Genomic DNA, 57142 nt, shown 5'->3' on the forward strand with positions numbered 1-57142 from the left:
CAAAAAGTCGGCGCTTGGTGCTTGCATGCGCAAATTGGTTCACCTGTGCTTCGGCGTCCTGAAAACACAAAAAAAATATCAAGCTGAGTATCAAAATGCTTGACCGGCAAGACGGTATCTACAGCATATTGACCCACAGGCAATACATGGCTTTTTTGAAAAATAAACATCATCAGGCGAGTAAAAACATAGTCTTTTCCAAACCTTCCGGCAGAGGGGCTAGCACCTATTCATTGCCCCGTCACATTACTTACGCAGGATATGCCTTCATTCTCTACTAGGAATTTGACGTATCTATGGCTCATCCCTCTATATTATTTAGCATTCTAGCGCTGCTCTCTACGGCATCCTATGCGCAAACTGAGTTCCCAGTAGTGCTAGCTGGGCATGCAGTTATGTCGGCTAAATCCTTTATCCCTGCACCTCAAGATGCACCTGAAGATTTAAAAATCAGTGGCAAATTTACGACGGGTAAACGCGTAGAAGATTTAGCCTCCGTTGAAGGCTTATCATTTGGGCGCCCAACAGGGATATCGCTTCCTTTTACGGGCCAGCCCTTGCAAGGGCATTCTGGCATTAAGAAAATGCCAGATGGCAGTTTTTGGATTATCACGGATAACGGCTTTGGCGCTAAGGCTAATTCTGCCGATGCCATGCTGTATTTAAACCACTACGCCGTGGATTTTAATAGCGGCAAGATGCAGCGCCTAGAGACTATTTTTTTACATGATCCAGAAAAAAAAGTGCCATTTCGAATTATTCACGAAGGCAGCAAGCAGCGTTATTTAACGGGCAGCGATTTTGATACTGAGAGCTTTCAATTTGCAGGTGGGGCACTATGGATTGGTGATGAATTTGGCCCATTCCTGATTAAGGCTGATTTAAAAGGCAAGGTCTTGGCGGTGTTTGACACCTTGCTAGACGGCAAAGTGATTCGATCACCTGACCACCCAGCCATTACAACGCCCGCCGCACCAAGCGCAAACGTAGATTTTCAAGTTCGTCGATCAAAAGGCTTTGAGGGCATGGCGGCATCTAAAGATGGCAGCAAACTCTACGCCTTGCTAGAAGGGGCGGTTTGGGATGTGGCGACCAAAGCCAATGAAAACCTGCAAGGCAAAGACTATTTACGCGTACTGGAGTTCGATGTAAAAAAGGAAGCGTGGACTGGACGACACTGGAAGTACGTATTAGAAAACAACGCGAATGCGATTGGTGATTTCAATATGATCGACGATCAAACCGGCTTGATTATTGAGCGGGACAATGGCGAAGGTACGGCAGATAAGGCCTGCCCTGAAGGGAAAAAGCGTAGCGATTGCTTCCATGATCTGGCTAAATTCAAGCGTATTTACAAGGTGGCATTAAGCGAGGCCAATGTCGGTGGCCCGCTACGTAAAATTGCATATATCGATTTAATGAATATTGCCGATCCCGCCAAGCTTGCTCGCAAGCCACTCAATAATGGCGTATTTACCTTTCCTTTCTTTACCATTGAAAACGTTGACATCGTGGATGCTAAGCATATTGTGGTGGGCAATGATAATAACCTGCCATTTTCTAGTAGCCGCGAGCCCAACCAAGCCGATGATAATGAACTTATTTTGTTGGAGGTTGCTGATTTCTTAAATGCCATTTAACTTGCTGTATTGCAGCGCAAACAAGAGCTGCCATTACTTTGCGTGTAAAATTTACAAATACATTCAGCAAGGTAGACGACCCCACCCTGAAGGGGTATGGTTTAGCGTCATTATTTGATGGAGATCCTTGGTGGAAAGTTTTAGTTATCGAATTGCTATCGATCAATAGCGGCAAGGTAATTGCGGATCCCCATCTGCCGTTACCTTGCCGCTTGGCGGTAACGGTGTCTATTTAGCCTTTCCATAGGCTTGTTTAGCGCCATTCCTATTTACTTGCATATCACCTTGCAACGGCTGCGCGGGCTAATTTTGGGCGATAACCCGCCATTTAATTTGCATGTTAATCTATATTAATTTTTATTACTGATTTATCTAATAACAATAACAAGGAGAGTTAAATGCTCTTTATTCAAAGCTTTGATTTGATTTGGCTACTCAATTCTTTGGTTAGTTTAAGCACCGCATTTATTTTGGGCTCTATCATTGGCTATGAGCGCCAATATCGGCAACGCACTGCGGGGCTTAGAACCAATGCACTGGTTTCTTTGGCGGCGGCTATTTTTGTGGGGCTGGCTTATCGTGTGCACGGGCCAGATGGTGCGGCGCGGGTAATCTCTTATGTGGTTTCTGGCGTGGGCTTTTTGGGCGCGGGCACCATTATGAAAGAGGGTTTGAATGTGCGCGGCCTAAATACTGCGGCCACACTCTGGGGGTCGGCTGCAGTGGGCGCGTGCTCTGGTGCTGGCTTAATTGCAGAAGCCTTGCTTGCGGCTATCTTTGTATTAGCGGCTAATACTTTATTACGCCCCGTAGTGAATGCAATTAATCGCTCACCGATTAATGATCAGAGCGGCGAGGTTAGCTATCAGGTTTGTATGATTGTAGATGGCGATCGGCAAAAGCACGCGCTTAATGTATTGGAATCGATGTTAACGCAAATTGAATACCCATTAGGTGATTTAAATGTAGAACCGTTTGGGGATGATGATGTGGAAATCACCGCCACGTTGCTTTCTAGCAAGGTTGATTCTGGTAAGTTAGATACATTAATTATGCAAATCCAAAAGCGCCCTTATGTAAAACAGGCATTCTGGAATCTATCTGCTGCGGAATAATGCCTATAGCACAATAGATAGCAGGCAAAAACAAACCCCATGCTAGATGGGGTTTGTTTTATGCATTTACTAATAATTACTTAGCAAGCGCTTCTTCACGCAAATGATTTTCTACATAAGCATTGCCGTAATAGCTATCTAACAGCAATTGTTTTAACTCTGAAATCAACGGGTAGCGTGGATTAGCGCCGGTGCATTGATCATCAAAGGCTTCTTCTGCCAACTGATCTACTTTAGATAAGAACAGCGCCTCAGGCACGCCCGCTTCTTTGATTGAAGCAGGAATCTGGATCGTTATTTTTAGCTCTTCAATCCAAGCAATCAGATTCTGTACTTTTTGCTCGTCATTTTTGCCACCAAGGCCTAAATGCTCGGCAATATCAGCATAACGACAACGCGCTTGCGGTCTATCGTATTGGCTAAATGCAGTTTGCTTGGTTGGAATATCTGCCGAGTTAAAACGAATTACATTAGAGATTAGCAGGGCATTGGCTAAGCCGTGTGCCAGATGGAACTCAGCACCCAGTTTATGCGCCATGGAGTGACAAACCCCTAAGAATGCATTGGCAAAGGCAATCCCAGCAATGGTGGAAGCGTTGTGCACTAATTCGCGCGCCTTAGGGTCTTTTGCGCCATTCAAGTAAGACGATGGTAGGTTTTCTTTAAGTAACTTCAAGGCTTGCAAGGCTTGCGGATCAGAATACTCATTCGCAAGTACCGATACATATGCTTCTAAAGCGTGCGTTACCGCATCAATCCCACCAAAAGCAGTCAAGCTTTTTGGCATATTCATCACTAAATCGGCATCAATAATCGCCATATTTGGTGTGAGCTCGTAATCGGCAATTGGGTACTTCATGCCGGTTTTTTCATCCGTAACCACCGCAAATGGCGTCACTTCTGAACCTGTGCCCGATGTGGTTGGAATCGCAACCAATTCAGCCTTAATGCCCATTTTAGGGAACTTGTAAATACGCTTGGTGATATCCATAAAGCGCAGTGCTAAGTCTTCGAAATGGACTTCTGGATGCTCGTACATCACCCACATAATCTTGGCGGCATCCATTGGTGAGCCACCACCTAACGCAATAATCACGTCAGGTTTAAACATATTTAAGGAGTGAACACCTTTACGAACCACCTCTAGAGTTGGATCGGCTTCTACTTCGTGGAACACTTCAACTTCCATGCCCATTTGTTTCAGCACTTTAATTGTTTCATCGCAGTAGCCATTGGCAAACAAGTAAGGGCCAGTAACGATAGTCGCGCGTTTTTTGCTAGATAAATCAGCCAGTGCAAACGGCAAGCAACCGCGACGGAAGTAAATGTTTTTAGGAAGTTTGTGCCATAACATATTTTCGGCCCGTTTAGCGACAGTTTTGGTGTTGATCAGGTGTTTTGGCCCCACGTTTTCTGAGATAGAGTTACCACCCCATGAACCACAACCCAGCGTTAAGGACGGAGCCAATTTAAAGTTGTAAAGGTCGCCAATCCCGCCTTGCGAAGCAGGGGAGTTGATTAGAATACGGGCGGTTTTCATTTTGTCGCCAAAATAAGCAATTCGCTCATGCTGCTGATCTTGATCGGTATATAGCGCCGAGGTGTGGCCAATTCCGCCGAGTGCAACTAAAGCTTCAGCCTTAGTGACCGCTTCATAAAAATCTTTAGCGCGGTACATGGCCAGTGTTGGGGAGAGTTTTTCGTGGGCAAAAGCTTCTTCTTCGCCAGTCGAGGATACTTCAGCAATCAAAATCTTTGTGTAACTAGGCACTTTAATGCCCGCCATCTCAGCAATTTTGACGGCCGCTTGGCCAACAACGCCAGCATTTAGATTGCCATCAATCAAGATCACCTTACGAACGGCTTCGGCTTCTTTTTTGCTTAAAATATGGCCGCCGCTTTGAGCAAAACGGGCTTTCATCGCTTCATAAATGCTGTCAACCACAATCACAGATTGCTCTGATGCGCAAACCACACCGTTATCAAAGGTTTTAGACATCAAAATAGACGCTACAGCACGTTTAATGTCGGCAGTTTCATCAATCACAACTGGCGTATTGCCCGCACCCACACCAATGGCGGGCTTGCCGGAAGAGTAGGCTGCACGAACCATACCTGGGCCACCGGTTGCCAAAATCAGATTGATATCTTTGTGCTTCATCAGTTGGTTAGAAAGCTCGACGGTTGGTTGATCAATCCAGCCAATAATATCGCGCGGTGCGCCAGCCGCTACGGCAGCATCCAATACAATACGCGCCGCCTCACAGGTGGAATTTTTAGCGCGTGGATGCGGGCTAAATACAATACCGTTACGGGTTTTAAGTGCAATCAGCGCTTTAAAAATAGCGGTGGAAGTAGGGTTGGTCGTTGGCACAATCCCGCAGATAATCCCAATAGGCTCTGCAATGGTGATAATTCCGTAGGCGTCATCTTGCGTTAAAATGCCGCAGGTTTTTTCGTCTTTGTACGCGTTGTAAATATATTCAGAGGCAAAGTGATTTTTAATTACTTTGTCTTCAAGTACACCCATGCCTGTTTCAGCTACAGCCAATTTAGCCAGCGGCAAACGCGCATCTGCCGCAGCCAGCGCCGCAGCGCGAAAAATCTTATCGACTTGTTCTTGTGAATAAGTGGCAAAAAGCTGCTGCGCTTTTTTGACTCGCACCATCAGTGCATCAAGTTCTTGAATGTTAGAAACGGTCATTTTCTGATCTCCGGAAGTATTATAAGTAAGGCGCAAGGTGTTGCTTAAATAGGGCTAGCTCTGAAAACTGCTGGCTGGTTACATAAAACGGAATACACACAGGATATACCTTGTTAGCTGGCGTTACTTGATATAGATCAATGTGGATTTGATTGTTATATATTACTTCGCATAATGTATATTATGTCAAGTTGTTGCTTACTGTTTCGCCTGATTTAACCATTCAAAAATGCCGTATATTCACGCCCTTTTTGAAATAAAACTACGTAGTTTTATTTATTGTAACGTAGTGTAAACAGGCCAAATATGCTTAAAAAGCGTCTGCAAAAAGATACAGCCTTTAAACTGCACCTCGAACAAGCCAAGCTAAAAAGCGCCGCAATACAGCGATCACACCACCCACCCGCCGCAAATGATGCAGAACTAACTTACTATTCTACCTTCATATTGGGCCTTGATTGCTTTAATCAGACCAATAGAGCCTCTCGAATCTTACAATCTAAGTATTACCGCGACCAATTAAACCACTATGTTGACTCTGGCCAATGGCCCAAACCCAAACAACGGCCAGAACTTTTACCTTGGTTCGCCTTGGCATATCCTGATTTTCCGCTACCGGTTTCGGCGCCCAAAGCGACTGTCCCTAAACTACTGCCGGTCGATACCGGCCACGAAGAAGGAATCTTGTTTGCCGCAGCCCGCGAGCAAATGCGCAAAACCCTACATAAAGCCGAACTCAAACGCCTACGCCTGCTGAAAAAGAAAAAAGCGGCCAAGTTGGCCGCTTTAAGTCAAAGTCACGAAGAAAGCTAAGCAATCCACGTCTTTTCCTTCCCTTTAATCGCTTTCTGCTGGCCCCAGCTCTGCCAATCATACTCAGTAACGCGGGCGCGATCCGGTTTAGGTCGCGCCTTGACTCGCTCATAAACCCACATCGACCCCACGCCCGCAATGATGGCAAGCACGACACTCCGAATCTCGCCCCGACTTATCATTATGCGGCTTCTCGTTGCTCAGGCAGAAAGACCCCCAGCAGAGCGGCCACCACCGGCCCCACGACCCCCACGTTATAAATCAAAGTCGGGTCTACATGGGACAAAGCCCCCAGCGCCGCAATCCCCGCCCATGTTGACGGCTCCCGCAGGCGCTCTAACAAGTATTGAATACGTTTTTTCATGGTTTACCTTTAAGTGACTAATTAAAAATCCCACCAGTGCTTTTTCACCGGCTTTCCTTTGTTTTTCCTGTAATCTTTTACTGCATTGCCCGCTGCATAAGCCTTTGCCGCAGCCCACAAACCCACAAACGGCATACCGTCCAGGTCCTGAACCAAGTCATAAGGCATGTAAGACATAACAATTTGCTCTTCCATCAAATCGGCCGGAATCACACCAGTCAGCGCCTTAACAGACATCAAAAATTGCACCTTGTAAGTGCTTATGATTTCTTTTTTCTTTTCTGCATCCATCTTTTTAATGACTTCTGGCAGATTGGCCACAGCATCAAATGCACCGCTCACCACGCCACTTACCTTATGGACTGCCAGATAAAGCAACAGTGCAGTACCGCCTGCTATCCATAGCATTTGTTTATCCGTTAATATCGCCACGTACCACCCCTAAACCCAAACGCCCAAGGCGCAAAATGAAAACCGCCGTATTTTTGTTACTAGTCACTTTTAATGCGCTGGCTTTTGCTGGTGATACTGAAGCAATCTATCGGTACGATAAAAAAACATACGCCCCAAGCATTGAAGCCTGCAGAAAGCTATCAATCACGGCGGATAAGAACGAATGCCTAGAGCAACAAATAGCCACAGCCAAACCAAGTAAAAAGACCATTGTGGCGTGCAACAAAATGGCGGACTTACCACACCAGCCCAGCAATTCAGCCTACACAATGGCCTTGCTTTGCCAGCTCAGTAATCCCAACCCAAATTTGAACAAATAAAGTCGACATAATCCTGTGTTTCATTCGTCAACTTAGAAACATCCACATAACGTGTTTTAGCCCATTGCTTGTATACAGAGGGGTAGCCGTTATATGCGGCCACCGCATTTACCCAGCTGCCGCCAAATTGCTTATAAAACCCTGCCAGCATTTTGGCGGCATAGTCGGCAGCCCTTTCCCAATTAAATGGATCCACGCTTTTCCAGTGCATTGGCATTAACTGAAACATGCCCGCAGCCCCCGCCCCAGACTTCACCTTGCCGTTAATGACTTCGTCACGGAATCGGGACTCTTTAAACGCAATACTTGCCAATAAATAAGGCGGCAATCCATTTCTCCCGCCTATTTCTTCCAGTTTTGAGCCGTATTTATTCCCGCGTCCTTGAGTCATTGACGCTTTAAAGTCGACATTCGCCATATCCGTAATTCCATCGTAAAAATTTGTTGCACTGGTTTTAATAAACCCAAAAACATCAGGCAAAAAGAAGCCGTCTTTAGCCTGCTTATCCCCTGCCTTTTGCGCTTTAGCCATTAGCAGCCACAAGCCGCCCAGACCCAGCGCGATAGCCACCACGGCTTTTTTATTCATTACACGGCCACCGCTCTAATTTCCCATACCGCACCCGTCCAAAACGGCCATTTCCCCGCCGCCGGTTCTTTTGGCGCAATAAATGTTGCACCCGCAGGCAGAAGGTAAACATCCGTTTCTAGTGGGCTACGCTGTGCCAGTGTCGCGCCAAGATATTCGCCGGTTGCCGGATCAAAACTGTGCGCTGCCTTAAAGTTAATTTGTGCCATATTTGGCCCCTTTTAGTAGTAGATACACGGAAGAAGCGCGATATTGCGCGGGCGGGTTTCACTTCCGCCAACTGCGCCAACAGATGCGGAAGAGTTAGAAGGCGTTGTTGCAACGTCTCGACCCAATGGAAATGCCAACGTCCCTGCTCCCCCTTGCGCCGCGACCATATTTCCCGCCACCTGATTGCCTTCAGTCAGTACAAGCGGGTGTTTGTGCCCCTGAATATCCCCGCCCTGACCCGACCCCACCGCCCGCGCCGCATCAATCCCGCGCCCTGCATCGGCAAAGCGTGGAAACTCGCCGCGTAAATCAGGCAGCGCAAAGGTGGTGTTGCCATCGCCCGCGCCGTACAAAATGCCGATTGCGGCAAATAAATTTGCATAAGCGGTACGACTGACTAGCGCACCGTTACACAGCAGCGAGCCGCTGGGCGGGGTTGATCCCGCGTAATGAATAACTTCACCGGCCATCTTTCGCCTTCCGTATGTGTTGACTACGCCCACAGTCGATTTGTAGATGCGACGTGTTAGGCGGCCCATTAGTAAATAATTTCCTGAATTTTGAGTTGTGCGCCCGCAGCATCAGCAATAGCAACCCAAGCTGCGCCCGCTGCGGTTTCTTCAATCCACAACTCGCCTGCTGCTAGCTTAATAGCCGCATCAACGATATTTAGGCCCGCGCCGCCAATCCAGATATTGGCCGTGCTGGTATTAAATAAGCGAAGCGAAGCGCGTGCTACGTTTTGCGGCACAACGACAACTTCCGCCAAGCCCACGATCAACATGGGCTTATTTAAAACAGAAAGCGCCGTTACCGCTCTTGAATCGACCTTGCCGGATACTCTGTCATAACCGGCATTAGCATTGCTTGTAATCCCTAGCTTGATGTAACCGGCTTTGCTATCTACCTCAATGCGATCAAAGTAATTTCCCGCGTCTTGCTTTAGCCAATAACCGGCTTCTACATTGCGGGATTCTTCAATGACACGACCACCTTGAAATAAACGAACATTCACAGGGCCGGAGCAATCCAAAATGCGTAAATAGCTGGCCATTTGATTTAATACATACGTGCCATCACTGCTAAAAACCTGTTCATACGTTTGCATATTTAACCCTTTTTAAATACTGCAATTGCGGAAATTGCACCGAGCACATACAGCACGTATTTAAAGTCACCTAAGCCATTGCCTGTTTTTGCGTTATTCCATGCGTCGGCTACCTGACCATTGGCAATTCTGGCGTTTTCAGCGGTTTTATCCGCCGCAATACTCAATTTATCGGCAAGAATGTGTCCGAAATCTGTTTCCGCCTTGGCAAATGAATCAGCAAAGTCTTTGCTATTATCAATGGCTCGTTTCGCTAGCATATTGGCTAAGTCGCTATTTTGCGTCATTGCCTTTTCGCTAATTTGTTGCGATAAATGCGCAGACTGTCCAATTGCATCCATAGCATTAGTGCTAATTTTTACGCCGTAATCATACGCGCCCACATTGGCTTTTTCAGCCATATCTAACGCCGCTTTTACCGCCCCATTGTCTGTGGTATTAAATACTCGGTTATCGTTATTGGTTAAATTATGCGAATTATAGCTAGAATCATGCTGGCTATAATCTTTTACATTGTTGGTTGAATTACTTGTGCTGGTACTTGTATTTTGCGTGTTATTGGTTGTGTTGTAGGTTTGGTTTGTTGTTGAGTTAGAACTTTTATCCCCCCCGCCAAACATATTAAACCAGCTCATGATTTAGCCTTTTTTTTCTTAATTATGAACACAGCGCCCACTAACACCACGCCCACAATTAAATAAGTCATTAAGCCAGAGTCATCAGCGCTGGCCTGATCACCTGGACTTTTTTTAATGGGCATTTTGTTTAATGGGCCTTTTGGCCCCGCATTCGCTTCGCTTTCATTTGCGCCCCATTCGGTGTCTTCTTTCCAGAATGCACTTAAAGTGGTTGAATCTCTGCTACTTCTATCTTGCGCAATATTTTGGCCGCCATCGCCCGATACAATCACATCACCAAATTTAAACTGATTTAAAAATGAGTTTTGTTGCCGACCGCCTGATAAATCAATTTTGTCGCCAATACTAGAGCTAGCGCTAATATTGTCAAAATTAAACCCCATTCCTGCCATATTTATTCCTTTTTAAATAGAGGCCGTAAAACGGCCCCTATTTTTATTTATTCATAAAATAGACAAGAATTAATACGCCCACTCCAATCATTAGCATTGGCGCGGCTTTTTTGATTGTTGCAGTTGGGCTGGACTCTTCGCCCTTCCTGTGCACGCTGCCATCTGGCCCCAGCTCTACTTGGCTATGCGGGTCTTGATAAAACTCCCGATTAATCCAACCATTAGCGGCACTACCCAATACGCCTTGCAGCATATCCGTCCAATCTTTGCCCTGTGTGCTATAAACGTTTGTTTCATCCATGTTTAACCCTTTATAGATTGGCTAATGGATCAAGATATTCGCCGTATACCATGATTGATTCGAGGCCGGACATATACACATTAAATTCCAATGACCCCGCGTTATCAGTGCGCAACATATCATCGTAATTATTATCTGTTGCTGGATCGAAAATATAAAAACCGGCTTGCGGGGTTTTACGATTTTCTTTTTGCCAAAATTCATTGACCGGCTTAGTGGTGTCATGAATGACCACACCATTCTTTTTAATTTCTAAGCCGGTGCAATTGGCTGATTTAATATAAACCCGCTTAATCATCGTGCCATTGGGGCCATACGGCAAAGCAATAGGCCACTTGCCCGCTCCGCCAATGTTGACAGGATATTTAAGCAGTTTATTTAAAACGCCGATATCGGCAGGCCCAGACGTGAACGACCAGCATTCAAGCGTCGGTGCAACGGCTGTGCCTGCGATATCAACCTCAAGCATGACGCTATTAACGCCACGCGCTGTCCCTAGTGCGCCAATGGATTGGCCCACACGATCCCTAGCGAAAATCTCAGTGAAATCAACGGTTAAAATATTGGCGTCGGTCGCCATGCCGGAATAAGCATTAAATGCTTCTAACGTAATGCCATCTGCCTGATGGATTAGCTTGCCATTTACTTTTACGCGAATATCGGTGATGTGCGTTTTATTAAAAGTTGTCCCTGTCATGCGCAAATATAAGCGCTCATAAGTAGGCCCGCACGGTAAAGATAGTGACGCCGTAGAGCCTGCTACGACGTTCATAAATGGCATTTCTTTTTTCTGCATTGTCATAGCAAGCGCCTTTTAATTAAGCTTTTTTTGTATCAAAAACGATATCGCGCAACGCAGCAACACGGCAAACCACCGCGATTACACCTACGATAAGTAAAGCGCTTTTTACTGTTGAATTCATTTGCAGCCCCTTGGCTAAATTAATTAAAACTGATTAAGAGCCTGCATATTCAATGATATTTTTTAGAAAGAAAATAGGCCATTTTTGGCCCTTTTACCCGTCCTATACGGGTAAAACACGCGTGTTATACGCCCCCATTTATTTGCAAATTAAGGCGAAAAAGATGAAAAAAAACGCCACAGAGTGTGACGTTTTTGATTAACGAAAGGCGAGCTTGCCGCGTGTGATTTCGCGTAGACGTGTGTTTTTTTCGATAAAGTGAAAATCAGGCATATCTAAAATCTCTTGCGCCGGTACGCCTAAAATGCCCGCCATTTTCTTGGCGTGGATGGGCTCGTTTAACCGGCCACACCGAATCAGCGTGGCGTTACCGAAAAACTTTTTATCAATATCGGCTGGGGTTTGACTAAGCCCATAAATGGTAAGCCCCTGAGTACGCCCTTGGGTGGTGCATTTTTTCCAACCTGCGACGGCGAATGTAGGGCTTGTAACTTCTGCCAATTCTTCCGCGACCAGCGTAAGCCGCCCAAGATGAAAAGCGGCCATACAAAACAAGTCAAATAACTTGGCCATTTGCTTGCTGTTTCCATAAGGAACCAACGCCAATCTAAAAGACTCTGACGCACGCGCCAATTTAACCAGCTCTTCCAGAGAGTGAACGGCGCGGGCGTGGCCTTCTTCTGCGAATTCCCCCTTCGTGTCCCACACCAGAACGCGTGTGGGTTTGTGCTGACGTAGCTGCTGCATAACATAGCTGGTTTTTCCTGATCCTGACGCGCCTAAAACGGCCTGAATATTGGCCTCGTTCATACGCCCAATAGTGGGCGTAGAAGAGGCGTGTTTTACGGGTGTTTTAGTGTCTGGCTTGTTCATTTGCCGCCGCTTCTTTTTCCGCCTGTTCTTTGGCCGCGGCACGGTCCTGGCGCACGCCCTTAATGGTTTCCTGTGCAATCGGTAGCGCAACCACCGCCAAACCGATTTCTGGCCCCCACTTTTCCAGAATGCCGCCGCTTGATAGATTGTATTTTGCGAGTAGCGGGCCAGCAGCTACCGCGATGCGTTCAATTCGGTCGTCTGTGTAAATCGCAGCAAGGCTGGGGTAGATGCCTACAAACGACTCCCGCGCTATGGTTAGAATCATTTTTGCCTCATTGGCGTGGGTATCATCCATGTGAACCACATCAGGTACGCCACCGCCACCGGCCATGCCGCCAATTTCAGAATCTAGCGCACCGGCTTGTTTTTCGATATGTGCTAGTGCGTCATAACCGCCGTATGCTGCTGCTGGGTCTTGCTGTGCTGTGTTTTCCAAGATTTACTTCCTAAAGTGAGAGGTCAAAAAAAGATTTTTTTGGTTGGGCCGGAACGGGTGCAGCCACCCCAACAGGATTTGCAGGAATATCAGAAACAACCGGATTCATTTTTAAACGGATATGGCCGTCTGCTACTTTGCCGAAGGCTTGCATTTTGTTGTCGCAAAAGTTGCAAGTCACAATAGCCAGCCCGTTAGATTGCTCTTTGACGGGTACGACTTCGCCGCAGCATGTGCATTTCATGCGGCCTATGATTTTCATTGCTTTAGCCATGGGTCAAAATCCCCAAACGGCGTTCTAGTTCTAAAAGCCTGACTTCTAGTGCGTTTATTTGCCTTTGCTGTGATTGTGTAATTGACACTAAATCACGAATAGACCCTTTCAAATCCAATATTTCCATTGATGCAACATCCGAAAAAGCAAAAGCCTTTTCTCTTATATTAAGCATGTTTGCACCGCGCAAATCGCTAAGCGCTCTTGTTAAATAATCCATTTGCTAACCTCTGTTTAATTAAAAAACGTGTTTTTTCGCTGATAAGGCCATTTTTAATAATGGGCTTGCCGTTTTTGTCGCGGTTTTTCGCGTCTGCTGAATCTTTCCATGCGGGCTTGTATTGCCAAGCGTTCGGATTGAGCTGCTGCAGCTCTTTTTTGAAGTAGAAGGCTTGTTGTTTTAGATATATTTCGATTGATTCAACTTGGCGCTTGGTAATCTCTCTAACCGGCTCATTGGGTAAAACAGGGATAGTTATTGCCACGGGTCCAAGACTGCGCGCTCCGCTTGCCAAAACCAAACCAGAATTAAAACCAACATCAAGGCGCTTTGCGCCCCAATTCACAACCCAAGAATCCTTTACGCGCTTAAATTCACCGGTTGCAGGATTGACTACTTCTTTCACGTCACGCGTTAACACCTGCGCACCGGTACGCGCATTTTTTAGGCCAATCAAGTCTTGTACTTCTTCGCCGTAGCAATTGGCCCGCACCAGCTTTACCGGCTCAATCTTGTCAGCGCGAACGGCGCGGATGAAGGCGGCATAATCGCCCACATCAGCAGCAACAAAAGCGGCCTGATTGACTTTTCCCACGGCGATCAATTGCGCCGCGTCGTCACGAATACCCGACAATTTAGCGAACACATCAGCACGGCCAGCTTGCCTTGCTTCTTTCGCTGCCAGTGCCAAAGGCGCGGCATGGCCCGCCAAAATGGCCCGAGCTGGCCCGTCTGTGTCGGCTTGATCTATCAAGGCTTCTACAGCCTTCTTTTGGCGATGAAAGCGGCGTAATTCACGGTACTGGCCGACTTTTTCCGCGCCAAATAATTGAAACTGACGAATGCCCCACATAGAGGCCCAAACCACAGCACGGATCGCGCCCTCTTCTGCGCCGGTTTGCGCTTCCCAATCACCGCCGTCTATGGCTTCGCCGTCGGCTTTTTTACCGTCAATGTTTTTAGCAATATATGCAGCGGCATAGGCCACAGCATCGCCACGCTTTGGGTCGATTGGCTTGATATCTACACGGCGCTTTTTTGCGCCTTCTTCGTGCTTGTCTTCGCGCATGGCTTCACGGCGGATAATTGCCAGCGTCTTCTTTACGTGTTCAGGCAGAACGAAAACAATCAGATGCCAGTGTGGCGTTCCGTCGTGATGCGGCTCAGTAGCACGGAAGCCGAACAGAGGCGGCAAGCCTTTCTTGGCTAAGTAGTTGCGCATGGCTTGGAAAATATCGCCCAAATAGTTGGCGGTATCTTTTGGGCTGGCCCCGTTCCATTTTTCGTTCTCGACTGCATGGCCACGGTCTACGGTCATGCGGTGGTATTTACTTGGCGCGGTGATTGCTATTGCAAAGCCTGTCATGCCCTCTTCTTTTGCAATTGCTTGCAAGCCTTTAACCCGCGTAAAGAATTCACCGCGCTTAATGTTGGAATTTGAAACACTGCCTTCAATCGCTTTTGCAAGATCAATTTCTTGCCCAGCGCCATTGCTGATTGTTGCCATTTCTATGGCTTTTTGTGCACGCTTACGACGCCGCATCATGCGTCTAAGGCTTAATTCTGAAATATAAGGAGAGATTCTTAGGCCAACATTGCCAGCCCGCAGCATTTCATGCTCGCAATGGCGGATGCTCATTACTTGCAGTTGCCTACGCCACCATTTAGCCACCGGCAAGCGGCAAATTAGCTTAGCGGCTTCTTTTTTGTCATCAATATCAAAGCCTGCAAGAATAGCGGCTTCGGAAAGCGCAACATCTGGCCCTTGGTTTTGAATTAGCTTTGCAAAATCCTTGGCGATCTTTTCCGCCTTGTGCGCCAGCTCATCATCTGAGTGGGGCAAAGTGGCGGCAAAGTGCGCGCGGATTGCTGAAAGCGGTAAATCGCTCATGCTGCGCGAGACTTCACAAAACCAGCGGCGCGAGCGTGCCAGCTTTTAGCAAACGCATCTTCTACGCCTTTAATCATCATGCCCATTTCCATGCGCATGCGATCAAAGCCCTCAAAATCGACAGGCAAATTCTGACTTACTGCAAACTCATGACGTTCAATAATGACGTTGTGCAGCTTAAGCAAATACTCTTTAATCCTGACAAGCGACTGCTCTTGTGAGTCGCTTAGCGCATCAGCAGTAGAAAGCCCCGCCTTTTGCACTGGCTTGAATGGTTTTTGTGCTTTATTGATTGGCGTGACATTCTGGAAGCTCGAAACCTTGGTGACAAGTTGGGCACGGGCGAAAGCAGCGGGTGAAATATCGCAAGGGTTCATGCTTATTTGCCCTTTACAGCAATAACAAGGTTTTCACTCACATAGGCAGCAGGCCCAATGAACTCGCTTTCAAGAAAGCATTTGATGATGTGATTCCCGTCAATCGTGTGGATGGTTAGATAAAAAATAAATTCCCCGTTTTGATCGTAAATTACCTTGCTTTGTGAGGTGCCAATCACCTCCTTACACACCGTTGCAAATGACATATAGATATCCACTGTGCTTTCGCTAGACTTGCTGTGTTTAACGCGTCCCTGACGCGTCACTGATGCCCCTATGTTAGCGACCATTGCGGGTACCGCAACCCGTGTGCGTTCCCGTTGCCTTTGCCTATTTCTTGTGCCAAAACGCATCATTACCTGATCTGGAACTAATAAAATGATTGATACTAAATTTTTACTTTTGGCTGTTAAATCAAAGCATTGCGCACCTTCTGACTACCGACTAGCCAAGCTCTTAGAAGTGGCAAAGACTACAATTTACAAATACAACAACCGTTTTGATAAACCGAATGACATAACACTCTCCCGCATCTCTGAATTGCTTTCAGTACCATCACATGTTCTTTACGCAGCAATTCATTTTGAACGTGCAAGAGACCCCGCAACAAAGCTAGTTTGGGCCGAGGCTTACAGAATAATGGGCGGGCCTGATATTGAAAAAAGACTTATAGAAGAATGCTTTAGCGGAAATGAGGAAGAGTTAACAGCGTAAAAAAAATGCCTACCGCCCTATTTTGGGCGGTAAGCATTTGGGGGTGGCGAAACGATATGCGAACTGGATAATGTATATTATGTCAAGTTAAATGCGTCAGTGAGCTACAGGAAGTGTTGACGCTCGTACGCATAATTATTGTTCGCTTTCTTCGCACTATTTTTAAAGTTTGATCAAGTTGGCGTGCTGCTTGGTGTTCCGCCCTTAATTTATAGAGTCCATTTGGTCTACTACGTTCGTCGGCCCATGGAGACATGCGGAGCAAAAGCAGAATCGCATGCGGTTTATTGGGATCAATGGGCTATTGGTGATGATACCGTCGGCTCTTTATCTCTACAGCAAGTCCGCTGCAGCCGAGTTTGATACCTTGTTCTACACAGTACAGCTTGTTGAGATATGCGCAGGTCTAGTGCAACTCAGCCTGATGAGCCTAAATTTTAGGGACGGTCTTAAGTTGGCTGGCAAATTACGCCAAAAAAAAGCTTAAAAGACCCGCTACATTTTGATGTGCAACCCTCTTTTTCATCCGCAGTAAGGATATTCATAATGTTTCAGCTTAAGCCTCTCGACCCAAGCCTTGGCTCTGATGCAAATCCATACCCCAAACAATGGTAATTTCTTTAATTAATGTGACTAGGGACTAAAATACCTTTGGCGATATTTGCTCACATACAAGGCTTTCCGCAGATTTTCCGCTATGTATATCCGGTGTTTGCTGGGTAAATTAAATTAATAAATTAGCCCCTATGTCCTGCAATGCCTTTGTTCTATTGGCTTTTTTACTTGTCAATTGCTTGCAGGGGTAAAAGCCACAAATTCATAACGTGACAGAAACACCATCCAGTCACTAAAATGGCGTCCGCCTTAAATGATCACAAAGCAATATGCGTCAGATCGAAGATACAAAAACAGCTGAACTACCTGGAATGCCAGCCGCAAAACGGCGCGGACGACCGCCTTTGGGCGAGCGGGCCATGACGGCTGCTGAGCGCCAAAGGGCCAGTAGAAAAGCCCGCTTTCAAGCGGGTTTAAAAAACATGAGTTTAACTACACCGGTGCAATTTAATGCCATGGTTGATATTGCAACGCGCGAAAAATTAAAGCGTGTTGCTGCCGAGCGAGGCCTCACCATGGGCCAGCTTTTAGATCATTTAATTGAGCAGCTTTAGTTTCTGCGAGTGCCATACATCATGGCTAGCGCTGATGAAATCACTAACACAAACAAAAGCCTCAATAAAATGCACGTGATGTCTGCGTAATTTATTTGCAATACGGCATCTGCTCGTGCGCTTCATCGGGTGCGCATTTTCAATCCCCCGTAAATTCAAATAATAAACAAACCACTCCTTATGCCACTTCTGGCCTTAAGCGATTGTCTCGCCTTGGTTTTTTATTTCACTAAAACAACACACCCACAAAAATGCCAATGGCTTGGCAGACCCACTGTTTCGCTGAAAAAATCTGATTGATTGCGGGGCCCTAACCTTTTTGTAAAAAAGGCGCATAAATCATTAAATATTTGTGACAACGTACACATCCAAATGCAACTCAGTTACAATTCAAGCGAATACTCCTCGAAAGGATTGAACGTGATTCACCGCCTACTCTCATTTGTACTGGCTGCAGCAATGTGCGGCCCCCTGCTTGCAGCTGATGTAAAGCCAATTAAATGGAGCGATCTCCAGCCTGATTCAAGCGCTTTACGCTCGGCCGTAGGTAATTTAAATCAAGAACAAAAAGCGCGGTTAATGCGTGCATTTCAGCAGCGCCAGCAAAAGGCGATTGTAGCCGCAGGAAAACTAAAACCTGCCGATTTAAGTATTGATATCAACACCTTGCTGAAAGAAGACTTTAGTGATTTAGAGCCTTTGGTGGCAAAAATTGAAGCCTTTGAGAAAAAGCGCACCACCGAAGCGCAAATAGGGTTGGATAAGCAAACAGTACAGTTAGATGGTTATTTGTTGCCGCTGAAACAGGCCAACAAAAAAGTGACCGAGTTTATTCTAGTGCCGGTCATTGGCGCTTGCATTCACGTGCCTGCCCCGCCGGCCAATCAAATGGTGGTGGTGCAATATCCTAAAGGCTTTCCTGCGGGGAATTTATTTGCACCGATTACGGTAACGGGCAAATTATTAGTGAAGTCTAGCAAATCCGATTTGGCGTTGGCCGATGGCAGTAGCAAGGTGGAAGTAGGCTATGCCATGACGGCGAATGAAGTTCGTGAATATCAAGCCAGTAAATAAGTGCTGACTATTTGTTTTTGATTTTTCTTTAAACAGCTTAAGGATTTTTACAATGAACAAACTATTAATTGCCGCCCTATTATCATTGGGATTAAGCAATATCGCCGCAGCCCATGGCGCACATGTGCACGGTGTGGCCGAAATAGATGTAGCCATCGAAGGCAAACAACTGTTGATTACCTTAGAAAGCCCAGCAGACAACTTACTTGGCTTTGAACACGCACCTAAAACTGCTGCGGAAAAAGCCACTTTTAAAAAAGTAAGTGAGCAATTGCAAAATGCAGCCTCATTGTTTGTTCCTGATGCCGCAGCCCAGTGTAAGGCGGCCACTCCCGTAGTTAAAATGCCTGATTTTGGCAAGGGTGGCCATAGCGATATCGATGCGGAATACCGCTTTGAATGTACCACCCCTCCCAATAATATTAGCCTTACGCTATGGAAAAACTTTGCTGGCTTTAAAACCATCAATGCCAACCTCGCTACAGCCCAAGGCCAAAAGCAGCTTAAATTAAAAGCCGGGCAAGTATTAAGTCTGAAATAATAGTTTGCTGTGGTATTAGCATTAAATACGCAATATAAATTATTGGGTTAATTCTTAAGACACAGAGTTTCACGGAGGAAATAATGCTTTGAGCTTTTCTTTGTGTACTCTGTGCTCTTAGTGCCTCTGTGGCTCAAGGTTTAGCGCTACTTCATTAAGGCTCTATGTGGCTTTTTTAGCGCACATGGCATGAAACCCACCGTTTTTTTTCTTTTACGCTTTAACACTGGCGGGACTTCACCCGCTCTACACCCACCACTTCTGATTCACCGCAATTCATCTATAGCCTTGGCCAATGGCTGGGGGATAAACCGGAAAAGCCATCTTGCTGATCGATATCAACGCCTTACAATTTACTTGGCCGGGCAATCCGCGCCCTACTCTTAATATCCCCTCATTTAGCCTTGCCAAGGGCGAGCGATTATTTTTACATGGGCCAAGTGGCAGCGGCAAAAGCACTCTGCTTTCTTTATTAACCGGTATTCACCTACCACAAAGCGGTAGTATTCGTATTTTGGGGCAAGATTTAGCCCAGCTTTCTGGCCCTAAACGTGATCGCTTTCGCGCCGATCATTTAGGCTATGTATTTCAGCAATTTAACTTACTGAGCTATTTATCCGTGCTCGACAATGTTTTGCTGCCATGTAAGTTTTCCCAATTACGTACTCAGCGTGCGGCCAATCCAAAAGCGCAGGCCTTGCATCTATTAGAGCGCCTTGATCTGCACCGCCATTTGCATCAACCAGTGAATGCCCTATCGGTTGGCCAGCAGCAACGTGTGGCTTTAGCCCGCGCATTAATTGGCGCGCCAGAGGTTTTAATTGCCGACGAGCCAACTTCCGCTCTAGATGCCGAGCGGCGCGAGGCGTTTATCGAGCTGCTATTTGAATGCGCGGCCGAGCATGAAACCGCCATTTTATTAGTCAGCCACGATCCACAACTGGCGGCGCAGTTTGATCGCAGTGTGAGCTTGCCTACGCTAAACCACGCCGCCATGGAGGCAGACGATGTTTAAAATCGCCTTTAAAAGCTTGCAAAACCGTCGGCTAACTGTCGCATTGTCGGTTCTTACCGTTGCCTTATCTGTGCTGCTACTGATTGGCGTTGAAAGGCTGCGTACCGAGGCCAGAAATAGCTTCTCTAATACTGTAAGCGGTACAGATTTAATCGTCGGGGCGCGAACAGGCTCAGTGCAACTCTTGCTTTACAGCGTTTTTCGCGTGGGTAATGCCACCAATAATATCGGCTGGGATAGCTATCAAAAGCTAGCAAAAGACGAGCGCGTGGAGTGGACAATCCCTGTGTCTTTGGGTGATAGCCACAAAGGCTTCCCAGTCTTAGGCACCAGCACCGATTACTTTAAGCACTTAAAGTTTGGCGAAGATCAGCATCTGCAACTGGCGCAGGGCAAGATATTTGCCCGCACTCATGACACGGTGCTAGGTGCCAATGTCGCTAAAAAATCTGGCTATGCATTAGGCAGTAAGATTGTACTGACCCACGGCAGTGGCGAAGGCGCGATGAGCGAGCACGCAGACCAGCCCTTTACCATTACCGGCATTTTAGCCCCGACCGGCACGCCGGTAGACGATACCGTGCATGTATCGCTTGATGGTTTAACCGCCATTCATGAAGGCTGGGAATCCGGCAGTGCATCGCTACTTTCTACCAGCGGCGTACTGGCGGCCGATGAAAACCGTGCCGTGCCGCCACCCGCCACCATTACTGCTTTTTACGTCGGCTTAAAATCGCGCACCTCGCTATTTAGCTACCAGCGGGCGGTAAACCAGTATCACGATGAAACGCTGATGGCAATCATGCCTGGCGTAGCCTTATCTGAGCTCTGGCAGTTAATGAAAATCGCCGAGCAGGCGCTATTGGTGGTGTCTGGCTTTGTGATGATTATTGGCCTATTGGGTATGCTAACCGCACTTTTAACGGGGCTAAACGAGCGCCGCCGTGAGATGGCGATCTTGCGCTCGGTTGGCGCAAGGGCATGGCAGATTTTTGTGCTGGTGATGGGCGAAACATTACTGCTGGTCAGCGTGGGGATTGCCGCTGGGGTGGGCTTGCTCTACCTGATTATCCTCGCCTGCCGCCCAGTGCTACGCGAATTTTACGGCATGAGTATCGCCATTAATCCGCCGACTTCTGCTGAGCTACTGATGCTGCTCGCCACCTTAATCGCCGGAGCCTTAATCGGCGCAATCCCCGCTTGGCGCGCCTATCGGATGTCGCTGAGTGATGGTTTAAGTCAGCAAAGTTAAAAGGGATGGCGGCTAGACGTAAGCCGCCCCACTACCATATAAAGAGCATGGCATGAGCATCTCAGCAGAACTTATCACCAGAACTATTCTTACCGGCTTTGGTGCAACCCTGCTCATGGATTTGTGGGCGCTATTATTGAAACGTTTCTTTAATATTCAATCGCTTAACTGGGCGATGGCGGGCCGCTGGATTGGCCATATGCCAAGGCGTTTCAGGCATGCCAGCATTGCCAAAGCCGCGCCAATCAAGGGCGAATTGCAGTTGGGCTGGATAGCTCATTACGCGACGGGGGTCTTTTTTGCAGCCTTGCTAACGGCCATTGCGGGGCCAGAGTGGCTGACGCAGCCAGCGTTTTTCACCACCACCCTCTTTGGAATCGCAACCGTAGCCTTTCCATTCTTTATAATGCAGCCCAGCATTGCCGCATCAAAAACACCCAAGCCCCAGCAAGCCCGCCTGCGCAGCCTGATGACGCATGCGGTTTTTGGGATGGGTTTGTATGGCTCTGCCCTGTGTCTGACTTTGACGGTTTAAGTATTGAGCTGGCAAAGGGCCCACACATGCTCCCTTAACCAGCGGTGTACTGGATCGGCGTGGTGGCGGGTGTGCCAGCTTTGGCTAACCTCCACACGATCCATTGCAATTGGCAACTCAAAGCTATATAGGCGATGCTGCGGCATGGCCCAGCGCACAAAAGGCTCGGGCATCGCGGTAATAAAATCCGAGCTTGCCGCCATCATCAGGGCAGCCTGAAAGCCGGGGGCGACCATCGCCACTCGGCGCTGTAAACCCAGCGTTTTGAGCGCCGCATCCATCCGGCCAGCCTCTTGCACACGCCGTGATGCCACAGCCACACCACTAAGCTCCTGCCCTCTTCTTGATGCAGTATCTATACCGCCAAGCTCCTGCTCCCTTCTTGATGTTGAGATATGTGGCCACGCCACAAAATCCTCCGCGCTCACCGCTGCGCCCGCCAGAGGATGGCCCGCCCTTACTACGCCAACAAAAGACGCGCTAAATAGCGGCTGGCTGTAAACCTCCAGCTCTGTTGGGCCTGCCATGCTCACCACGCCCAAATCCAGATCGACACTGCCATTGCGTAAGGCTTCGATGTTTTTATCAGCGCGAGAAACAAAATGTAAGGCGATATTAGGCGCTTCGGCCAACAGAGCTGCTACTAGTCGGCTCGCCCACGCGCCAAGAAAACCATCATTAGCGCGCACAGTAAACGTGCGTTGCAGGTTAGTAAAATCCACCTCTTGCGGCGTAAACACACCACGCACTTCCTCAATGGCCTCCCTTACCCGTGCACCCAAAGCCAGCGCTCTTGGCGTTGGCACCAAGCCGCGCCCAGCGGGGACAAACAACGGATCACCAATGGCTTCACGCAAACGCGTTAAGCGGCGGCTCATCGCAGGTGGGCTAAGATGCAATGCCCTTGCCGCGCCTACCACACTACCTTCACGCAGCAGCGCATCCAGATCTAACAGCAAATTGAAATCAAGGTGCTTCACTAAATAAGTCCTTAATTGAGGAGGATTACCCAACAACAATGCCCATTAACAAGCCAAAGAAAATCAATGCCACTAAAAACGTTAAAACTCAAGCGGAACAACCTAAATACCATAATTTAGCAATTAAATTACCCCTAGCGTGGTGTAATTAAAGAGCAAAAACTCAAGCGAGGTTATTCCTATAATCACGGGCATAAGGGTCATTATCTTCAACGGGGCATTGGGCTTCAATTTCCTTCGGCCACTGTGGGATTTTACTGGTGCGCATGGCAAACCAGCGGGCGGGGTAGATGATGAGATAAATCAGTAGAATTAGAAATTCTAAAATAAAAAAGCCTGCGCCAAGGGTAAAGTGCATACGGCGAAAGGCGGCAACAAATGTTTCGCGCTGATCACTAATCGGCAAGTAGGCGGTAATACCTTCAATAACAGACTCTGGCCCTTCTTCCATATAGCGGCGAACAAATTCCCAATAGTTTTTCAGTACACTACTACCAGATTTACTACTTGTCACCAGCATAAACGCAAAGGTATCAAATACTGTTTTTTTGTCTTTACCTAAAATATGGCCCTGAATTTCCCAATTGCCTTTTCCCGCAGAGGCAATACAAAAAAACACCTCATCCCAAGGCACGCTCAACACGGTGCCATCAACTCTAAATACATGCACCATTCGAGTCTGTCGGTTAAGGCGTATGGGGTAGTGAGTGTAGGCAAAGGCTTCTTTTTTTAGTTTTGAGAAAAAAAACAATATTGGTGGAACTCCAATTAACAGCACAAAAACAACCACCCATTCACCACCAGACATACCACCAGGACGTGTGAAACCAGTAACTATAGTTCCTACAATCATGGCTGTAAAAAGAACAATAGCGCTCATTGCAAACATTGCCAGATGACCTTTCCACATAAAATACTTATCAACTAATTCGATAAATTGAGAATTAATTTTAATTGTACTTAATTGATGGGCAGGCTGAATATTAAGTTTTGTTTTTTGTTCTAACTTATTAGCTATTTCAATATCGTTCAAATAACGATTAACTGGATACTCTCCGAGCAAGCCAAGGTAGTTCATGATTATCCCCTTGCAATATTTAATTGTTCAATTTCTTGGCTTAAATTTTTATAGTGATGCACTTTATCTTTCGTCCCCCAAATGGTACGTTCCAACCAATCCTGCAATTTATTATCTTTTAAATATTCAATAAGAATAGTGATGCCAATTAAAAGAATAATGGGGGTCAGAGTAAAGTTAAATTCGCTTGAGCTCGTGACTGGTTTTTACATCGAGTTTTTTCTTTTGATGCATTTGATTGGCTCTATCCATATCGGATAGAGGGCGATTAATTTTATAAGGTAGAAGTAAGCCGGTATATTCCATTTTACTTAATCGCCACTGTGAATTTATTTAGTTGTTTGTCTTAAATATTGTCAATGGATTCATTGATGTATCCCTAAAATAGAGATCATTGGCTTCAACAGGGCATTGAGCATCGATATCGGCAGGCCATTGCGGTATTTTGCAATAACGCATAGCGAGCCAACGACCGGGGTAAAAAAATCCATAATATAGGATAATAAATGGATTAAATGGCCCTATTGAGTAAGCTAAGCGATGATAAATAAATTTAAACGTCTCCCGCTGTTGTTTAATCGGCAGGCACGCGGCTATTTCATCATAAACACGCGCAGGGCCTTCTTCCATATAACGGCGAATAAACTCCCAATAGCCCTTATATTCCTCTCGCCCCGCTTCACCATAACCTAAGGCGGGAAGCCCAAATGTTTCTAAAATAGTAACACCATCAGGCGCTAATACATGGCATTGAAACTCCCAATCCCTGCCTGTAACAGGGACTTGAGTAATAAATAATTTATCCCAAGAGGTAGTGAGTACCGTGCCATCTTGACGAAAAACATGCACTTTTCGCGTTTTACGATTAAGCCTAATAGGGTAATGGGTGTAATTGATTTCTTTTCGGATTGATTTTGTAAATAACCAGATCAATGGGCTGAAAATAGAAAAAAATAACAGCAAAGAAAGCCAAGATGAAAGTCTTTCATACCTAAGGAAGACTGAGATATATGAGAAATATATTAGTCCACTTACAATTGCTACTAGCATCAGCGAACACGCGGTAGTCATTCCCCCTTTCCAATAAAAGAATTTATCAACAACTTCAATATAGCTTGAATTTATTTCAATGACCGTGAGCTCGTGACTGGTTTTTACATCGAGCTTTTTCTTTTGATGCATTTGATTAGCTCTATCCATATCAGATAAAGGGCGATTAATTTTATAAGGCTTGAGTAAACCGGTATATTCCATTTTACTTAATCGCCACTGTGAATTTATTTAGTTGTTTGTCTTAAATATTGTCAATGGATTCATTGATGCATCCCTAAAATAGAGATCATTGGCTTCAACAGGGCATTGAGCCTCGATATCGGCAGGCCATTGCGGAATTTTTGAATAGCGCATAGCGAGCCAACGACCGGGGTAAAAAAATCCATAATATAGGATAATAAATGGATTAAATGGCCCTATTGAGTAAGCTAAGCGATGATAAATAAATTTAAACGTCTCCCGCTGTTGTTTAATCGGCAGGCACGCGGCTATTTCATCATAAACACGCGCAGGGCCTTCTTCCATATAGCGGCGAATAAACTCCCAATAGCCCTTGTACTCCTCTCGCCCTGCCTCACCATAGCCCAAGGCGGGAAGCCCAAATGTTTCTAAAATAGTGATGCCATCAGGTGCTAATACATGGCACTGAAACTCCCAATCCCTGCCTGTAACAGGAACTTGAGTAATAAATAATTTATCCCAAGGCGTAGTGAGTACCGTGCCATCTTGACGAAAAACATGCACTTTACGCGTCTTACGATTAAGCCTGATGGGGTAATGGGTGTAGTTGATTTCTTTTCTGATTGATTTTGTAAAAAGAAAAACAAGGGGTGTCATTACTAAAATGACAAACAACATAAGAAACCATGCTTCAACTATTTCTACATTTTTAATTACGGTCACATATATTGAAAATGGCAAGGAGATTACCATCATTGCTAGCATTAGAGTACATGCGGTTGTCATTCCTCCTTTCCAATAAAAGAATTTATCAACGACCTCAATATAACTTGAATTAATTTCAATGACCGTGAGTTCGTGACTGGTTTTTACATCGAGTTTTTTCTTCTGATGCATTTGATTGGCTCTATCCACATCGGATAAAGGGCGATTAATTTTATAAGGTAGAAGTAAACCGGTATATTCCATTTTATTGAACCGCCGCCTGAAGTTGCTCTAGCTCTTCTTCTGCACTGTGGTAACTTTTTTTACCCCAATAGCCATTTTCTAGCCATGCCTGTACTTTATTATCCTTAAATATTTCAATTAATACTGCAATGCCAATCATGGCAAGAATAGCAATCCAACCCGCAAAAGGAATTGCCCCCATCAAGGCAATGTATCCAATATAAAAACCAAGACCAGAAGAAACAAAATACAGGCTAGCCACGCCAAACTGTTGCTTTTGAGCTGAATCTATAAACTTCATAAAATCCCATCCAGCCATAATGAATGCACCAACTAAACCTGCCAGGCGCCCCCCAACACTAGCCACCTTCGCTATTAATGCAACAAACCCACGGCCTGCACTAGGGACGAGAGGAAGCATTTTCCCCAGCCCTTGCCCCGCAGCATCCGCCAGCGTACCCCAGATGGCCAGTGTACCGGCTTGTAGTCGCCAATTGGCCTCTTGGGCTTCGTGGCTCATGGCTTTGCTTTTATCTTCTGTCATTTTATTTAAGGCATGGAACTGCCATATGGCCGCAAGCAGCGCACCCACAAAGGGAATAGATCCCTTTGCGATGGCGGAAGGTTTGGCAAGCGCCGTTTTCCACTCATCAAACACAATAGCGTCTACTTGAACCGGGGTGCGAAGTGAGCCAGCCAAACGTTTTGCATTAGCCGCAGAAGAAAGGCCAGCAGGCCCAGCCCCGATAGATGGGGCATCGATAAACATGGCAAATTGCGTGCTTTGTGTGCCGCTCAAAGGCACACCCGCCACAGCCAATCTGCGCATCTCTGTAGCGATTGCTTTTCTCAACTTATGTTCTGGGAGTGTCTGCCCACTTACTCTAGCGAGCTGTTTGATCGCTTTTTTATAAAACGCTTCTTTATTTCCGACTACGTTAACAGGCACAAAGGTTTTGCCACTGTGCATGGCCAGTGCAGTCCAGAGTGGGCGAGCGCCGCCATCAATGGCTTTGTTAAACATATAAATAAATGGCGCATTTAAGCTCAGCAAATAAGGGCTAAGTGCAGAGGCGTGCCCCTCTGCTATTTTTTGTGTAACACCGGTTTGAAAACCAATGGCCGCATCACCCGGCACACTGAGCGGATCAAGGCTGGTTGTGACCGCTTTTTTAACTTGGTCTTTGAAACTCTTATGATTAAAAACAGTGGCATTCAATAAGAAATTATCGGGAGTAAATTCACCGGATAATTTTTTAACCATGTGTTCCATACATAGTTTTTTATCCTGAGCGCCTTGGATGACCATATGAGCGGTGCGAGTATAAACCTCGCCACATGCTAAATCATTGGAGTCGTAGTGACATTCAAAGGCTTTTTTCATTGCGGTGGACTCAAGCCATGCAAGCAGTGCTTTAGCTAATGGGATAATAATTTTCTCTTGAAAGTCTTTATCTTCTGCTTTGAATTTTACTTGCCATTTCTCCATCGCATCTTCATTGAACTTGGTCCTGTATTTTGTTTTCCAAGCATTGTCTGTTGCGACGCGAACCTGCGCGGGTGTGACCGTTCTTAATTTTTCTAGCTGTTTTTCTGAAAAACTAGTGTATGGATTTCTTTCTTCTTCATCTGCCAAGAAATTTGCGGCGTTTTCTTCTGAATCAAAAGTTTGAGGATAAAGCGCATCTTTCACTTGCAAAATAGCAGTTGAAACCATTAAGGGCTGTTTGCGATCACGATGATTGGCAAAATCAAACGCAGATTGTGTCATTAGATGATCTAGTTCAGCCGCTATCCCTGCCGCATCGGCGACAACAACAGCAAAGGCTTTCCCTGGAGCAATACGCTCGCATTCTTCAATTAAACGCTGTGATTTGCCTTTTCGATCGTCCGCTAAAAATGGCGAAAAACCAATCGCTTTTTTGCTTGCTGATTTATCAAGAGCATACTCGATCACCTTAGTACTCACATCCTTGAGAGGAAGGCAATGTTTGGCGTCCACACTGGCGGCATAGGCTTTTACATCAACACAACGCATATGTTGCTTACGATAATCGGCTGTTTCATGTTGTTTTTGAACGGCATCAGTCCATTGAACGTCGGAGAAGGCAAACCAGACATTGGTGGCTTTTTTTGCGTTTGGAATAGTAATGCAGCTGGCAATTTCTCGGTGACCTTCAGTCTTGCAATTAAAAGGTTCTTTAGGCGTGACGATAACCGCGCCTGGCTTTGTGTTTAATTTGAAATAATAGCCATCTGGCGTCACAAAATAATGATCCCAATGCTTACGCGCTTCATCATAAACATTGAGGTAACCACTACGTAATACCCGCAGCGTGTATTGCCCTGCGGTATCAGGAATATTAATAGAGGGCTTGTTTGTGACTATCGGCGCTCCTTTTTGAGGACGCGCAATCGCATAACGCAGCGGTAAAATAGGCACGCCGCGTTTCTCACAGAAGTCGCAGCTTGGGGTACTTTTCTTATCTGCCATTGTTGGCCTTTAGGGGTAATTGAGTAGCGTACATTTTGGAATGGGTGTCTCTTTGAATGATTTCCCACTGCTCCTTGGGTATTTCATTGAGCGCATCAACGATGCTGGCATCTGGCTCATTGCGGTCCAAGCCTGCAATCGCGGCCAGAGCAATTGGATGCTCATCAAACGCTAGCCCACAATGGATGCCTAGGCAGGCATAGGCAACCAACTCTTCGGTACGAAAAAGTTGATGTTTACTTTGCCCTTGGTAGACCAAAGCATCCAATAACTCACTTTGAGCTTGTGCTTGCAAGAATGTAAGCCATCCTAAGTGAGCCAAAGCCCTGTTCACAATCCCCATTCTTAATAGTGCAGGCCAGCGCAGAGCAAGGTGTGGTGTTTCCACCGTCTCCAGCATTACCGGGGAAAGTGGCCGAGTCACTACCCAATCGCCATAGAGGCAAACGCTCCATTGCTTTACGGGGCCAAAAAGCCTTGCCACTTCTCTTGCCCCTAAAACGCGAGGAAGTTGTATCCATACACGCGGATCAACAAGGCGCAACCAGCCTGATTGCTGAAGGTAACGGCGATACTGAATGTCACTCAGATGCTTGCTAAGTTGTTTGATATCACAATCGGCGATCAGCAAGGCGGCTATTGGGCTGGCTTTTTTTTGCTCTTGAAGCTCAATGAGCTGCTCAAACATAGCCAATCTAACTTTTTCATCAAGAGCCCATAAATCGAGTGCCAGCGGCATTAAACCGACGTCTTTTGCCAGTTGTTTGGGGACCAGTGGCACGAAGGATAAATCAGCGGGCAGCATTTCACGCTGCTCGGCCAAAATAAGCGCATACCTGTGAGCTTGCAGAAATGACATTTGCAATACTTGTGTGCGAGGAGCCCCACTTTGCTCTGTTTCAGAACGATCGTTCGGGGCGGCATATTCAAACATGTTTAAGGCTCTTTATGGTTAAGCAGATTACCATTTCATTTACTCGACACAATGGCATCACCACCTGATGCCGCTGAGGCGGCCTGCATTTCACAGAGCGTCCCTTTGAATTTAATAGGAGGCATATTTAAGCTGGCTGGCCCGCTCATCTCATGGCTCGCGCCTTTAATACTCACTTCCCCCGGACAATGGATTTCTATATTGCCGCCTTTTAGCCGGATATAACCGCCTCCCGCTGTGAAGAGCACTTCATCCCCTGCGGCGATTTCTACTTTTTCTTTGCAGGCGGTGATTTTTACGTTTTTGTCTGCGGTGATTTCTACGTCGTCGCTTTGCGCTTGCAGCTGGATTTTACCTTTGGCAGCGATGAGTTTGAGTGCGACTTTATCTTTTATCCCGGCCACAAACAGGCTGATGTGCTGGCCAACGTTGTGTATCCAGCGGCGGCCAGAGGTTTGGTTGGTATCACGCTGGGCGACCAGATCTAGGTTTGTGCCTGCGGCAATCGTCTGGCTTTGCGGAGTGGTGATGGCTACACCATCTTCGCCGTGCAGCAGGATGATTTTTTGCTGGCCTGCTTGGTCTTTGGATTTAGTTTTACCGTCTTTGTCGGTATTGCTGCCTGCTTCAAGGCTTTTGCTAGCGTGTACGTGGTGGTGCAAGTGGCCGGTGGTGGCTTTGTCGCCTGCGCTGTTGTCGGGTTTTACCGTTTTATCGCCTTCACCGGTTTCAATGGTGTCAGCGAGTTGGTTGGTGGCGGTTTCGCCAAGGCTTTGGGCGAGAGCAAGGGCGGATTCCAGCTGGCTTTGCGCTGGGCTGTGGTCTAGCTGTTTGCCGCTGGCGCCAGCTTTGGTTTCAGTGCTGATTAGTAAGCCACTGGCGCGGATTGCGCCTTGTTTGTCGCTGCGTAGCTCAAAGCCTTCGCCGCGTGGCTCGCCTTTACCGTCGGTACGCGGGTGGATTAGGTAGCCAAGGTTGAGCTGGGTTTTGCCGTGCTCGCTAGATAATTTGGTGCGCACTTCACCTTTGCTATCGTCAAACAGTAGCTCGCCGTATTGGCCACCTTCGTGTTCTTTTGTTTTGATACCGGATAACGTTTTATTGGCGGGCAATGCGCCAGCGCCGCTGAACGCGGGCACTGGATGGCTGCCGTTATAGACAACGCCAGTGACGACAGGGCGATCGATATCCCCCTCAATAAAGCTTACGGTTACTTCTTGGCCGACGCGCGGGATGAACTGATGTCCAAAGCCTGCACCGGCCGATGGCGCGGCAACGCGTATCCAGCAGGATGATTTATCGTCTAGGTTTGCGCCAAAATCGGGGTGCTCGGCGGCGCGTTGCCAGTGAAACTGCACCTTAATCCGGCCTTGCTCATCGGTGTGCACTTCTGATCCGGCAGGGCCCACTACGGTGGCGGTTTGTAAGCCACGGCTTTTAGGCTTGCTTTGCTCTGCATGGGCAAAATGTGGCATAACCGGCTGGCCACGTCTTTGCGCAGTGAAGTCGGCTTGATAAGGTTTAGCGCTAGCCGCCACCAACAGGCCTGGCGCAACTAGGCCAAGTTGCTGGGTTAAATCTACGGGCAGATTATTATGTGCGGTAAATTTAAGCTCGGTTACGGCAAATTCCCGCTGTTCGGCGCTGTCCCACTCATGGGCGGGGTGGTCTTCCAGGCGAAACCATTGGCCAGCTTGCAAGCTGCGCAAAGTGCCAGAGCCGTTAAAAGATTTCTTTCGTCCATCATGCGCTTGCTGGCGTAGTAGCGCGTAGTGGCTTAAGCCCTCTGCATCGCGGGCGTAATAAAGCGCTTGTGGGTCATAGTCTTCTAAGCTGGCCTGCAGCTGCTGGCCACCATCGCCTTGGTCGATACGGCTTTCATCAAAGCTTTGGTGGGTGGTGGTGGCTTTGTAATCGAAACTGGCTAAAGAAACAGAGTTGCTACCCACTTGCCGCTGGGTTGTCCATTCGGTAAGAGAATCTGACTCTTCCGTAGCGGAAGCCCTATGAAAGCGCACTTGCATCTCCTGCGCTTCAGGAAGCGCAAAGGCATCATCAAAGATCAGCAGTTGTACCTGCGGATTATCCCCAGCCAGATGCTCAAATCGCCACGCCAAACCTTCCTCTGCCAATAAACGGGTTATAAACTCAAAGTCAGACTCACGATACTGTATACAGTAAGAGCGCGGTAAGTAGCTGCCAGAGAGTTTAAGATCCAGCGTTTGCACTGAGGCAAACACAGGGTTTGTGGCCTGATGCTCGGCCAGTATCTGTTTCACAATATCGACGGTTGACAAATCTTGGAAGACCCGAGAAGTGCGGCGGTATCGGAGCAGCGCAAACGGGGGCTCTACCGTCAGTAAATATTGAGCAAAGCCACCATCAGAGCCCAGCAATTGCGCTTGGGAGATAACGCCACAGCGCTCAATCTCGCGGCCATTGGCATCGGCTACCGATAAGACAATAGGCAGGCCAAGTAAGGATTTAAGCTCTAATCCGCCATCGGACGATAAGCAATCAATTTGGTAGCGGTAAGCTTGATTGATCCCTTCACGGCCTTCCACTCGCTGCGGTAAAAGCTGTTCACCCCAAGCGGCACCGTCCCCTAACTGTAAGGAAATCAAGCGCTGATCTTGGCTAAACGCAGCGGCAAAAGAAGCAAGCAGATCATTCAAACTCATGATAAATCAACATTTTATGGCAAGCGCAAAATATTACACGAAGCTTTAACTTAGCTACTTTAGAATTTACCCTGTTTGTGTATATTTACTATTTAACCAATCATATCTTGTAAGTAAAACAGTGTAGGTACTTAATTTTACGAGGTAGAAATTAAACAAATAAAGAGATTTATTTAGCCTTGTGGATCAATTCAGCCATGCTCCATGAACCCACCGCCGAAATGGTGAGATTGAATCCCGTTTTAATGCCGACGCTGCCGATATTGTCTTTCAACATGTTTTGATCCATAAAAAAATCCGCATCGAGGCGGGCGAGGTTTATTCATTAAAAGGTGGCTTTATGCGTTGAAACGGCATTTTCTAATGCAGTGATCAAGACCAGTTTCTTAACGGTGGGCTTTGCTAATCACTCGCTCAAGGCTAATTGACCAGCCATTGGCACCCAATACAAAGCGACAAACCGTTGTCTAAATCCCCTGCAAAGCTTAGTCATTGAAACGTTAACTGCATTCATGCAAAAAATGCAGCAATGGATTGCAATAATGTCAATTTACACAACAGTAAGGCTTGCGGGACGATAGGGCTATCTTCTTATGAGAGCCCCACCATCATGCGAACAATCACCCATGCAGCCCCAGCCGCAGCCAACTTTTCTTTCTTCCCCCTGCTGGCCGTCCTGATCTGGACAGGCAACACGCTGGTCACTAAAGCCGCCGCCGTGGTGATAGAGCCAGCGGCCATTGCTTTTTACCGCTGGCTGCTGGCGGGGTTAGTTTTAACGCCGTTTGTATTGCGCGCCGTATGGCGACAACGCGCTATGGTGGCGGCCCACTGGCCCAAGCTCGCTTTCTTAGGATGTTTAGGAATGGGCATGTATCAGGGGCTGGCTTATGAAGCGGCAAAAACCACCTCGGCCATCCATATGGGCGTGGTGGTGGCTTTAATGCCACTGTTTTCCACCTTGCTAGCCAGCCTATTTGCAGGCGAAGCGCTCAGTGCATCGCGGCTTGGCGGCGTGGGATTATCGCTCTTGGGCCTCTTGATACTCTGCACCCACGGCCAGCCTGCCACTTTACTGCACGGCGCAGTGCAGCTCGGCGATGGATTAATGCTGATCGCAGTGGCATCAAACGCGCTCTACGGCGTATTACTGAAACGCTGGGCGCTGCCGTTATCAACGTGGCAGCAGCTGTATGTGCAGGCCGGATTTGGCATTTTGATGCTACTGCCCTTCTGGTGGCTAGCCCCCGCATCGCCCATCACCGCGCAAAATATCCCGCTGATTTTGTACGCTGGCATCCCCGCCTCCATCGGCGCACCGTTTTGCTGGATAAGTGGCATAAAAATCCTCGGCCCCGCCCGCGCCAGCCTCTACATGAACCTACTCCCCCTCTTTGTAGCACTAGCCGCATCCACCCTCATGGGCGAACAACTTTATGCTTACCATGCGATTGGCGGAACACTGGCGCTAGCGGGGGTTTGGTGGGGGCAAAGGGTGGTATTAAGCCCCGCATAATGGTTTGCGAAGTTCATGATAACTTCGCAAAGTCATCTTAAGACTTAGTTTATAGAGCGCATAAATAATCAATTCAGAAAACTAATCGCCGCCTTACCTGCTTTTGCTGCGTTAGTATAAAAGCGCTGCAATACTTTGAAATTGCTTAGCAGAAACGCCAGTGCATCATCGCCTTCATCCCAAATATCGGGGTAAACCCCGGAATTTGTCATTGCTTCGGTATCAAACATGGCGCGGAATGCTTCATCAGAGATGGCGTTTAGCCCAATCCCATCAACTTAAGGGCACTGTTGATCGTTAAACCTTAAGCGATCAACTTAGATCTATCTATTGCAAGGAAACATCGTAGGGCGGGTGAAACCCGCGTTTTTTCAGCATGACTCGCGTGTTGCACCCGCCCTACGAATAGCATATTGCTTAAGTTGATAGGATGGGCGTTTAGCCCCCTAGCGATTTCTTTTACGCTGGCGGCAGAGATGCCGTGGGCGGGGCCATAGCCTACGTCTTCTTCGCCAATTTTTTTAATTCCCAATACGGCATGGGCTAAAGGTGAAGACACTGCGTTGTTTTCTGTCAGCATAAAATGAATACCATGCCATGCTTTATCAATATCAATAATTTGCGCTGCATATTCGCCATCTAATACCGCGGCGATTTCTCCAGATTCATCGTATAAAGCATCTAATTCATCCTGCGGGATGGCTAAAAAATTACCGATCATTGACATATTAAATCCTTATTTAAAAATTCTTTTCTTGAAGCAGATAAAAGCTAATCCTATTTATTTAAAAACATGAAATAAACCTAAAGGTAGGCGAAGCAGTTTAGTTTTCCCACGCCACGAGGGCTTACTTGGTTATGACTTTGTTCAAGCAAAGCCATGTATTGCATACAAACATATTAGAAGCGAACTGATCCATATCGTAGCGCGGATAACACAAAACAAGTACCCCACGCCTCACCACCACGCATGAAAATGCTGCACCGGCCCTATTCCCTGCCCTACTTGTAATTGATCTGCGGCGGCAATGGCGGCAAGTAGATAGCTTTTTGCTGCGTGTACGGAGCTGGGCCAGTCTGGGTGTTTGGGCCGCAATGCGGCAAGGGCTGCGGATAATGTGCAGCCGGTGCCGTGAGTGTGTTGGGTGGGAATGCGCGCTGCTGCAAAGCGGGTGGCACCAGCGGTGGTGATTAGCCAATCGGGGCTTTCATTGCCACCTAAATGCCCTCCCTTCATAAGCACGGCTTGCGCGCCCATTTGCAGCAAGGCGTGGCCTTGCTCTTGCATCTGCTGTTCAGTTTGTGCCTCGGCGCAGCCTAGCAATGCGGCGGCCTCAGGTAAATTGGGGGTGATCAAATCAGCCAAAGGCAGCAGCTCATTGCGAATGCCGGCGATGGCTTCTGGCAACAGCAGTGGGTGGCCGCCTTTGGCGATCATCACGGTATCGAGCACTACGCAGGCCGGGCGATGTTGGCGTAAGCCCCGTGCCACGGCGGCAACAATCTCTGCATTGGCTAGCATACCAATCTTGACGCTATCGACGCGGATATCTGCCAATACGGCATCAAGCTGCGCCAGCACAAATGCAGGCGGCACGGCGTGAACGGCGTGTACGCCTTGGGTATTTTGTGCGGTGAGCGCGGTAATCACGCTCATGCCATAAGCGCCCAGCGCCGAAAAAGTTTTTAAATCGGCCTGAATCCCCGCGCCACCGCCAGAATCAGAGCCGGCAATCGTTAATACATTAACAATCATTGGCCACTCCCTTCTGCGGCAAGGCACTACAGCGTAAATAGATAGCAAGCCGAATCAGACCCGGAAACCTTAGTGCATTAACAATCATTGACCACTCCCTTCTGCTGCAAGGCACTACAGCGTAAATAGATAGCAAGCCGAATCAGACCCGGAAACCTTAGTGCATTAACAATCATTGACCACTCCCTTCTGCTGCAAGGCACCACAGCGTAAATAGATAGCAAGCCGAATCAGACCCGGAAACCTTAGTGCATTAACAATCATATGCAGCCATTTCCTTTCGTAAAGCTTGTGCTGCCTGCTGAGGGTCGTTCTGGCCACAAATGGCCGAAACCACGGCTACGCCATTCGCCCCCGCCGCACGTAAACCGGCTACCCGCCCCAAGCCTATGCCGCCGATCGCTACGGCAGGTAGGGATTTTATTTGCATCAGCGTGGCAAATTCTTCTAGGCCGATGACTGGGGAGGCGTCTAATTTTGTGCCGGTGGCAAACACCGGCCCCACGCCAATGTAATCCACCAAACCCTGTGGCACAGCTTTAATATGGGCGGCATTAGAGGTCGACAAACCCAATATTTTATTTGGCCCAATGAGCTGGCGAGCCATCTCTGGCACGATATCCTGCTGGCCCACATGCACACCGGCGGCATCCACCAACAGCGCCACATCGATATGATCATTAATAATTAAGGGAATATTCAATGGCTCTAGCGCGTTTTTAAGCGCCTGAGCGGCACTCACCCACTGGCGTTTTTTCCAATTAGGTGCGCGCAATTGCACGATGGTCACGCCCCCTGCCACTGCGGCCAGAGCGGTTGCCACCATGCCCTGCTCGCCACCGCATAGATCAGGATCTAGCACCAAATAAAGCGATAAATCAAAACAAAGTTTCATTCTTCTGCCGCCTTTAACAGAGCGGGCTGCATGACATACAGCGCATCTAAAAATGCGGGCAAAAAGGTGCCCGGGCCATCGCAAGCTGATTCGGCGCGCTCCCCAGCAATCGCCATCACGGCGCAGGCGGCGGCCACCGCAGCAAGCCGATCAGGCGCACCCGCCACAAAAGCCGCCACCACGGCAGATAAGGCGCAGCCCGTACCCACGACGCGGGTCATCAAAACATGGCCCCAGGGAATCGCCCATGTCACTTCGCCATCGCTAACGTAATCCACCTCGCCCGTTACCGCCACAATTGCGCCGGTTTGCTGGGCCAGCCGCTTTGCAGCAGCAATGGCAGAAGCCGAATGCGCCGTGCTATCTACGCCCTTGCCGCTAGCGGATTCGCCTGCCAAGCACATAATTTCTGAGGCATTGCCGCGAATCACCGCTGGTTTTTCTTGCATTAAAGCGTGCAAGGCATCGGTTCGATAGGCCAAAACGCCTGCTGCCACGGGGTCTAACACCCAAGGCGTGCCAGCCGTATTGGCCGCCGCTACCGCCGCTTGCATCACAGCAAGGCGCGCTGGGTAAAGCGTGCCGACATTAATCAATAGCGCATCGGCCATCGCGGCAAAATCGGTGACTTCTACCTCGGCCACGATCATGGCAGGGGATGCGCCGAGCGCGAGTAAGACATTTGCGGTGATGGATTGCACCACTTCATTGGTCAAGCAATGCACCAAGGGCGCTGCGGCGCGCATGCGTTCTAGCTCTTCGCCAACACGGCGCAAAGAAAACTGGGGGATAAGCGGGATGGTGTGCAAGTCAGACATTTTGAGTTCCTTGGCAGGCGCAGGCGGCCCATCAAGGATGGCCGACATCCCTACGCTGGCATTATCCAGATCAGGTCACGGGTATTTCTCAGCCGTATTCACTTACGGCACCCCGAGTCAGACAAGCATTTTGCGCATAAAACCAAGGACAAACAAGCATAAAAGATCAAAATTTTAATACAAACTGTCTGTAGCTAGGCTATTTATTGACTTGTTTAACCGCTTGCATGGCCAAATGCGCTTTCACTCGGCTTAACACCAAAGGCAGGCACAATGGCTTAGTCATATAATCTATCGCGCCTAATTCCATGCCAAAGATCTCATCCTCTGCTTCGCAACGGGCCGACATAAAGATAATAGGAATATGGCAAAGTGCTGGGTTGGCCTTGATTTGCCGACAAGCTTCATAGCCATCCATTTCTGGCATCAGGATATCCAATAAAATAAGCTGCGGCAGCGGTGTTTTAGCCAGCCTATCTAGGGCCTCTAAGCCGTTATTGGCGGTAACAACCCGAAATTCTTTTTTTAGCATGCGATCAATCAGCAGCAGATTCATCGGGGTATCGTCTACCGCCATCACCAAAGGCGCTTCAGCCGCCTGAGACTCCACCTCATCGCCGCTTAGCTTCACCCCATCTAATGCCACAATTAAATCCACCAAAAAACTCACCAAGGCAGAAGAAAACGCCTCCAGCATAGGCTTACACATTGGATCGGTTGGGCGGTAGCGAATAACGTTTTCTAATTCAGCGGCCAGCTCTGCTAGCTCTGTAGCGCCAATACTGCCTGCTACGGATTTACTGCTATGCAATAAGCGCTCGGCAGTGCTGTAATCTTTTTCCTCTAAGGCCAAGCTAATCTCCGCAATAATTGCGGATTGCCCATGAATAAATTTTCTAAGCATTTCCAAATATAAAGATTCTTTTCCTAGCACTCGCCGCAGGCCATTACTCACATCTAAGCCCGCAATATTTAGCAATTCCAATTTATGGGTTAATGCAAAAGATTTGTTGGCTACGGTTGCCGCACCATTCATCTTATTGGCATTTTCAGGCCGTGGTTTTATCCAGCGCAATAATGCTGACCACAGATCATTAGGCTCGATGGGTTTGGCAACGTGATCATTCATTCCCGCAGCGATACATCGCTCTTGGTCTGCCTTCATGGCATTCGCCGTCATTGCCACAATGGATACATTGGCATATTGCGGTAACAGCCTTATTTGTTTGGTGGCTTCCAGCCCATCCATCACCGGCATTTGCATATCCATCAATACTAAGTCGTAACTTGTTTGTTGAACTTTTTGAACCGCTTGTTGACCATCTTCGGCCAAATCAACGGTGAATCCTGCATCATGTAATAAATCGATGGCAACTTGTTGATTTAAATCGTTATCCTCTACTAATAAAATACGCGCACCTTGAATGCTAGATAAATCAATTTCTAGTGTAGATGTATTTAACAATGCAAAAGATGCTCTATCGTTAGCGCTACCCAATACCCGCATGGTGGTATCAAATAATTGCGAGGCACTTACTGGTTTAATTAACACATCATCAATCAGATTGGCGGGTGTTTCATTTAATACCTCATCCCGCCCATAAGCAGTGACCACCACTAATTGCGGTGGTGCTTGTAAGGCTAAAGATTGAATCGCTCTTGCTGTTTCAGCGCCATCCATCTGCGGCATACGCCAATCTAAAAAAACCACTGCAAATGGCGCGCCAGCTGCGTCGGCCTGTTTCACTTGAGCCACGGCGGCCTGCCCTGACATCACCACACTCGGCTGAAAAGTCATGGTGCGTAATAACTCAGCCAAAACACGGGCGGCGTCTTCTTGATCATCCACCACCAGCACGGCTTTGTTGCGCAGATCTACACTCGGCAATAAGGAGCGTGGTACCAAGTGGCTGATATTTAAGCGCGTAGTAAACCAAAAAACACTGCCTTCGCCCCAAACACTAGTCAACCCTACTTCGCCCCCCATCAGCTGGGCCAATTGTTTAGAAATAGCCAAGCCTAAACCCGTCCCGCCATATTTACGGGTTATTGAGGTATCGGCTTGCTGAAAGGATTGAAATAAACGCTCAATTTGATTTGCTTCAATCCCAATCCCTGTATCACTCACCGCCCAATAAAGAAGCACACCTTCATTGTTTTTTTCTAAAACTTTGCAAGTTAACTTCACACACCCTTCTTGTGTAAATTTAACCGCGTTATTTATATAGTTGATCAATATTTGCTCAATCCTTAATGAGTCACCGCACAAAGTTCTGGGTACATCAGCGGCAATATCAAAAACCAGCTCTAATCCTTTACTATTCACTTTATCTAGCAATAAATTAGCCACATTATCCAGCACTTTATCCAATTCAAAATCAAGCATTTCAATTTTTAATTTTCCAGATTCTATTTTAGAAAAATCCAGAATATCATTGATAATACCTAGTAAATGCTGGCCAGATTTTTGAATCTTTTCAATATAATCGCGCTGTTTGAATGTAAGATTAGATTTAAGCACCAAATAAGACATCCCAATCACCGCATTCATCGGGGTGCGGATTTCATGGCTCATATTGGCTAAAAATTCGGATTTCATTTGCGAAGCTTGATCTGCATGATTGCGCGCCCGCTCTAGCTCTATTTGCTGCACTTGCAATGTATCGTTGGCCAAGCCCAAGGCCGAGGTTCGCTCAGAGACTTTGGCCTCTAGCGCCTCTTCATTGCGTTTTAATGCATAAACCAAGTCAGTTTGGCTTTGCAGGGCATCGGCCTGCGCCTTGGCCCGCTGACGATGCTGACGCAACATGGCAAAAGCCAGCAATAAGGTTAGTAAGCATTGAAACCCCGTCAGCGTGCTAGTGAAAATAATTTGCTTTTTTACTTCGGCACCGCGGCCATCCACCACATTGGCAGAAGCAACAGCGGCTTTTAAATCCAACTCTTGGATTAAATCTTCTAGTGGAGGAGCAAAGCTTTGTAATAAGCCCGCAAATTGAGCTGATGCAATGGGCCGATCTGGGTAGGCACCTAGGTAATGATCCGCCTCGCTAACAAACTGATTTAATGCCTTGACTGTTTCAGAGAAAATAGGAAATCCCCGCATTAACTCCTTTGGCGCGCCTGCTTGGCAATTTATTATCCGGCTAACAAATATTTCGTAGCGCAATTTTAATTCATCAAGCGGCACTTTGTTTTTATCTAGTAAGTGCAATTCAAATGTTTTTTCAAATCGTTGATAATCTACATGTAATTGAATCAAGGCCCAAAGTGCGTTGTCATCTGCCCGCCCTAATGCGGTATTTAAACTTTTAAATTGAATTACTTGCAAAACAGCAATTGCGGCATAGACAGCGACCAAACTACTAATGATGAGCCATAGCAGCCGCTTGCTGTGATCCATAGCTCCCCCCTTATTGCATATTTATTTTTGAGAGTTGCCAAATAGATCGCGTGTAATACAGCTCTTTTTGTAGCTCCTCATGTTTATCATAGGGGTATACAATAAATAGCGGGCCTTTCTCCCGAATAGGCATAGGCTTATCATTCATTAGCCGCGCCAATACCACGGGGTAATGCGCCACATCGGAATAAGGTATTTCTACACGATAGTCATTTAGGGCGATCAAGGTGATTTTTTCACCCTTTGCTCCCGCCGCCGCTAATACATCTTTTAAAAGAGGCCCAGTAAACTTAACCGGCTTGTCATACCAAGGTGTTTGCGTAGTGAAACTAATTTGGGGGAGCTTTGTTAGCTGATCCATAGTAAATACAGCCTCTTTACCACGATTAGGCTGACTTACATTTCCAGAAACAGTAAGGACAACAGCCCCACCTGGGGCTTCTAGTGCAAATACTGAGCCACAAAAACAGCAAATAGCAAACCAGAGTGGCAGTTTCATTATTTAGACTCCAAAGCAAGCTCAATAACAATAGGGTGCATTTACACACTAGTATTGAATTGCCTTTCTTGCCCCCACAACACACAAACTGACCTGCTATTTACCTTATTCTTTTAATTCAGCAATCGGGCTAGTAAGCACACGCCCTGCTCAATTTGCTCGATACTGGCATGGCTAAAATTAAGCCTTAGTGTTGCAGATGGCTGCGGCACTGGATCAAAAGCTGCGCCAGGCATAATCGCCAGGCCTGCATCTAATGCGGTGCGCATTAGATGCATCGTATCTTGTTGGGTATTGAGTGTTAGCCAAAAAAACAAACCTCCAATTGGCTTTTCCCAATGGGCTTTATCCCCCAAATGGCGCTGTAAGCAAGCATGCATAAAATCACGCTTCTGCCGATACAAAGGCAAGATACTACTGACATGCCGATCTAAGCTACCATCGGCCAAAACTTGCGCCACAATGGCTTGGCTGAGGCGATTGCTATGTAAATCAGCGGCTTGCTTAAGCCGTGTTAGTGGTAAAACAAGCTCGGGGTGCACAATCAGATAGCCAAGACGCAGCCCTGGCGCAAGCGTTTTAGAAAACGATCCTTGATACACCCAAAACGCTTCTTTGAGCCGCGAGACAATAGGCTCAGGCGCAGGGCCATCAAAAGAAAGATCTCGGTAAGGATCGTCCTCAAACACCAACATAGAGTGCCGATCAAACGCCTCGGCCAAAGCCTTACGGCGCTCTTTTGAATAACATCGCCCCGTTGGGTTTTGAAATGTAGGCACCAAGTAAGCCAAGCGGGCATCACATGCGGCCAAAGCCTGCGGCAAGATCCCCTGTTCATCTTGCTGAACACTGACAAACTGGCCGCCAAATAAGCGAAACACCTGCAAGGCCGCTAAATAGGTGGGTGATTCAGTCAAGATTTGCGTGCCTTCATCCACCATCAGCTTACTGACAAGATCAATCCCCTGCTGCGAGCCATTCACAATCAAAACCTGCTCCGCCGAGCAATCAATCCCCATCGCCTTGGCACGTAAAGCCACTTGCTGACGCAGTGCAGGCTCACCCTCGGTTTGCCCATATTGCCAAATATCATCTGGCAACTGGTTTAAGGCATTTTGATCCGCCTTAAACAGGGCTTCACTGGCTGGTAAGCCCCCTGCAAAAGAAATAATACCGGGCTGTGAAGCCGCAGCTAAAATATCCCTAACTAATGAGGAAGTTAGCCGATTAATCCGTGTTGCAAACATAGCCCGACGCCTATAGGTCAATACACATGACCTATTTATGCACTAGACTCCGCTACTATGTCAAGCAACTAGGCTCAAGTACGCGCATCCATGACCAAAATGAATACAGACTTACTTAACACTGACCTGGAACTCCTATTTTATGGCTATCGTGCCTTTACGTCGCTGCCCGATGAAATGCTTAGCCCCTTACAACTGGCCCGAGTGCACCACCGCATTCTTTATTTTGTTGGGCGCGAGGCGGGCTTATCGGTTAATGCGCTTCTTGCCAAGCTGGGCACATCCAAACAAGCACTTAATCGCCCATTAAGAGAGCTGCAAGAAAAAGGTCTTATTCTTGCCAGTACAGCCCAGCACGACAAACGCGTAAAGTGCCTTACGCTCAGCCAAACCGGCATGGATTTAGAAGAAAAGCTATCCACTAGCCAGCGTGAATTACTGAGCCGAGCCTTCGCAAAAAGCCCAAAATCTGAAGCAGGATGGCGAACGATTATGAGTATTTTGGCCACAGCGCCTTAATTTAAGCAGCGGATCAAAAATGAAACTCAGCATTGTTATTCCTTTTATGAACCCAGACCCACAGCACTTCTCTGAAATGCTAAAGGGCTTGGCTGCCTGCCAATTTGCTCTCTTTAGCGCCGTAGATATCATTTTGGTAAATGACGGCAGCCAATATGATTACCAAACAGAAATAGCTGCGGCCAGCCGCTTGCTATCCATTCAACTAATTGAATTACCCTGTAATCACGGGGTGTCTTATGCGCGCAATATCGGCATGGCCGCTGCAACAGGGGATTGGATTGCCCTACATGATGCGGATGACATTAGCCTGCCGCAGCGTTTTATTGAAAGTGCCTTGTTTTTGCAGCGCCACCCAGAAGTCATTGCCGTATCGGGCGATATGCTGGTGTTTAATGAAGATGGCGAAGATGAACTAATGCGCTTATTTCCTTTATTACATCAAGACATCTGCGTGGATAATTTGTTTTATTGCGCTATGGCCCAGCCCGCCATGATGCTTAATCGTGCGCTTTGGTTAGCCAGTGGTATTCAATACACAGAAAAAATGGATATGGCCCAAGATTGGGATTTTGTGATTCGATTAAGCCAATATGGGCAATTGGCTAATTTAGGCCTGCCACTGGTGCGTTATCGCCAGCATATACGGCAGCGTAGTGCCGCAATTAATGGTGAATTTGCCAACATTCATGTACGTGGCATTTGGAAAGAACAACTCACACACTTAGGGGCCGATATCAACCCCACGCTATTACAAGTGCATGGGCATTTATCCCCCTATTGGCTTTGGCAGCTCTCTGATATTGCGCAGGCGTGGGAGCTTTGCCCTCAAGCGGTTAGCCATTGGGGCAATGAAATACTTCGCACTAATCAAATCAGCCAGTATGTAAGTAGCGCAATTTTAGCGCAAAAGATTCATCGTTTGCAGCGCCATTGGCATGCATGGAAAGCCAGCGGCAATCCGGCAACACAGGTGCAGTTTTTATTATAAACTGATGTTTCGCACAAAAACTATTTATCCACAGAAACACTAAATGCACGAAAAAAACAGCTCAAATATAAATGACCTTTTCAGTTTTTTTATCATGATTATGGTTTGAGCTTATACATAATGATTTGATTTTAAATGGGATTGTTTAGATCAATCAAAGAGCAAGGGTAATACGGCATTTGTTCGTGCTTTTGGTGTTTTTCGTGGACTACGCACTTTTTGATTTTACTGCGTAACATCAGTTATAAATACCCATTAACCGCCAGATTTGCTTGGAGCCGCTTTATGCATCAGCATCACAAAGTGAATTACATTGAAATGCCTTCCAGAGATTTAAACTTAAGCAAAGCCTTTTTCACCAAGGTATTTGGCTGGGCTTTTGTGGATTATGGCCCAGAGTATTGCGCTTTTTCTAATGAAGGGATTGATGGTGGTTTTTACTACGCTGATTTAGCGATTTCTAGCCAAAGCGGTGCGCCCTTAATTGTTTTATACAGCAATCAGCTTGAAGCGACGCAAAGCGCCGTATTGGCTGCGGGTGGTGAGCTAATCAAAGCCATTTTTTCTTTCCCAGGCGGGCGGCGCTTTCAGTTTAAAGACCCGGCGGGAAACGAGTTTGCCGTATGGTCGGAATAAGCTCCTCCTCTATTCAGAGCATCGCCATGCTTACTGCCCCTAAGCCCCATATGCCGGAAGCCGAGCGGGAGGCGCTTACGACGGCATTACAAAAAGCCCATAGCTATTTAGAGTTTGGCATGGGCGGCAGCACCCTGCTGGCGGCGTGGCTGGGCGTGCCGCACATTATTGCTATAGATTCCAGCCAAGCTTGGGTAGACAAAGTAGCAGACCAAATCACGGGCATTCAAACCGCCAGCCAAACCATGCTGCTTTTTGCCGACATTGGCCCAACCGGTGACTGGGGCTATCCTGACGGCACAGCAGCGCAGTGCCGCTGGCCAGATTACTATGCGCTGGCATGGGCTGCGGCGCTAGAGCCAGACTTAGTGCTGATTGATGGCCGATTTAGAGTGCCGTGTTTTTTGTATTCATTACTTAGGCTAAAGCCTGGTGCCGTTATCCTATGGGATGACTACGCGCAGCGCCCTGAATATCATCTGATTGAGCAGCATCTGGCCCCCAGCGTGTTATTTGGTGATATGGCAAAGTTTATAGTTCCTAGTCACATAAATACGGCAGGTATTCTTAATAGCCTGTTTAAGAATCTCTATTTAGTTAACTGATGTGACGCAGCAAGGTTAAGTAATACTCACCACTAAAAACACAAACAGCACAAACAGATACCGCATGACCATTACTTTTAAATTGACTTGGATAATTTCATTCAAGATCAAGTCGTTATTAAGCACCCCATCTACGCATTAAGATAAAAAGTAGCGGGAGGTTATCCCAGCTTGATCCGATTTTTTTCGTGTATTTAGTGTTTTTCGTGGATAACCAGTCATTGTGCATAGCATCAGTTAGTTAAATGCGCCCTTATAGGAATAAACATGGATCGCCTGACCCTTTACGCATTGGCAGCCAAATACCAGCTAAACGCGTCAGCCACGCAGCAATTGCATGCATTGAGCAAAGCCAATGCCGAAACGCTGACGGATCGCTTACCTCGCGGGATCGCAATGGCTGCGGCAGCAATGTTTGGCTTGGGGCTGATTTTTTGGATTGCCGCCAACTGGGATACCCTAGGGCGGCTGGGGCACTTTGTGCTTTTGCAATCACTCTGCGTATTGTGTTGTGTGGCGGCGCTGCGCTTGACTAAAGCATGCGTGCCTTTATCGCTACTCGCGCTGCTTTCTATAGGCGGGCTGTTCGCTTATTTTGGGCAAACTTATCAAACAGGGGCCGATCCTTGGCAGCTATTTGCGCTATGGGGTGCATTGGCCCTGCCGCTTTGCTTAAGCGCCCGAAGCGATGCGCTATGGGCCCCTTGGGCGCTGATTATCAGCACGGGAATTTCCCTTTGGGTTTATGCACATACCGGCCATAGCTGGCGGCTGCAACCAGAAGATACGCGCATTTTTTTGCTAGGCTGGAGCGCATCCCTGCTGCTTAGTTTTATGCTCAGTCCTAAAATGCCCTACTTAAAAGGCAGCGGCCTTTGGGCTTTTCGCAGCGCCATCACCCTCAGCAGCAGCATGATCTGCAGTAGCGCCTTCACGGCACTGCTGATGCAAGATACAAGCGCCCTGTATTACTTAGGCTTACTACTATTTGCCCTTGCCGCTATCGCCATGGCCCAAACCGCTTCTTTCGATATTTACGGGCTAAGCATCATCAGCCTAAGCCTAAATATTCTGCTGGTAACTGGCCTAGTCAAGCTGCTGTTTAACAATGGCCAGCACGACAACTTTATTGGCGCAATTTTACTAATAGGCTTGGTTGCCGCTGGCTTACTCGCCCTTACCGTTAGCACTTTACTGCGCCTATCTAAGCGCCAAGCAGCCCTTTTATGAGCCACACGTCTTTAGATCAACGCCTAAAACAAGCCATCGCCCTAGGGATTTTACCCAGCGATGCCCACGTTGAAAAACCAGAAAGCCGCCCTTGGCCCGTGGTGCTGCTTACGGCATTAGGTGCATGGCTGGCCGCGATTCCGCTCTTGATCGTAGTGGGGCTCTTGCTTGGCGACACCATTATTCATAACGTGGCAGCGCCTTATTTAGTGGGGGCCTTGGTTTTAACGGCCGCTGTTTTGCTGCTACGCGGGCAAGATATTCCTTTGTTTGTAGAGCAACTCGTCATCCCCGCCCTAATCGTGGGATCGGCGCTCTTGGCTTATGGCCTATTTGAGCACCTACCCAACCATCTTGCTTGCGCCATGCTGGCGCTGCTAGCTGGGGGGCTTACTTGGGCCATTTCTAGGCCGTGGCTGCGTGTATTACTGGGCGCAGCATCTGCAGCCCTCACCGGCAGCGCCATTTTGATCTGCATTAAAAACGGCCATAACAGTGACTTTATCGAGCTTTGGCTAGCCCTACACGCCCTAATTTTACTGTGGTTATTTGCAATGGCAGTGCAGCACACCTCATTAAATGACGGCGCAAAAGCTTTAATTGCTGCCGCTTTTGAGTCGTTTTTTACGGGCTGGTTGCTCATCGCTTTAGCAGGATTGGCTTTCAGCTCTGGCATGGCTTTTCTTGTGGGTGCCAGCCTAAGCAATAGCATTTTTGCTGAAATCCTGAGTGAAGTAGCCCCCCAATCGGCAACGATCAATAAGCTATTCGCCCCCTGCTCATCCAGCCTTGCCTTGGGCGCGGCCCTTTTGCTAGGCCGCAGCTGGCCCCTTCTGCGCCCCTATGCGGGTGCGGCGCTGATCTTAATCGGGCTGGCTTGGTTTATGCCCGCACTTGGCGCGGTATTTCTAGCCTTATCCATCAGCCTGATTGCCGGACGATTGCGCGTAGCAAGCACCGCTGGCCTTGCGGCAGTGTGGATTATTGGCGCGTTTTACTACCAGCTCAGTTGGCCTCTCGCCAATAAAGCACTGCTATTTATGCTGGCGGGCGCCCTGCTCGGCGCGCTGGCATGGCGAGTATTAACCCCTAGTAAAACCTCCCCTTTGGCCCAAACAACACCCCTCTTTTCTAAGCAAAAAATTGGCATTGCACTTTCAGCGATCAGCGTCTTACTTGTCGCCAATATTGGTATTTGGCAAAAAGAATCACTAATCACTCACGGACAGCCGCTCTTTGTCGAACTCGCCCCTTCCGATCCTCGTTCCCTGATGCAGGGCGATTTTATGCGGCTTAATTTTCTAATCCCCTTTGATACCCCAGCAGTGGGCGATTTAAGCAATGCATCTCGTCCCTTTATCATTATGAAAAAAGACGTACGAAACATAGCCACCGCCCAGCGTATCGACCACGGCGAGCCACTGGTAGCAGGCGAATTCAAAGTTGAGCTCAGCCCAAAAAATGGCCGCTGGGTATTAGTCAGCGACGCTTGGTTTTTTAAAGAAGGCGAAGCACCGCGTTGGGCTGCGGCCAGATATGGCGAGTTTAGAGTTAATCCAGATGGCAAGGCTTTACTGGTGGGCTTAAAGGGTGACGGGTTAAAACCGCTTTAAATAAATAAACTCCATAATAAATTTTTCAACCCTATTGCCATTTGAGGCGTCATTCCCGCATTGGCAAAAATACAGCGGCAATGGCCCCAATAAAAATATTTGGGATAACGTTTTTTTAATCGGACTAAAATTCAAAAAAACAGGCTGCTTATTTCAGCCCCGTGAATTCAAAGTGTATTTATGCTTTTTTAGGCCATTTACCTTGCGTTTTTTTACGGGCAATTGCATCAACCCTAACCCTTTGCGATTCAGCTCGCTCACGCTTGCTAGGGCGGCGTTCTTTATATGTAATACCCATTGTAGATAAAATCGCCACACCCCCTAACACAAATAGCAGCATACTCAACAGCAATACCCCAACCCCTTTAATGGCGTGCAACCACCACGGAAACTGATCAAAACGTGTAAATGCCGCAGATGGATTGGATGGCTGATAAGCAACGCTCAACGTGCTTCCTACAGAATATTCAGCCCATTGCTGCTGTTGCTCCACCAAGGTATCGCTACGGCCAGATTCATACTCTCCACGATAAGCTTGATCCGCCAGTAAATATTGGTAATTAATTTGATTTACAAAAAACGTCTTGTTCTTATGCTTGGATGAAATAAAGTCAATTTTCTCAACAATTGCCGTTGTATGCGGCCAATTCTGGCTTTGATAAGCCTGCCACTGCAAGTGTACATAGCCTGATGAAAAATAGATTGCAGCACATCCACCAATAAACAGAAAAATTGATAAAGCAGCGGAATATAAATCAAGAACATGTTTTTTAATTTTTCTCATAAAATCATCAATAAAAAATAAACCCAATAAAAAATTATTAATTCACGCCAAATGAAGCTTGTTTTTTGTGCGCGTTTACACAATGCAAAAGGCTATTGGGCAAAATAATTTCCGAATGGCATCTTGTCAATATTGCATTTTACTTATAACAAAAGTAAGTGTTAAGTAATGCATGTTTTCTATGCTTGCAGTTGCGTGTAATATATAGTTTCGATGTTTCACTGACTGATAGCCATGACTTTGTTAAACGACATCCTTAGCTCCTTCGCCGCAGCCTTTAATCAAGACAATCGCCTTATTAGCCTTCAGCTGGGCGATGGTGCGGCTTGGGGCGAGCAGCTTTTACCGCAAAAAATCAGCGGCAGCGAATGGATTAGCCAAGCTTATTGCTATCGGCTTGAATGCCTGTCTCCCGATAGCCACTTAGAGCTTAAATCTTTGCTTGGCTTGCCCGTGGTTCTGAGCGTTATCGATGCAAACGGTGCAGCAATAGAGCGCTGTGGTGTTATTTCTAAGGCAGAATTATTAGGCTCTGATGGCGGCTTTGCTAAATATGCATTGACCATTGAGCCGCCTTTTTCTTTATTACGCTACCGCCGCACCTCCCGCGTTTTTCAAGATTTAAGCGTAGCCGAGATTATTAAGCAGGTTTTAGCCGAGCATCAGGCGCTTAATCCCGTATTTGCCAGCGTGCAAACACTGGAGCTTCAGTTATCAGGTACACATTCCCCACGCTCCTACTGCCTACAGTACAGAGAATCAGATTTTGACTTCCTACTACGTATCCTTCATGAAGAAGGAATTGCATGGCGTTTTAAGCATTTAGCCGGAGATAGCCCGCAAGTTCAGCTGATTCTGTTTGATGACGTTTACGCCTTACCGGAAACCACAGATTCTGCCGTGCGCTTTCATAGAGCCGACAGCACGGAAGAATCAGATGCACTCACCACATGGACCAGCCAGCGCCAAGTAGGTAGCAGCACAGTGTCTTTAGCCAGCTTTGATTACAAAGCCACCACAGCAAACCAAAGCTTTGATGAAAGCCGTATCGATCAAGGCGATGGCGGGCAGCAGATTCAGGCTAGCCTTGAAGATTACGATGCCCAGACGCACTATTACGCCAGTGATGCAGAAGGCCTAAGCCATTAGGCGCAATTGCGTCAGCAAGCGCACGACAGCCAGAAGAAATCTTTTTCTGGCTCTGGCACATTGCGCAGCCTGCAAGCGGGTGAATGGTTCCGCTTAGAGGATCACCCCGCCCACGATTTTGATAGCGCAGAAAATCGGGAATTTGCGATTACGGCGCTGACGTTTACCGCAAACAACAACCTGCCAGCCGATTTAAGCCAGCAGCTACTGATGGCTGCCCCGAGCTTACTGGCAGCTTCAGCGGCAAAGGGCGCAATTGCTCCCGCTCCTTATCAAGTCGATTTCACCGCCCAAAGACGCGGCCAGCCGCTGACACCTGCCTTTGCTCATGGCCCGCTGAGCAAACCAAGCAGCCGAGGCGTGCAAACCGCCACCGTGGTTGGCCCTGCCGGTGCAGAAGTCCATACCGATGAGCAAGGCCGAATAAAAATTCAGATGCACTGGCAAAGATCAAATGAGCACCCAGAATTTGGCGCAAACCTAGACGATAAGTCGTCCTGCTGGATTCGTGTTTCCATGCCATCCGCCGGAGCAGGCTTTGGCCACCAGTTTATTCCGCGAATCGGCCAGGAAATTTTGGTGGATTTTATTGAGGGAGATATCGACCGGCCCATCGTTACCGCCGTGGTCCACAACGGATCTCATCCGCCTCCAAACTTTAGCGGCGCAGGCAGCTTGCCCGCCAATAAAACCCTATCAGGCATTAAGAGTAAAGAATTTGAAGGCGGCCAATACGGCGAGCTGCTGTTTGACGATACAAAAGGCGAAGTACGCACAAAACTATCTAGCGAGCACGGTAAAACCCAGCTCAACCTTGGCTATTTAATCCACCCGCGTACCGACGGCAAAGGTGAGCCACGCGGCGAAGGATTTGAGCTACGCAGCGATAATCAAGGCGCAATTAGAGCCAACGGCCTACTCATCAGCACCGAAGCCAAAAGCGGCGCAAGCGGCAAGCAGCTAGACCACAGCCCCGCGCAAAGCCAGCTGGAAGCCGCCCTCGCCTTAGCCCAAAGCCTAGGCGAAACAGCAACGCACCAACTCGCCGACAGCATAGAAACCGGCGAAGATGATCAAACCATCAAGCCAGACAATAGCGTAGGCGATAAAAAGACCACCGGCCATCTGCACCACCACGTGCACGCCAGCAAAAGCTTTGCAGCGGGTAGCAACACCGATAAAGACGGCAAGAGTCAATCCCAAGACCAAGCGGGCCAGCAAAAAATCATCCTGCTACACGGGGAAGACGGCGTGGCCATCACCAGCCCGCAAAGCCAGACGCTGGCTGCCGGAACTAACCTCGATCTGGTCGCCCAAAGAGACAGCAACCAAACCACTGGCCGCCGCTGGATTCATAATGTGGGATCACACATCAGCCTATTTGTGGCGGGGGTAAAAGAGCAAATCGCGCTAAAACTCATCGCCGCCAAAGGCAAAATCCAGCTACAAGCGCAAAGTGATGATATTGAAATCACCGGCGATAAAAGCGTCAAGCTTACCGCTATCAAGGGCAAGGGCCTTTTCAACGCCAAGCAAGAAATTCTACTCACCGCGGGCGGTGCTTATATTCGTATTAAAGACGGCAAAATTGATCTGCACGCGCCGGGCCAGGTGAGCATTAAAGGCGGCAGCCATGATTGGAGCGGGCCAGCAAAAATGAGCCCGCCATTGCCACAGTTTCCTAATACGGTATGTATTCCCTGCTTATTGGCCGCCATGAAATCAGGCAGCCCTTTTATCGCTTAAGAGGCAGATCAATGACAAATTTAGTAGAGCCGATTCAAGATTTAGATACGTTTTATGCCGATATTGCTGCCACGGCTCAGCAAGGATCGCTTTATGCGCTGATTGATTGCGCCTTTGATTTAACGATTCGCAAAGCATTGCGAAAAATGCAATCCATCGCGCTCTATCAAGAAACCGAATTAGCGGATATGGATGCTTATTCCCCCCGCCTATATTGGATTAGCAATGAAGCAGAGATAGAAAAAATCATCACGCTTTGCCAGGGCAAGCCCATGCTTAGCTTTATTCGCAGCCAAGCTCAGCTTGGCGCACTGAAGCAACACCTAGAATATTTATTAAAAGTCTATTGCGAAGACAATACAGAATGGCCTTTACGCTACGCCGATACGCGTATTTTGCCAGCACTATTTAATGTGCTGAATAAGCCACAATTAAACACCTTACTTGCCCCTCTGCATAGCTGGTTTATTTTAGACCGCTTTGGGGTAATTCAACGTCAGTTTGGCAGCAATCAAGCAGATTTGCTTTGGGGCAAAGAATTAGGCGTATTAAAAATGGACGAGCAGCAATTCGCCCAAATGCTAGACGCCGCAACAGCAGATTCTATTCTGGCGACTATTCAAGAGAAGCACAGCAGCATCTTGCTACCCTTTACGCTAACCGAGCAATTTAAACGCGTACAGCAAGGCATACAAGATGCACATGACGTGCAGCTAAATACCGCGCCAGAAATGCTTGAAATGGCATTATTGCAGCTTATGGGCGCAGGCGATTTAAATCAGTCTGCGGATTATCAGACATTAAAGAATAAATTAAAGGATGGCCAAGATTTAAACGAATCCATCAACCACCTACCCGCCTCATTCTGGCGCTAGGCAATGATTAATTAATTTATGCACTGTAAATACACTGAATATATATGTTAATTAAAATATCAATCCATTTTTTAATCACCACTCTTGCTCTATTGGCAATCAGCGGGTGCAGTAGTTATGAGCGTTTTCCTGGGCAGAATGAGATTGCTGAAAACAAAGCACGGGCTGCGGTTGAGTTGGAAAAAGAAATCCCGATGATTGGGGTAGGTACAATGTGCATTGGACACCCCGGTGTTTCCTACATTCATACCTCCTATGTACAAGAACCGTTTAGCCAGAATATGGAAGGGGGTGGTAATTGTGGTGGCTTAGTTGCTGGTGGCTATCGATTACCAGAGAAATGGCAGCCGGGAATGAAAGTCAAAGTACGCTGGAAGCCCAATGGACGTGAATGGATAGAAAAATATACGACAATTATGCCTTACACTAAAGCAGGGGTTTTGTATGTTCATTTCTTTGAAAATGATCAAGTCAGAGTTGTATCCTCTGCATATGCAGGAGCATCAAGCCCACGCCATCCAATTTCCAAGGATGCAACCACACCTCCTCCAGAGGTAGAACAATGAGCTTACTCGTCACTCTAAAGAGCATATCTAATAACGCTAAAGATGTATTAACACTTACAGAAAATTAAATTAATAATATAAAAACACACCCCCATTGTTGAAAAAATAAGGATTTAATATGGATATTAAGAAAGATATACCCGTACGTTTCTTAATTGCTGCAATTGCATTATTTACAATGAGCGCATGCAGTAGTTATGAGCGTTTTCCTGGGCAAAATGAAATTGCTGAAAACAAAGCACGGGCTGCGGCTGAGTTGGAAAAAGACATCCCGATGATTGGGGTTTCAACAAAGTGCATTGGGCACCCCGGCGTTTCTTACATTCATACCTATTATGTACAAGAACCGTTTAGCCAGAATATGGAGGGGGGAGGGAATTGTGGTGGCTTAGTTGCTGGCGGTTACCGCCTCCCAAGAACTTGGCAGCCGGGAATGAAAGTCAAAGTACGCTGGAAGCCCAATGGGCGTGAATGGGTAGAAAAATACACCACGATTATGCCGTATGCAAAGGCAGGGATTTTGTATGTGCATTTTTTTGAAAATGATCAAGTCAGAGTTGTTTCATCCGCATATGATGGGGCCTCAAGTCCAGATCATCCCATTCAAAGAGATGCTGTAACCCCACCGCCGGAGGTGGAATAATGAGCTTGCTTACCACTCCAAAGAATATATCCAATAACGCTAAAGATGTATTAACGCTTACAGAAAATTAAATTAATAATATAAAAACACACCCCCATTGTTGAAAAAATAAGGATTTAATATGGATATTAAGAAAGATATACCCGTACATTTCTTAATTACTGCAATTGCATTATTTACAATGAGCGCATGCAGTAGTTATGAGCGTTTTCCTGGGCAAAATGAGATTGCTGAAAACAAAGCACGGGCTGCGGCTGAGTTGGAAAAAGAAATCCCCATGATTGGGGTATCAATGAAATGTATTCAACACAAAAATGTTAGTTATATTTATTCTTTTTATGTTAAAGAACCATTTAGCCCCCGCATGGCCGGTGGGGGGAGCTGTGGTGGGCTTGTAGCCGCTGGGTATGACCTGCCAAGAACTTGGCAACCAGGGATGAAAGTAAAAGTACGCTGGAATAGACCAATCAAAGGAGAAGATAATTGGATAGAAAAATACACCACAATTATGCCCTACAATCAGGCAGGTGTTTTGTATGTCCATTTCTTTGAAAATGATCAGGTCAGGGTCATTTCATCTGCATACACCATTCCATCAAGCCCTGATCATCCCATTCAAAGAGATGCTGTAACCCCACCGCCGGAGGTGGAATAATGAGCTTGCTTGCCACTCCAAAGAATATATCCAATAACGCTAAAGATGTATTAACGCTTACAGAAAATTAAATTAATAATATAAAAACACACCCTCATTGTTGAAAAAATAAGGATTTAATATGGATATTAAGAAAGATATACCCGTACATTTCTTAATTGCTGCAATTGCATTATTTACAATGAGCGCATGCAGTAGTTATGAGCGTTTTCCTGGGCAGAATGAAATTGCTGAAAACAAAGCACGGGCTGCGGCTGAGTTGGAAAAAGAAATCCCGATGATTGGGGTATCACTAAAATGTATTGAGCATGACAATGTGGATTACGTTTCTTCATACTATATAAAAGAGCCATTTAGTTCCCGCATGGCAGGGGGAGGAAGCTGCGGCGGCTTAGTAGCAGGGGGATATCAGCTACCTCAAAAATGGCAGCCTAGAATGAAAGTAAAAGTACGTTGGAAGCCTAATGGTCGTGAATGGGTGGAAAAACAGACAACAATCATGCCGTATGACGAAGCAGGGACTTTATATGTTCATTTCTTTGAAAATGATCAAGTCAGAGTTGTATCCTCTGCATATGCAGGAGCATCAAGCCCACGCCATCCAATTGCCAAGGATGCAACCACACCTCCTCCAGAGGTAGAATAATGAGTTTGCTTGCCGCTCTAAAGAGCATATCCAATAATGCTAAAGATGTATTAACGCTTACAGAAAATTAAATTAATAAATTATATAAAAACACCTCCCCTATCGTTGAAAAACAAGGATTTAATATGGATATTAAGAAAAATATACCCGTACGTTTCTTAATTACTGCAATTGCATTATTTACAATGAGCGCATGCAGTAGTTATGAGCGTTTTCCTGGGCAGAATGAAATTGCTGAAAACAAAGCACGGGCTGCGGCTGAGCTAGAAAAAGAAATCCCGATGATTGGGGTTTCAACAACTTGCGTCACACACAAATCTGGCTATGTCCATTCATATTACGTGCAAGAACCTTTTAGTAGCAATATGGAGGGGGGAGGAAACTGCGGTGGTTTAGTAGCAGGGGGCTATAGACTCCCTATTAAGTGGCAACCAAGGATGAAAGTAAAAGTACGCTGGAATAGGCCTATCAAGGGAGAAGATAACTGGATAGAAAAACACACCACAATCATGCCTTATACAAAAGCTGGCACTTTATATGTTCATTTTTTTGCAAATGACCAAGTTCGGGTCATTTCATCAGCTTATGCAACTGCATTAAGCCCAGATCATCCAATTTTAAGGGATGCCCTAACGCCTCCTCCAGAGGTAGAATAATGACTCTATTTCCTACACAAAAAAAATAGCTGACAATGCAAAACAAGAACTATCTTTACCCCCAAACGTAGTTTTTGCACTTATCTGCACCGATAAGCCAACATCACCAATAACATGCCAATTAAAGGTGTCAATTGGTATATTTTTCGATGGTACGAATAACAATATGATACGTGATGAAAAAGATTACTCACACAGCAATATTGTTCGCTTATTTAAAGTACACAAAACCAGCCAACAAGAAGATATGCTCCTAAAAGATGGCTGTTATGCGATCTATGTCCCAGGTGTTGGTACACGATTCAAGGCCAACAAGGAATACAGAGAGACTGCTGATGGCAAGGCAATGGCAAAAGGTGGTCAAGCAAGAATTTTATATGCTCTTTTCCATGTTTATAATGCTGTTTATAAAGCAATAAATAACAACAGTGATTGGTTAGATGAAGAAGGCATTGCAAAAAAAATAGAACAATATAAACGCGATGTAGAACAGCAAAACAATTACGATCCACAAATGCGCCGTGAGCGGCCTAATCGTAAAACTTGGTTTGCCGATTTAAGAGAAGAATTAAATGCCAAATTGCAGGAAGTGCGTAGCGCTAAGCCTAAGCCAGCTATTCCTTTAATTAGGGTATCGGTATTTGGTTTTTCTCGTGGGGCGATTGAGGCGCGGGCATTTTGTTGCTGGCTAGATGCGGCCTTAGATCATGGCACGCTCTGTGGAATACCCTTAGAGATTAATTTTCTTGGCCTATTTGATTCTGTTGCATCGGTGGGCTTGGCTAATTCTGCAGCCGAAACCACACCGCTATGGTTTGCCAATGGGCATTTTGATTGGGCCTCAGAAACCTTAAAGCCTTTGCCTAGCCTCGTTAAAAAAACCGTGCATTTTATTGCCGCTCACGAGCTGCGAATGAATTTCCCCGTGACCCGTGTATTAGGCGGCAATGCCAGCGAATATATTTATCCTGGCGTGCATTCGGATGTGGGTGGCGGCTATGGCCTAAAAGACCAAGGGCGAGCAGGATCAATGGGCAGGATGCTATCGCAAGTGCCTTTATTGCATATGCATAAAGAGGCGGTAATAGCGGGCGTGCCATTGGCGCTTTATGAAGAAATGGATGACAAGCTTAAGAAAGATTATGAGCTTGATGCCCAATTAGCCGAGCGCTGGAATCTCTATATGGCCGCCGATGCTTTTAACGGTAGTTATGCAGAGGTGGTTCGTGCGCATATGACTTTGTATTATCAATACCGGCATTTCTATATTAATGGGCTAGAAAGCTCTAAGGCGTTTCAGGCGGCAAGCCCTCAGGATCAGGAAGATTTGCGTAGTTATAATCAGCTATTACAGGGCGATCTAAAGCTATTAAGGGAAAGGAAAGCAGGCGGCAGGCCAAGG

60 protein-coding genes, 1 pseudogene and 1 riboswitch (1 of these 62 cut by a window edge) are annotated in these 57142 nt (G+C 47.0%); of the genes and pseudogenes, 27 read left to right on the plus strand and 34 right to left on the minus strand.

Annotated elements, in window-relative coordinates:
- The first annotated feature begins 296 nt into the window (after positions 1-296).
- Positions 297-1640, plus strand: a complete 1344-nt coding sequence (locus R6242_RS10720; RefSeq protein ID WP_318426574.1) for an esterase-like activity of phytase family protein — start codon at positions 297-299, stop codon at positions 1638-1640.
- Positions 1641-2038: 398 nt separating this feature from the next.
- On the plus strand, positions 2039-2755 hold the full coding sequence (locus R6242_RS10725; protein WP_293934959.1) for an MgtC/SapB family protein: 717 nt from the start codon (positions 2039-2041) through the stop codon (positions 2753-2755).
- A 76-nt stretch (positions 2756-2831) separates the two neighbouring features.
- Here the strand turns inward: R6242_RS10725 and adhE are convergent, their stop codons facing one another.
- Complete coding sequence (adhE, locus tag R6242_RS10730; RefSeq protein ID WP_318426577.1) at positions 2832-5459, minus strand: bifunctional acetaldehyde-CoA/alcohol dehydrogenase; 2628 nt, start codon at positions 5457-5459, stop codon at positions 2832-2834.
- Between the two features lie 306 nt (positions 5460-5765).
- Between adhE and R6242_RS10735 the strand changes: the two genes are divergently transcribed.
- On the plus strand, positions 5766-6272 hold the full coding sequence (locus R6242_RS10735) for a hypothetical protein (protein ID WP_318426579.1): 507 nt from the start codon (positions 5766-5768) through the stop codon (positions 6270-6272).
- A 181-nt stretch (positions 6273-6453) separates the two neighbouring features.
- Here R6242_RS10735 and R6242_RS10740 read toward each other — a convergent pair whose 3' ends face one another.
- Complete coding sequence (locus R6242_RS10740) at positions 6454-6636, minus strand: hypothetical protein (RefSeq protein WP_318426581.1); 183 nt, start codon at positions 6634-6636, stop codon at positions 6454-6456.
- 21 nt (positions 6637-6657) lie between these two features.
- Entirely contained in the window at positions 6658-7044 is a 387-nt protein-coding gene (locus R6242_RS10745; RefSeq protein ID WP_318426583.1) for a hypothetical protein, read from the minus strand.
- A 59-nt stretch (positions 7045-7103) separates the two neighbouring features.
- On the opposite strand from R6242_RS10745, the gene R6242_RS10750 reads away from it, so the two are divergent.
- Complete coding sequence (locus R6242_RS10750; protein WP_318426586.1) at positions 7104-7409, plus strand: hypothetical protein; 306 nt, start codon at positions 7104-7106, stop codon at positions 7407-7409.
- On the opposite strand, the gene R6242_RS10755 is transcribed toward R6242_RS10750, so the two are convergent.
- From R6242_RS10755 to R6242_RS10825, 15 genes are all read right to left on the minus strand, one after another.
- A complete protein-coding gene (locus R6242_RS10755; protein ID WP_318426588.1) occupies positions 7378-7998 on the minus strand; it encodes a lytic transglycosylase domain-containing protein in 621 nt (206 codons plus the stop codon). The genes R6242_RS10750 and R6242_RS10755 overlap by 32 nt on opposite strands.
- Positions 7998-8207 carry a hypothetical protein gene (locus R6242_RS10760; protein ID WP_318426590.1) on the minus strand — a complete coding sequence of 70 codons (210 nt, stop codon included), beginning with the start codon at positions 8205-8207 and terminating at the stop codon, positions 7998-8000. Before R6242_RS10760 ends, R6242_RS10755 begins: the two co-directional genes overlap by 1 nt.
- Positions 8208-8219: 12 nt before the next feature.
- Positions 8220-8678, minus strand: coding sequence for a phage tail protein (locus R6242_RS10765; RefSeq protein WP_318426593.1), 459 nt, complete (start codon positions 8676-8678; stop codon positions 8220-8222).
- A 68-nt stretch (positions 8679-8746) separates the two neighbouring features.
- On the minus strand, positions 8747-9316 hold the full coding sequence (locus R6242_RS10770; RefSeq protein WP_318426595.1) for a hypothetical protein: 570 nt from the start codon (positions 9314-9316) through the stop codon (positions 8747-8749).
- Positions 9317-9318: 2 nt separating this feature from the next.
- Positions 9319-9951: a hypothetical protein gene (locus R6242_RS10775; RefSeq protein WP_318426596.1), complete on the minus strand. Its 633-nt coding sequence runs from the start codon at positions 9949-9951 to the stop codon at positions 9319-9321.
- The gene (locus R6242_RS10780; protein ID WP_318426598.1) at positions 9948-10346 is read right to left on the minus strand and encodes a hypothetical protein; all 399 of its coding nucleotides are present in this window, start codon (positions 10344-10346) and stop codon (positions 9948-9950) included. The genes R6242_RS10775 and R6242_RS10780 overlap by 4 nt, the downstream gene beginning before the upstream one ends.
- 43 nt (positions 10347-10389) lie before the next feature.
- On the minus strand, positions 10390-10647 hold the full coding sequence (locus R6242_RS10785) for a hypothetical protein (protein WP_318426600.1): 258 nt from the start codon (positions 10645-10647) through the stop codon (positions 10390-10392).
- 10 nt (positions 10648-10657) lie between these two features.
- Positions 10658-11449: a major capsid protein P2 gene (locus R6242_RS10790; protein WP_318426602.1), complete on the minus strand. Its 792-nt coding sequence runs from the start codon at positions 11447-11449 to the stop codon at positions 10658-10660.
- 319 nt (positions 11450-11768) lie between these two features.
- Complete coding sequence (locus R6242_RS10795; RefSeq protein ID WP_318426604.1) at positions 11769-12443, minus strand: hypothetical protein; 675 nt, start codon at positions 12441-12443, stop codon at positions 11769-11771.
- Complete coding sequence (locus R6242_RS10800) at positions 12424-12882, minus strand: hypothetical protein (protein ID WP_318426606.1); 459 nt, start codon at positions 12880-12882, stop codon at positions 12424-12426. Before R6242_RS10800 ends, R6242_RS10795 begins: the two co-directional genes overlap by 20 nt.
- Positions 12883-12892: 10 nt before the next feature.
- Positions 12893-13156 (minus strand): hypothetical protein, encoded by a 264-nt coding sequence (locus R6242_RS10805; RefSeq protein WP_318426608.1) that lies wholly within the window; start codon positions 13154-13156, stop codon positions 12893-12895.
- Positions 13149-13376, minus strand: coding sequence for a hypothetical protein (locus tag R6242_RS10810; RefSeq protein WP_318426610.1), 228 nt, complete (start codon positions 13374-13376; stop codon positions 13149-13151). The genes R6242_RS10805 and R6242_RS10810 overlap by 8 nt, the downstream gene beginning before the upstream one ends.
- The gene (locus R6242_RS10815; protein ID WP_318426612.1) at positions 13351-15267 is read right to left on the minus strand and encodes a replication endonuclease; all 1917 of its coding nucleotides are present in this window, start codon (positions 15265-15267) and stop codon (positions 13351-13353) included. The genes R6242_RS10810 and R6242_RS10815 overlap by 26 nt, the downstream gene beginning before the upstream one ends.
- Positions 15264-15644, minus strand: a complete 381-nt coding sequence (locus tag R6242_RS10820; RefSeq protein ID WP_318426615.1) for a hypothetical protein — start codon at positions 15642-15644, stop codon at positions 15264-15266. The genes R6242_RS10815 and R6242_RS10820 overlap by 4 nt, the downstream gene beginning before the upstream one ends.
- A 2-nt stretch (positions 15645-15646) precedes the next feature.
- The gene (locus tag R6242_RS10825; protein WP_318426617.1) at positions 15647-16000 is read right to left on the minus strand and encodes a hypothetical protein; all 354 of its coding nucleotides are present in this window, start codon (positions 15998-16000) and stop codon (positions 15647-15649) included.
- 22 nt (positions 16001-16022) lie between these two features.
- On the opposite strand from R6242_RS10825, the gene R6242_RS10830 reads away from it, so the two are divergent.
- The 7 genes from R6242_RS10830 to R6242_RS10860 all read left to right on the plus strand — a co-directional run bounded on the left by R6242_RS10830 (position 16023) and on the right by R6242_RS10860 (position 21944).
- Complete coding sequence (locus R6242_RS10830; protein WP_318426619.1) at positions 16023-16358, plus strand: hypothetical protein; 336 nt, start codon at positions 16023-16025, stop codon at positions 16356-16358.
- A gap of 884 nt (positions 16359-17242) precedes the next feature.
- A complete protein-coding gene (locus tag R6242_RS10835) occupies positions 17243-17527 on the plus strand; it encodes a hypothetical protein (protein ID WP_293934962.1) in 285 nt (94 codons plus the stop codon).
- A gap of 420 nt (positions 17528-17947) precedes the next feature.
- Positions 17948-18601, plus strand: coding sequence for a DUF3299 domain-containing protein (locus R6242_RS10840; protein WP_293934964.1), 654 nt, complete (start codon positions 17948-17950; stop codon positions 18599-18601).
- Positions 18602-18653: 52 nt separating this feature from the next.
- Positions 18654-19142 (plus strand): DUF2796 domain-containing protein, encoded by a 489-nt coding sequence (locus R6242_RS10845; protein WP_318426623.1) that lies wholly within the window; start codon positions 18654-18656, stop codon positions 19140-19142.
- 325 nt (positions 19143-19467) lie between these two features.
- The gene (locus R6242_RS10850) at positions 19468-20157 is read left to right on the plus strand and encodes an ABC transporter ATP-binding protein (protein ID WP_318426626.1); all 690 of its coding nucleotides are present in this window, start codon (positions 19468-19470) and stop codon (positions 20155-20157) included.
- A complete protein-coding gene (locus R6242_RS10855) occupies positions 20150-21409 on the plus strand; it encodes an ABC transporter permease (RefSeq protein WP_293934971.1) in 1260 nt (419 codons plus the stop codon). The genes R6242_RS10850 and R6242_RS10855 overlap by 8 nt, the downstream gene beginning before the upstream one ends.
- 52 nt (positions 21410-21461) lie before the next feature.
- Positions 21462-21944 carry a DUF2938 domain-containing protein gene (locus R6242_RS10860; RefSeq protein ID WP_318426631.1) on the plus strand — a complete coding sequence of 161 codons (483 nt, stop codon included), beginning with the start codon at positions 21462-21464 and terminating at the stop codon, positions 21942-21944.
- Here the strand turns inward: R6242_RS10860 and R6242_RS10865 are convergent.
- The 7 genes from R6242_RS10865 to R6242_RS10895 form a co-directional block, all read right to left on the minus strand.
- The gene (locus R6242_RS10865; protein ID WP_318426633.1) at positions 21941-22924 is read right to left on the minus strand and encodes a LysR family transcriptional regulator; all 984 of its coding nucleotides are present in this window, start codon (positions 22922-22924) and stop codon (positions 21941-21943) included. The two genes, R6242_RS10860 and R6242_RS10865, sit on opposite strands and share 4 nt — an antisense overlap.
- A gap of 163 nt (positions 22925-23087) precedes the next feature.
- On the minus strand, positions 23088-24002 hold the full coding sequence (locus R6242_RS10870; protein ID WP_318426637.1) for a DUF6708 domain-containing protein: 915 nt from the start codon (positions 24000-24002) through the stop codon (positions 23088-23090).
- Between the two features lie 333 nt (positions 24003-24335).
- Positions 24336-25256, minus strand: coding sequence for a DUF6708 domain-containing protein (locus R6242_RS10875; protein WP_318426639.1), 921 nt, complete (start codon positions 25254-25256; stop codon positions 24336-24338).
- Between the two features lie 27 nt (positions 25257-25283).
- Positions 25284-26204 (minus strand): DUF6708 domain-containing protein, encoded by a 921-nt coding sequence (locus R6242_RS10880; protein WP_318426642.1) that lies wholly within the window; start codon positions 26202-26204, stop codon positions 25284-25286.
- 1 nt (position 26205) lies between these two features.
- Positions 26206-28677: a T6SS effector BTH_I2691 family protein gene (locus tag R6242_RS10885; RefSeq protein WP_318426645.1), complete on the minus strand. Its 2472-nt coding sequence runs from the start codon at positions 28675-28677 to the stop codon at positions 26206-26208.
- The gene (locus R6242_RS10890; RefSeq protein WP_318426648.1) at positions 28667-29611 is read right to left on the minus strand and encodes a hypothetical protein; all 945 of its coding nucleotides are present in this window, start codon (positions 29609-29611) and stop codon (positions 28667-28669) included. Before R6242_RS10890 ends, R6242_RS10885 begins: the two co-directional genes overlap by 11 nt.
- A gap of 35 nt (positions 29612-29646) precedes the next feature.
- Positions 29647-32292 (minus strand): type VI secretion system Vgr family protein, encoded by a 2646-nt coding sequence (locus tag R6242_RS10895; RefSeq protein ID WP_318426651.1) that lies wholly within the window; start codon positions 32290-32292, stop codon positions 29647-29649.
- Between the two features lie 610 nt (positions 32293-32902).
- Between R6242_RS10895 and R6242_RS10900 the strand changes: the two genes are divergently transcribed.
- Entirely contained in the window at positions 32903-33808 is a 906-nt protein-coding gene (locus tag R6242_RS10900; protein ID WP_318426655.1) for a DMT family transporter, read from the plus strand.
- A 68-nt stretch (positions 33809-33876) separates the two neighbouring features.
- On the opposite strand, the gene R6242_RS10905 is transcribed toward R6242_RS10900, so the two are convergent.
- The 8 genes from R6242_RS10905 to R6242_RS10940 form a co-directional block, all read right to left on the minus strand.
- On the minus strand, positions 33877-34077 hold the full coding sequence (locus tag R6242_RS10905) for a DUF1877 family protein (RefSeq protein ID WP_318426822.1): 201 nt from the start codon (positions 34075-34077) through the stop codon (positions 33877-33879).
- 35 nt (positions 34078-34112) lie between these two features.
- Positions 34113-34535 carry a DUF1877 family protein gene (locus R6242_RS10910; RefSeq protein WP_318426658.1) on the minus strand — a complete coding sequence of 141 codons (423 nt, stop codon included), beginning with the start codon at positions 34533-34535 and terminating at the stop codon, positions 34113-34115.
- Positions 34536-34766: 231 nt separating this feature from the next.
- Positions 34767-35564 carry a bifunctional hydroxymethylpyrimidine kinase/phosphomethylpyrimidine kinase gene (gene thiD, locus R6242_RS10915; protein ID WP_318426661.1) on the minus strand — a complete coding sequence of 266 codons (798 nt, stop codon included), beginning with the start codon at positions 35562-35564 and terminating at the stop codon, positions 34767-34769.
- A 253-nt stretch (positions 35565-35817) separates the two neighbouring features.
- Positions 35818-36459 (minus strand): thiamine phosphate synthase, encoded by a 642-nt coding sequence (gene thiE, locus R6242_RS10920; RefSeq protein WP_318426665.1) that lies wholly within the window; start codon positions 36457-36459, stop codon positions 35818-35820.
- Complete coding sequence (gene thiM / locus R6242_RS10925; protein WP_318426668.1) at positions 36456-37277, minus strand: hydroxyethylthiazole kinase; 822 nt, start codon at positions 37275-37277, stop codon at positions 36456-36458. The genes thiE and thiM overlap by 4 nt, the downstream gene beginning before the upstream one ends.
- 30 nt (positions 37278-37307) lie before the next feature.
- Positions 37308-37402: riboswitch (TPP riboswitch) on the minus strand.
- A gap of 74 nt (positions 37403-37476) precedes the next feature.
- On the minus strand, positions 37477-40680 hold the full coding sequence (locus tag R6242_RS10930; protein WP_318426669.1) for a response regulator: 3204 nt from the start codon (positions 40678-40680) through the stop codon (positions 37477-37479).
- Positions 40681-40690: 10 nt separating this feature from the next.
- A complete protein-coding gene (locus R6242_RS10935) occupies positions 40691-41179 on the minus strand; it encodes a molybdopterin-dependent oxidoreductase (RefSeq protein WP_318426671.1) in 489 nt (162 codons plus the stop codon).
- 113 nt (positions 41180-41292) lie between these two features.
- Entirely contained in the window at positions 41293-42426 is a 1134-nt protein-coding gene (locus tag R6242_RS10940) for a PLP-dependent aminotransferase family protein (RefSeq protein ID WP_318426673.1), read from the minus strand.
- A gap of 90 nt (positions 42427-42516) precedes the next feature.
- On the opposite strand from R6242_RS10940, the gene R6242_RS10945 reads away from it, so the two are divergent.
- From R6242_RS10945 to R6242_RS10970, 6 genes are all read left to right on the plus strand, one after another.
- Positions 42517-42945: a helix-turn-helix domain-containing protein gene (locus tag R6242_RS10945; RefSeq protein WP_318426675.1), complete on the plus strand. Its 429-nt coding sequence runs from the start codon at positions 42517-42519 to the stop codon at positions 42943-42945.
- A gap of 19 nt (positions 42946-42964) precedes the next feature.
- Positions 42965-43936, plus strand: a complete 972-nt coding sequence (locus R6242_RS10950; RefSeq protein WP_318426677.1) for a glycosyltransferase — start codon at positions 42965-42967, stop codon at positions 43934-43936.
- A 285-nt stretch (positions 43937-44221) separates the two neighbouring features.
- Complete coding sequence (locus R6242_RS10955; protein ID WP_318426679.1) at positions 44222-44572, plus strand: VOC family protein; 351 nt, start codon at positions 44222-44224, stop codon at positions 44570-44572.
- 26 nt (positions 44573-44598) lie between these two features.
- Positions 44599-45177 carry a hypothetical protein gene (locus tag R6242_RS10960; protein WP_318426682.1) on the plus strand — a complete coding sequence of 193 codons (579 nt, stop codon included), beginning with the start codon at positions 44599-44601 and terminating at the stop codon, positions 45175-45177.
- Between the two features lie 267 nt (positions 45178-45444).
- Positions 45445-46407, plus strand: a complete 963-nt coding sequence (locus R6242_RS10965) for a DUF2157 domain-containing protein (protein ID WP_318426684.1) — start codon at positions 45445-45447, stop codon at positions 46405-46407.
- Positions 46404-48020 (plus strand): GDYXXLXY domain-containing protein, encoded by a 1617-nt coding sequence (locus tag R6242_RS10970; RefSeq protein WP_318426686.1) that lies wholly within the window; start codon positions 46404-46406, stop codon positions 48018-48020. Before R6242_RS10965 ends, R6242_RS10970 begins: the two co-directional genes overlap by 4 nt.
- 178 nt (positions 48021-48198) lie before the next feature.
- Here the strand turns inward: R6242_RS10970 and R6242_RS10975 are convergent, their stop codons facing one another.
- Positions 48199-48804, minus strand: a complete 606-nt coding sequence (locus R6242_RS10975) for a DUF3592 domain-containing protein (RefSeq protein ID WP_318426688.1) — start codon at positions 48802-48804, stop codon at positions 48199-48201.
- Positions 48805-49038: 234 nt separating this feature from the next.
- Between R6242_RS10975 and R6242_RS10980 the strand changes: the two are divergent.
- The 9 genes and pseudogenes from R6242_RS10980 to R6242_RS11020 form a co-directional block, all read left to right on the plus strand.
- Positions 49039-50973: pseudogene (locus tag R6242_RS10980) on the plus strand (type VI secretion system Vgr family protein); the annotation flags it as partial.
- A gap of 117 nt (positions 50974-51090) precedes the next feature.
- Positions 51091-51699, plus strand: coding sequence for a DUF2345 domain-containing protein (locus R6242_RS10985; RefSeq protein WP_318426824.1), 609 nt, complete (start codon positions 51091-51093; stop codon positions 51697-51699).
- Between the two features lie 11 nt (positions 51700-51710).
- Positions 51711-52574: a DUF4123 domain-containing protein gene (locus R6242_RS10990; protein WP_318426690.1), complete on the plus strand. Its 864-nt coding sequence runs from the start codon at positions 51711-51713 to the stop codon at positions 52572-52574.
- Between the two features lie 44 nt (positions 52575-52618).
- On the plus strand, positions 52619-53140 hold the full coding sequence (locus R6242_RS10995; protein WP_318426692.1) for a DUF3304 domain-containing protein: 522 nt from the start codon (positions 52619-52621) through the stop codon (positions 53138-53140).
- 118 nt (positions 53141-53258) lie between these two features.
- Entirely contained in the window at positions 53259-53783 is a 525-nt protein-coding gene (locus tag R6242_RS11000) for a DUF3304 domain-containing protein (protein ID WP_318426694.1), read from the plus strand.
- Between the two features lie 121 nt (positions 53784-53904).
- Positions 53905-54438, plus strand: a complete 534-nt coding sequence (locus R6242_RS11005; protein ID WP_318426696.1) for a DUF3304 domain-containing protein — start codon at positions 53905-53907, stop codon at positions 54436-54438.
- Positions 54439-54559: 121 nt separating this feature from the next.
- On the plus strand, positions 54560-55084 hold the full coding sequence (locus R6242_RS11010; RefSeq protein ID WP_318426698.1) for a DUF3304 domain-containing protein: 525 nt from the start codon (positions 54560-54562) through the stop codon (positions 55082-55084).
- Positions 55085-55209: 125 nt separating this feature from the next.
- Positions 55210-55740: a DUF3304 domain-containing protein gene (locus tag R6242_RS11015; RefSeq protein ID WP_318426702.1), complete on the plus strand. Its 531-nt coding sequence runs from the start codon at positions 55210-55212 to the stop codon at positions 55738-55740.
- Positions 55741-55867: 127 nt separating this feature from the next.
- Positions 55868-57142, plus strand: partial view of a DUF2235 domain-containing protein gene (locus R6242_RS11020; RefSeq protein WP_318426704.1) — the 5' portion only. The gene runs 555 nt beyond the window's last position; only the first 1275 of its 1830 coding nucleotides appear in the window; the start codon lies at positions 55868-55870; the stop codon falls past the right edge of the window.

It is taken from the genome of Iodobacter sp. CM08, from assembly GCF_033446605.1.
Taxonomy (GTDB): domain Bacteria; phylum Pseudomonadota; class Gammaproteobacteria; order Burkholderiales; family Chitinibacteraceae; genus Iodobacter.

Bases quoted from the DNA above. Each gene is read 5' to 3' on its own strand.
- thiE (WP_318426665.1), bottom strand. From the start codon at position 36,459: ATGAAACTTTGTTTTGATTTATCGCTTTATTTGGTGCTAGATCCTGAT.
- R6242_RS10910 (WP_318426658.1), bottom strand. From the start codon at position 34,535: ATGTCAATGATCGGTAATTTTTTAGCCATCCCGCAGGATGAATTAGAT.
- R6242_RS10750 (WP_318426586.1), top strand. From the start codon at position 7,104: ATGAAAACCGCCGTATTTTTGTTACTAGTCACTTTTAATGCGCTGGCT.
- R6242_RS10785 (WP_318426600.1), bottom strand. From the start codon at position 10,647: ATGGATGAAACAAACGTTTATAGCACACAGGGCAAAGATTGGACGGAT.
- thiM (WP_318426668.1), bottom strand. From the start codon at position 37,277: ATGTCTGACTTGCACACCATCCCGCTTATCCCCCAGTTTTCTTTGCGC.
- R6242_RS10945 (WP_318426675.1), top strand. From the start codon at position 42,517: ATGACCAAAATGAATACAGACTTACTTAACACTGACCTGGAACTCCTA.
- R6242_RS10720 (WP_318426574.1), top strand. From the start codon at position 297: ATGGCTCATCCCTCTATATTATTTAGCATTCTAGCGCTGCTCTCTACG.
- R6242_RS10970 (WP_318426686.1), top strand. From the start codon at position 46,404: ATGAGCCACACGTCTTTAGATCAACGCCTAAAACAAGCCATCGCCCTA.
- R6242_RS10965 (WP_318426684.1), top strand. From the start codon at position 45,445: ATGGATCGCCTGACCCTTTACGCATTGGCAGCCAAATACCAGCTAAAC.
- R6242_RS10995 (WP_318426692.1), top strand. From the start codon at position 52,619: ATGTTAATTAAAATATCAATCCATTTTTTAATCACCACTCTTGCTCTA.
- R6242_RS10775 (WP_318426596.1), bottom strand. From the start codon at position 9,951: ATGAGCTGGTTTAATATGTTTGGCGGGGGGGATAAAAGTTCTAACTCA.
- R6242_RS10955 (WP_318426679.1), top strand. From the start codon at position 44,222: ATGCATCAGCATCACAAAGTGAATTACATTGAAATGCCTTCCAGAGAT.
- R6242_RS10825 (WP_318426617.1), bottom strand. From the start codon at position 16,000: ATGATGCGTTTTGGCACAAGAAATAGGCAAAGGCAACGGGAACGCACA.
- R6242_RS10740 (WP_318426581.1), bottom strand. From the start codon at position 6,636: ATGAAAAAACGTATTCAATACTTGTTAGAGCGCCTGCGGGAGCCGTCA.
- R6242_RS10930 (WP_318426669.1), bottom strand. From the start codon at position 40,680: ATGGATCACAGCAAGCGGCTGCTATGGCTCATCATTAGTAGTTTGGTC.
- R6242_RS11015 (WP_318426702.1), top strand. From the start codon at position 55,210: ATGGATATTAAGAAAAATATACCCGTACGTTTCTTAATTACTGCAATT.
- R6242_RS10755 (WP_318426588.1), bottom strand. From the start codon at position 7,998: ATGAATAAAAAAGCCGTGGTGGCTATCGCGCTGGGTCTGGGCGGCTTG.
- R6242_RS10830 (WP_318426619.1), top strand. From the start codon at position 16,023: ATGATTGATACTAAATTTTTACTTTTGGCTGTTAAATCAAAGCATTGC.
- R6242_RS10900 (WP_318426655.1), top strand. From the start codon at position 32,903: ATGCGAACAATCACCCATGCAGCCCCAGCCGCAGCCAACTTTTCTTTC.
- R6242_RS10890 (WP_318426648.1), bottom strand. From the start codon at position 29,611: ATGTTTGAATATGCCGCCCCGAACGATCGTTCTGAAACAGAGCAAAGT.
- R6242_RS10885 (WP_318426645.1), bottom strand. From the start codon at position 28,677: ATGGCAGATAAGAAAAGTACCCCAAGCTGCGACTTCTGTGAGAAACGC.
- R6242_RS10880 (WP_318426642.1), bottom strand. From the start codon at position 26,204: ATGGAATATACCGGTTTACTTCTACCTTATAAAATTAATCGCCCTTTA.
- R6242_RS10795 (WP_318426604.1), bottom strand. From the start codon at position 12,443: ATGAACAAGCCAGACACTAAAACACCCGTAAAACACGCCTCTTCTACG.
- R6242_RS10935 (WP_318426671.1), bottom strand. From the start codon at position 41,179: ATGAAACTGCCACTCTGGTTTGCTATTTGCTGTTTTTGTGGCTCAGTA.
- R6242_RS10960 (WP_318426682.1), top strand. From the start codon at position 44,599: ATGCTTACTGCCCCTAAGCCCCATATGCCGGAAGCCGAGCGGGAGGCG.
- R6242_RS10855 (WP_293934971.1), top strand. From the start codon at position 20,150: ATGTTTAAAATCGCCTTTAAAAGCTTGCAAAACCGTCGGCTAACTGTC.
- R6242_RS10805 (WP_318426608.1), bottom strand. From the start codon at position 13,156: ATGGCTAAAGCAATGAAAATCATAGGCCGCATGAAATGCACATGCTGC.
- R6242_RS11000 (WP_318426694.1), top strand. From the start codon at position 53,259: ATGGATATTAAGAAAGATATACCCGTACGTTTCTTAATTGCTGCAATT.
- R6242_RS10870 (WP_318426637.1), bottom strand. From the start codon at position 24,002: ATGAACTACCTTGGCTTGCTCGGAGAGTATCCAGTTAATCGTTATTTG.
- R6242_RS10735 (WP_318426579.1), top strand. From the start codon at position 5,766: ATGCTTAAAAAGCGTCTGCAAAAAGATACAGCCTTTAAACTGCACCTC.
- R6242_RS10790 (WP_318426602.1), bottom strand. From the start codon at position 11,449: ATGACAATGCAGAAAAAAGAAATGCCATTTATGAACGTCGTAGCAGGC.
- R6242_RS10780 (WP_318426598.1), bottom strand. From the start codon at position 10,346: ATGGCAGGAATGGGGTTTAATTTTGACAATATTAGCGCTAGCTCTAGT.
- R6242_RS10845 (WP_318426623.1), top strand. From the start codon at position 18,654: ATGAACAAACTATTAATTGCCGCCCTATTATCATTGGGATTAAGCAAT.
- R6242_RS10950 (WP_318426677.1), top strand. From the start codon at position 42,965: ATGAAACTCAGCATTGTTATTCCTTTTATGAACCCAGACCCACAGCAC.
- R6242_RS10895 (WP_318426651.1), bottom strand. From the start codon at position 32,292: ATGAGTTTGAATGATCTGCTTGCTTCTTTTGCCGCTGCGTTTAGCCAA.
- R6242_RS10875 (WP_318426639.1), bottom strand. From the start codon at position 25,256: ATGGAATATACCGGTTTACTCAAGCCTTATAAAATTAATCGCCCTTTA.
- R6242_RS10990 (WP_318426690.1), top strand. From the start codon at position 51,711: ATGACAAATTTAGTAGAGCCGATTCAAGATTTAGATACGTTTTATGCC.
- R6242_RS11005 (WP_318426696.1), top strand. From the start codon at position 53,905: ATGGATATTAAGAAAGATATACCCGTACATTTCTTAATTACTGCAATT.
- R6242_RS10815 (WP_318426612.1), bottom strand. From the start codon at position 15,267: ATGAGCGATTTACCGCTTTCAGCAATCCGCGCGCACTTTGCCGCCACT.
- thiD (WP_318426661.1), bottom strand. From the start codon at position 35,564: ATGATTGTTAATGTATTAACGATTGCCGGCTCTGATTCTGGCGGTGGC.
- R6242_RS10835 (WP_293934962.1), top strand. From the start codon at position 17,243: ATGCGTCAGATCGAAGATACAAAAACAGCTGAACTACCTGGAATGCCA.
- R6242_RS10810 (WP_318426610.1), bottom strand. From the start codon at position 13,376: ATGGATTATTTAACAAGAGCGCTTAGCGATTTGCGCGGTGCAAACATG.
- R6242_RS10975 (WP_318426688.1), bottom strand. From the start codon at position 48,804: ATGAGAAAAATTAAAAAACATGTTCTTGATTTATATTCCGCTGCTTTA.
- R6242_RS10745 (WP_318426583.1), bottom strand. From the start codon at position 7,044: ATGCTATGGATAGCAGGCGGTACTGCACTGTTGCTTTATCTGGCAGTC.
- R6242_RS10760 (WP_318426590.1), bottom strand. From the start codon at position 8,207: ATGGCACAAATTAACTTTAAGGCAGCGCACAGTTTTGATCCGGCAACC.
- R6242_RS10820 (WP_318426615.1), bottom strand. From the start codon at position 15,644: ATGAACCCTTGCGATATTTCACCCGCTGCTTTCGCCCGTGCCCAACTT.
- adhE (WP_318426577.1), bottom strand. From the start codon at position 5,459: ATGACCGTTTCTAACATTCAAGAACTTGATGCACTGATGGTGCGAGTC.
- R6242_RS10940 (WP_318426673.1), bottom strand. From the start codon at position 42,426: ATGTTTGCAACACGGATTAATCGGCTAACTTCCTCATTAGTTAGGGAT.
- R6242_RS10770 (WP_318426595.1), bottom strand. From the start codon at position 9,316: ATGCAAACGTATGAACAGGTTTTTAGCAGTGATGGCACGTATGTATTA.
- R6242_RS10860 (WP_318426631.1), top strand. From the start codon at position 21,462: ATGAGCATCTCAGCAGAACTTATCACCAGAACTATTCTTACCGGCTTT.
- R6242_RS10765 (WP_318426593.1), bottom strand. From the start codon at position 8,678: ATGGCCGGTGAAGTTATTCATTACGCGGGATCAACCCCGCCCAGCGGC.
- R6242_RS11010 (WP_318426698.1), top strand. From the start codon at position 54,560: ATGGATATTAAGAAAGATATACCCGTACATTTCTTAATTGCTGCAATT.
- R6242_RS10725 (WP_293934959.1), top strand. From the start codon at position 2,039: ATGCTCTTTATTCAAAGCTTTGATTTGATTTGGCTACTCAATTCTTTG.